Origin of the sequence: Halomonas sp. AOP7-E1-9 (genome assembly GCF_052376035.1) — a bacterium.
GTDB lineage: Bacteria > Pseudomonadota > Gammaproteobacteria > Pseudomonadales > Halomonadaceae > Vreelandella > Vreelandella citrativorans.
This window is the reverse complement of record NZ_JBQSVC010000022.1, coordinates 1-56754: the sequence shown is the minus strand read 5'-3', so window position 1 is coordinate 56754 and position 56754 is coordinate 1. Positions and strand designations below refer to the sequence as shown.

Annotated in this window: 57 protein-coding genes (1 of these 57 only partly in view); 38 read left to right on the top strand and 19 right to left on the bottom strand. The window is 52.9% G+C overall.

Going from position 1 to position 56754, the window contains the following annotated elements; all coding sequences use genetic code 11:
* A protein-coding gene (locus ACT3R4_RS12670) for an MATE family efflux transporter (protein ID WP_172118340.1) crosses the window boundary here: on the bottom strand, window positions 1-866 show its 5' portion. 553 nt of this gene lie to the left of the window's left edge; 866 of the gene's 1419 nt are visible here — the first part of the coding sequence; the start codon lies at window positions 864-866; its stop codon lies beyond the left edge, outside the window.
* Window positions 867-1005: 139 nt separating this feature from the next.
* Between ACT3R4_RS12670 and ACT3R4_RS12665 the strand changes: the two genes are divergently transcribed.
* A complete protein-coding gene (locus ACT3R4_RS12665) occupies window positions 1006-1590 on the top strand; it encodes an elongation factor P hydroxylase (protein WP_441679209.1) in 585 nt (194 codons plus the stop codon).
* Here ACT3R4_RS12665 and ACT3R4_RS12660 read toward each other — a convergent pair.
* Entirely contained in the window at window positions 1587-2066 is a 480-nt protein-coding gene (locus tag ACT3R4_RS12660; protein WP_441679210.1) for a hypothetical protein, read from the bottom strand. The two genes, ACT3R4_RS12665 and ACT3R4_RS12660, sit on opposite strands and share 4 nt — an antisense overlap.
* Before the next feature lie 13 nt (window positions 2067-2079).
* On the bottom strand, window positions 2080-2931 hold the full coding sequence (locus ACT3R4_RS12655) for a TatD family hydrolase (RefSeq protein WP_192527734.1): 852 nt from the start codon (window positions 2929-2931) through the stop codon (window positions 2080-2082).
* 133 nt (window positions 2932-3064) lie between these two features.
* Here ACT3R4_RS12655 and ACT3R4_RS12650 point away from each other — a divergent pair, with 133 nt between their 5' ends.
* The gene (locus ACT3R4_RS12650) at window positions 3065-4984 is read left to right on the top strand and encodes an ATP-binding cassette domain-containing protein (RefSeq protein ID WP_441679211.1); all 1920 of its coding nucleotides are present in this window, start codon (window positions 3065-3067) and stop codon (window positions 4982-4984) included.
* A gap of 115 nt (window positions 4985-5099) precedes the next feature.
* Here the strand turns inward: ACT3R4_RS12650 and ACT3R4_RS12645 are convergent, their stop codons facing one another.
* Window positions 5100-5552, bottom strand: coding sequence for a universal stress protein (locus ACT3R4_RS12645; protein WP_087111656.1), 453 nt, complete (start codon window positions 5550-5552; stop codon window positions 5100-5102).
* A gap of 148 nt (window positions 5553-5700) precedes the next feature.
* Here ACT3R4_RS12645 and ACT3R4_RS12640 point away from each other — a divergent pair, with 148 nt between their 5' ends.
* Entirely contained in the window at window positions 5701-6240 is a 540-nt protein-coding gene (locus ACT3R4_RS12640; protein ID WP_087111654.1) for a preprotein translocase subunit YajC, read from the top strand.
* A 9-nt stretch (window positions 6241-6249) separates the two neighbouring features.
* Here the strand turns inward: ACT3R4_RS12640 and slyA are convergent, their stop codons facing one another.
* Together slyA and ACT3R4_RS12630 are read right to left on the bottom strand one after the other, a co-directional pair.
* Window positions 6250-6702: a transcriptional regulator SlyA gene (gene slyA / locus ACT3R4_RS12635; protein WP_192527731.1), complete on the bottom strand. Its 453-nt coding sequence runs from the start codon at window positions 6700-6702 to the stop codon at window positions 6250-6252.
* 74 nt (window positions 6703-6776) lie between these two features.
* Window positions 6777-7931: a DUF5924 family protein gene (locus ACT3R4_RS12630; protein ID WP_441679238.1), complete on the bottom strand. Its 1155-nt coding sequence runs from the start codon at window positions 7929-7931 to the stop codon at window positions 6777-6779.
* A 273-nt stretch (window positions 7932-8204) separates the two neighbouring features.
* On the opposite strand from ACT3R4_RS12630, the gene fadB reads away from it, so the two are divergent.
* Window positions 8205-10382, top strand: a complete 2178-nt coding sequence (gene fadB, locus ACT3R4_RS12625) for a fatty acid oxidation complex subunit alpha FadB (RefSeq protein ID WP_441679212.1) — start codon at window positions 8205-8207, stop codon at window positions 10380-10382.
* Window positions 10383-10406: 24 nt separating this feature from the next.
* Entirely contained in the window at window positions 10407-11585 is a 1179-nt protein-coding gene (gene fadA / locus ACT3R4_RS12620; RefSeq protein WP_441679213.1) for an acetyl-CoA C-acyltransferase FadA, read from the top strand.
* Window positions 11586-11637: 52 nt separating this feature from the next.
* Here the strand turns inward: fadA and ACT3R4_RS12615 are convergent, their stop codons facing one another.
* The gene (locus ACT3R4_RS12615; protein WP_441679214.1) at window positions 11638-12108 is read right to left on the bottom strand and encodes a flavodoxin family protein; all 471 of its coding nucleotides are present in this window, start codon (window positions 12106-12108) and stop codon (window positions 11638-11640) included.
* Window positions 12109-12341: 233 nt separating this feature from the next.
* Between ACT3R4_RS12615 and ACT3R4_RS12610 the strand changes: the two genes are divergently transcribed.
* From ACT3R4_RS12610 to ACT3R4_RS12555, 12 genes are all read left to right on the top strand, one after another.
* Window positions 12342-12557 (top strand): hypervirulence associated TUDOR domain-containing protein, encoded by a 216-nt coding sequence (locus ACT3R4_RS12610; RefSeq protein ID WP_192527727.1) that lies wholly within the window; start codon window positions 12342-12344, stop codon window positions 12555-12557.
* A gap of 60 nt (window positions 12558-12617) precedes the next feature.
* The gene (locus ACT3R4_RS12605; protein ID WP_192527726.1) at window positions 12618-12989 is read left to right on the top strand and encodes a thiol-disulfide oxidoreductase DCC family protein; all 372 of its coding nucleotides are present in this window, start codon (window positions 12618-12620) and stop codon (window positions 12987-12989) included.
* A gap of 40 nt (window positions 12990-13029) precedes the next feature.
* Window positions 13030-13566 carry a hypothetical protein gene (locus ACT3R4_RS12600; RefSeq protein WP_441679215.1) on the top strand — a complete coding sequence of 179 codons (537 nt, stop codon included), beginning with the start codon at window positions 13030-13032 and terminating at the stop codon, window positions 13564-13566.
* A gap of 66 nt (window positions 13567-13632) precedes the next feature.
* The gene (locus ACT3R4_RS12595) at window positions 13633-14109 is read left to right on the top strand and encodes a YbhB/YbcL family Raf kinase inhibitor-like protein (protein WP_441679216.1); all 477 of its coding nucleotides are present in this window, start codon (window positions 13633-13635) and stop codon (window positions 14107-14109) included.
* Window positions 14110-14186: 77 nt separating this feature from the next.
* The gene (locus ACT3R4_RS12590) at window positions 14187-14528 is read left to right on the top strand and encodes a zinc ribbon domain-containing protein YjdM (RefSeq protein ID WP_172118326.1); all 342 of its coding nucleotides are present in this window, start codon (window positions 14187-14189) and stop codon (window positions 14526-14528) included.
* A gap of 253 nt (window positions 14529-14781) precedes the next feature.
* Complete coding sequence (locus tag ACT3R4_RS12585) at window positions 14782-15246, top strand: SUF system Fe-S cluster assembly regulator (protein WP_441679217.1); 465 nt, start codon at window positions 14782-14784, stop codon at window positions 15244-15246.
* A 112-nt stretch (window positions 15247-15358) separates the two neighbouring features.
* Window positions 15359-16801 (top strand): Fe-S cluster assembly protein SufB, encoded by a 1443-nt coding sequence (sufB, locus tag ACT3R4_RS12580; protein ID WP_172118324.1) that lies wholly within the window; start codon window positions 15359-15361, stop codon window positions 16799-16801.
* Window positions 16802-16880: 79 nt separating this feature from the next.
* The gene (gene sufC, locus ACT3R4_RS12575; RefSeq protein ID WP_441679218.1) at window positions 16881-17630 is read left to right on the top strand and encodes a Fe-S cluster assembly ATPase SufC; all 750 of its coding nucleotides are present in this window, start codon (window positions 16881-16883) and stop codon (window positions 17628-17630) included.
* A complete protein-coding gene (gene sufD / locus ACT3R4_RS12570; protein WP_172118322.1) occupies window positions 17627-18970 on the top strand; it encodes a Fe-S cluster assembly protein SufD in 1344 nt (447 codons plus the stop codon). Before sufC ends, sufD begins: the two co-directional genes overlap by 4 nt.
* A gap of 27 nt (window positions 18971-18997) precedes the next feature.
* Window positions 18998-20263, top strand: a complete 1266-nt coding sequence (locus tag ACT3R4_RS12565; protein ID WP_441679219.1) for a SufS family cysteine desulfurase — start codon at window positions 18998-19000, stop codon at window positions 20261-20263.
* 26 nt (window positions 20264-20289) lie between these two features.
* The gene (gene sufT, locus ACT3R4_RS12560) at window positions 20290-20859 is read left to right on the top strand and encodes a putative Fe-S cluster assembly protein SufT (protein ID WP_172118354.1); all 570 of its coding nucleotides are present in this window, start codon (window positions 20290-20292) and stop codon (window positions 20857-20859) included.
* 18 nt (window positions 20860-20877) lie between these two features.
* Window positions 20878-21600 carry a SanA/YdcF family protein gene (locus ACT3R4_RS12555; protein WP_193055125.1) on the top strand — a complete coding sequence of 241 codons (723 nt, stop codon included), beginning with the start codon at window positions 20878-20880 and terminating at the stop codon, window positions 21598-21600.
* A 3-nt stretch (window positions 21601-21603) separates the two neighbouring features.
* Here the strand turns inward: ACT3R4_RS12555 and ACT3R4_RS12550 are convergent, their stop codons facing one another.
* The 4 genes from ACT3R4_RS12550 to ACT3R4_RS12535 form a co-directional block, all read right to left on the bottom strand.
* Complete coding sequence (locus tag ACT3R4_RS12550; protein WP_172118319.1) at window positions 21604-22050, bottom strand: hypothetical protein; 447 nt, start codon at window positions 22048-22050, stop codon at window positions 21604-21606.
* A gap of 88 nt (window positions 22051-22138) precedes the next feature.
* Window positions 22139-23047 carry a 30S ribosomal protein S6--L-glutamate ligase gene (gene rimK / locus ACT3R4_RS12545; RefSeq protein ID WP_087111618.1) on the bottom strand — a complete coding sequence of 303 codons (909 nt, stop codon included), beginning with the start codon at window positions 23045-23047 and terminating at the stop codon, window positions 22139-22141.
* Between the two features lie 40 nt (window positions 23048-23087).
* A complete protein-coding gene (locus ACT3R4_RS12540; protein ID WP_172118318.1) occupies window positions 23088-23528 on the bottom strand; it encodes an ATP-dependent zinc protease family protein in 441 nt (146 codons plus the stop codon).
* A gap of 37 nt (window positions 23529-23565) precedes the next feature.
* Window positions 23566-24603, bottom strand: coding sequence for a DUF3549 family protein (locus tag ACT3R4_RS12535; RefSeq protein ID WP_441679220.1), 1038 nt, complete (start codon window positions 24601-24603; stop codon window positions 23566-23568).
* 287 nt (window positions 24604-24890) lie between these two features.
* On the opposite strand from ACT3R4_RS12535, the gene ACT3R4_RS12530 reads away from it, so the two are divergent.
* Window positions 24891-25223 carry a YqcC family protein gene (locus tag ACT3R4_RS12530; RefSeq protein WP_172118353.1) on the top strand — a complete coding sequence of 111 codons (333 nt, stop codon included), beginning with the start codon at window positions 24891-24893 and terminating at the stop codon, window positions 25221-25223.
* Window positions 25224-25388: 165 nt separating this feature from the next.
* Here ACT3R4_RS12530 and putP read toward each other — a convergent pair whose 3' ends face one another.
* The 5 genes from putP to ACT3R4_RS12505 form a co-directional block, all read right to left on the bottom strand.
* Window positions 25389-26879: a sodium/proline symporter PutP gene (putP, locus tag ACT3R4_RS12525; RefSeq protein WP_193055123.1), complete on the bottom strand. Its 1491-nt coding sequence runs from the start codon at window positions 26877-26879 to the stop codon at window positions 25389-25391.
* 309 nt (window positions 26880-27188) lie between these two features.
* A complete protein-coding gene (gene putA / locus ACT3R4_RS12520; protein WP_441679221.1) occupies window positions 27189-30380 on the bottom strand; it encodes a bifunctional proline dehydrogenase/L-glutamate gamma-semialdehyde dehydrogenase PutA in 3192 nt (1063 codons plus the stop codon).
* 150 nt (window positions 30381-30530) lie between these two features.
* Complete coding sequence (locus ACT3R4_RS12515; protein WP_087111605.1) at window positions 30531-31364, bottom strand: AraC family transcriptional regulator; 834 nt, start codon at window positions 31362-31364, stop codon at window positions 30531-30533.
* Between the two features lie 31 nt (window positions 31365-31395).
* Entirely contained in the window at window positions 31396-31755 is a 360-nt protein-coding gene (locus tag ACT3R4_RS12510) for a hypothetical protein (RefSeq protein WP_192527717.1), read from the bottom strand.
* Between the two features lie 240 nt (window positions 31756-31995).
* Window positions 31996-32403 (bottom strand): CBS domain-containing protein, encoded by a 408-nt coding sequence (locus ACT3R4_RS12505; RefSeq protein WP_441679222.1) that lies wholly within the window; start codon window positions 32401-32403, stop codon window positions 31996-31998.
* Between the two features lie 218 nt (window positions 32404-32621).
* On the opposite strand from ACT3R4_RS12505, the gene ACT3R4_RS12500 reads away from it, so the two are divergent.
* The 8 genes from ACT3R4_RS12500 (at window position 32622) to ACT3R4_RS12465 (ending at window position 38890) form a co-directional block, all read left to right on the top strand.
* On the top strand, window positions 32622-33206 hold the full coding sequence (locus ACT3R4_RS12500; protein ID WP_441679223.1) for a YqaE/Pmp3 family membrane protein: 585 nt from the start codon (window positions 32622-32624) through the stop codon (window positions 33204-33206).
* An 89-nt stretch (window positions 33207-33295) separates the two neighbouring features.
* On the top strand, window positions 33296-34165 hold the full coding sequence (locus ACT3R4_RS12495) for a carboxylate/amino acid/amine transporter (protein ID WP_441679224.1): 870 nt from the start codon (window positions 33296-33298) through the stop codon (window positions 34163-34165).
* 85 nt (window positions 34166-34250) lie between these two features.
* Window positions 34251-35183: an NAD(+) kinase gene (locus ACT3R4_RS12490; protein ID WP_441679225.1), complete on the top strand. Its 933-nt coding sequence runs from the start codon at window positions 34251-34253 to the stop codon at window positions 35181-35183.
* Window positions 35184-35185: 2 nt separating this feature from the next.
* A complete protein-coding gene (locus ACT3R4_RS12485; RefSeq protein WP_441679226.1) occupies window positions 35186-36172 on the top strand; it encodes a metallophosphoesterase in 987 nt (328 codons plus the stop codon).
* 233 nt (window positions 36173-36405) lie between these two features.
* Window positions 36406-37257: a rhomboid family intramembrane serine protease gene (locus tag ACT3R4_RS12480; RefSeq protein ID WP_172118307.1), complete on the top strand. Its 852-nt coding sequence runs from the start codon at window positions 36406-36408 to the stop codon at window positions 37255-37257.
* Window positions 37258-37267: 10 nt separating this feature from the next.
* Window positions 37268-37552 carry a YeaC family protein gene (locus tag ACT3R4_RS12475; RefSeq protein ID WP_087111591.1) on the top strand — a complete coding sequence of 95 codons (285 nt, stop codon included), beginning with the start codon at window positions 37268-37270 and terminating at the stop codon, window positions 37550-37552.
* Window positions 37536-38381 carry a DUF2797 domain-containing protein gene (locus ACT3R4_RS12470; protein ID WP_253927050.1) on the top strand — a complete coding sequence of 282 codons (846 nt, stop codon included), beginning with the start codon at window positions 37536-37538 and terminating at the stop codon, window positions 38379-38381. The genes ACT3R4_RS12475 and ACT3R4_RS12470 overlap by 17 nt, the downstream gene beginning before the upstream one ends.
* 83 nt (window positions 38382-38464) lie before the next feature.
* Window positions 38465-38890 carry a CopD family protein gene (locus ACT3R4_RS12465; protein ID WP_441679227.1) on the top strand — a complete coding sequence of 142 codons (426 nt, stop codon included), beginning with the start codon at window positions 38465-38467 and terminating at the stop codon, window positions 38888-38890.
* Between the two features lie 21 nt (window positions 38891-38911).
* Here the strand turns inward: ACT3R4_RS12465 and ACT3R4_RS12460 are convergent, their stop codons facing one another.
* Window positions 38912-39373 carry a DUF2231 domain-containing protein gene (locus ACT3R4_RS12460; protein ID WP_087111585.1) on the bottom strand — a complete coding sequence of 154 codons (462 nt, stop codon included), beginning with the start codon at window positions 39371-39373 and terminating at the stop codon, window positions 38912-38914.
* 35 nt (window positions 39374-39408) lie between these two features.
* Between ACT3R4_RS12460 and coxB the strand changes: the two genes are divergently transcribed.
* The 4 genes from coxB to ACT3R4_RS12440 are packed head-to-tail and all read left to right on the top strand — an operon-like array spanning window position 39409 to window position 45553.
* The gene (gene coxB / locus ACT3R4_RS12455; RefSeq protein ID WP_441679228.1) at window positions 39409-40479 is read left to right on the top strand and encodes a cytochrome c oxidase subunit II; all 1071 of its coding nucleotides are present in this window, start codon (window positions 39409-39411) and stop codon (window positions 40477-40479) included.
* A complete protein-coding gene (ctaD, locus tag ACT3R4_RS12450; protein ID WP_441679229.1) occupies window positions 40476-43004 on the top strand; it encodes a cytochrome c oxidase subunit I in 2529 nt (842 codons plus the stop codon). The genes coxB and ctaD overlap by 4 nt, the downstream gene beginning before the upstream one ends.
* Window positions 43005-43007: 3 nt before the next feature.
* Window positions 43008-43364 carry a hypothetical protein gene (locus ACT3R4_RS12445; RefSeq protein ID WP_087111579.1) on the top strand — a complete coding sequence of 119 codons (357 nt, stop codon included), beginning with the start codon at window positions 43008-43010 and terminating at the stop codon, window positions 43362-43364.
* A gap of 17 nt (window positions 43365-43381) precedes the next feature.
* A complete protein-coding gene (locus ACT3R4_RS12440; RefSeq protein WP_441679230.1) occupies window positions 43382-45553 on the top strand; it encodes a heavy metal translocating P-type ATPase in 2172 nt (723 codons plus the stop codon).
* A 20-nt stretch (window positions 45554-45573) separates the two neighbouring features.
* On the opposite strand, the gene ACT3R4_RS12435 is transcribed toward ACT3R4_RS12440, so the two are convergent.
* Window positions 45574-45885, bottom strand: a complete 312-nt coding sequence (locus ACT3R4_RS12435; RefSeq protein WP_441679231.1) for a winged helix-turn-helix domain-containing protein — start codon at window positions 45883-45885, stop codon at window positions 45574-45576.
* An 84-nt stretch (window positions 45886-45969) separates the two neighbouring features.
* Between ACT3R4_RS12435 and ACT3R4_RS12430 the strand changes: the two genes are divergently transcribed.
* From ACT3R4_RS12430 to gadC, 6 genes are all read left to right on the top strand, one after another.
* Entirely contained in the window at window positions 45970-46782 is an 813-nt protein-coding gene (locus ACT3R4_RS12430) for a helix-turn-helix domain-containing protein (RefSeq protein WP_441679232.1), read from the top strand.
* A gap of 86 nt (window positions 46783-46868) precedes the next feature.
* On the top strand, window positions 46869-48131 hold the full coding sequence (tyrS, locus tag ACT3R4_RS12425) for a tyrosine--tRNA ligase (RefSeq protein WP_441679233.1): 1263 nt from the start codon (window positions 46869-46871) through the stop codon (window positions 48129-48131).
* 199 nt (window positions 48132-48330) lie between these two features.
* Window positions 48331-49515 carry a Na/Pi symporter gene (locus tag ACT3R4_RS12420; protein ID WP_226912137.1) on the top strand — a complete coding sequence of 395 codons (1185 nt, stop codon included), beginning with the start codon at window positions 48331-48333 and terminating at the stop codon, window positions 49513-49515.
* 10 nt (window positions 49516-49525) lie between these two features.
* Complete coding sequence (locus ACT3R4_RS12415) at window positions 49526-49756, top strand: hypothetical protein (protein ID WP_193055111.1); 231 nt, start codon at window positions 49526-49528, stop codon at window positions 49754-49756.
* Between the two features lie 714 nt (window positions 49757-50470).
* A complete protein-coding gene (locus tag ACT3R4_RS12410) occupies window positions 50471-51868 on the top strand; it encodes a glutamate decarboxylase (protein WP_441679234.1) in 1398 nt (465 codons plus the stop codon).
* A 98-nt stretch (window positions 51869-51966) separates the two neighbouring features.
* On the top strand, window positions 51967-53505 hold the full coding sequence (gene gadC, locus ACT3R4_RS12405; protein ID WP_441679235.1) for a glutamate/gamma-aminobutyrate antiporter: 1539 nt from the start codon (window positions 51967-51969) through the stop codon (window positions 53503-53505).
* 152 nt (window positions 53506-53657) lie between these two features.
* Here the strand turns inward: gadC and ACT3R4_RS12400 are convergent, their stop codons facing one another.
* Window positions 53658-54743: a PA0069 family radical SAM protein gene (locus ACT3R4_RS12400; RefSeq protein ID WP_441679236.1), complete on the bottom strand. Its 1086-nt coding sequence runs from the start codon at window positions 54741-54743 to the stop codon at window positions 53658-53660.
* A gap of 235 nt (window positions 54744-54978) precedes the next feature.
* On the opposite strand from ACT3R4_RS12400, the gene ACT3R4_RS12395 reads away from it, so the two are divergent.
* Window positions 54979-56418, top strand: coding sequence for an alkaline phosphatase (locus ACT3R4_RS12395; protein WP_193055108.1), 1440 nt, complete (start codon window positions 54979-54981; stop codon window positions 56416-56418).
* 119 nt (window positions 56419-56537) lie between these two features.
* Window positions 56538-56754 (top strand): hypothetical protein (locus tag ACT3R4_RS12390; protein ID WP_496201866.1); only part of this gene is annotated, 217 nt, incomplete at its 3' end.

The following is a 56754-nucleotide window of genomic DNA, read 5'->3' as shown; positions in this document are numbered from 1 at the left end:
AGGCTGGCAACAAACAGGGCGATCAAGGTGAACAGGGTCACCTCAACAAAAATGGCCACGCCAATCGGCATGCCTACAAAAATCAGCTCTTTAATGCCTGCCAGCTGTGGAGGCGTAAAACGGTGCCATAGCGACACGTTTTGGTAAGCACGCCCTCGGCGAGTATACAGCAGCATGATTAACATCATGGTCCACATGGAGATAGCCGTCGCGATCCCACAGCCAAAGGCACCCATGGCCGGAATTTGTTGCAGAATATCGGGAACGCCGCTACCCAACAAACTGACCAGCCCGTCGCCGCCGTAGATCAGCAGGTAGTTGGCCGGAATATTCACGAGCAAACCGATGACACTGATCCACAATGATGGCCGCGTATGGTTCATGCCATCCGAAAACGCGCGTAATGCTTGAAAGAGGGCAATACCGGGCATACCGAACGCCACCGCTGAAAGATAAGCAGCTGATTCTTGAGCGACTTGAGCCGGTACATCCATTAATTCGAAAATGGGCATGACGCTGGTTCTAAGCAGAATCGCGGCGATAATGCCTAGAACCAAGGCCACCCATAATCCTTGATGAACCGCAGGGCGAATGGCATTGCTTCGCTGTCCGCCGAGGTGATAAGCGACAATAGGGGTAAGCCCCATGAGCGTGCCCGTCATAAAGAGCATCAAGGGCGCCCATAAACTGGTACCTACTGAGACCGCTGCCAGCGACGTAGCGTTAAAGCGTCCCGTCATCATGACATCGACTACCCCCATGCCTGCCTGGGCAAGCTGCGCGCCACAAATAGGCAGCGCCAATAAAATTAAGGCACGGGTTTCTGGCCAATAGGTGGTTTTGATATCGTCAGCAAAGCGGGCCAAGGAAAGGCTCTCCGTTAGTAAAGTAATCTATAAAACGCCGCTAGATTAGCAGGAGTCGCTGGTTTTTGCCGTTTAGACTTCAGCCTACCTAACGAGGGCCGTTATACTAGGCAAAAAGGCCTTAAATAACGAGGATATTGTGGTTCACACAGATAACAAATGGTTACTTGAGGATATTACGGCACTCTTTGACGGCATTTTTATGCCGCGCTATCAAACCCGATTAGTGCGGGGTGAAGATGAGCCGCTTTATCGACCGGCAAGCAAGGAAGCGCCTTATCATCAGATTATCTTTGCCCGTGGGTTTTATGCCAGCGCCCTGCATGAAATGAGCCACTGGTGTATTGCCGGTGCCAAGCGCCGTCAGTTGGAAGACTATGGCTACTGGTATTTGCCCGATGGGCGCAATGCCCAAGAGCAGAGCGCTTTTGAGCAAGCCGAAATTTCCCCTCAGGCGTTGGAATCACTGTTTGCCGACGCGTGTGGACGCATCTTTCATATCAGCGTGGACAATCTGGGGGGCGATGTTGACGTCGATCGTGACGCATTTGCGGAGAAGGTAAACGCCCGAAAGCAGCGCTATTTACAAGAAGGCCTGCCCACGCGCGCCAACGCCCTTTACGTAGCGTTGACGTCGTTTTATCAGCGCAAAGAGCCACTAGCCGTTGCGATTACCCAAGGCCAGGCAGTCTTGGATCAAGCGCTTGTGGCTGCTAATGCTTAATCCGTATCGGTTAAGCGCTGGTGCAAGGACAGCATGACCTCAAGCTCATGTTCGGGGCGCATGGGCTCCAGACCCAGCTCGCTGAATGTCTCACGTCGCTGGCGGTGCCATTCACCCGGCGTGATAGAAGGGTAGAGCACCGATGCCGGCGCCAGCTCTACGAAGGGGTCCAACCCATACGTATCAAATAGGCGCGCCAGCGCCGCCTCGTCCTCACCATTGTCGCTGGTGTATAGGGTGGCGGAGAAGTGATCGTTTTCCAGCTCGCGAATCACCTCAAGTGGGCTAACGCCCAAGCTCTCAAGCTCCTCAATGCTGTAAGCGCCCATGGCATTGGTATCTTCCTTGATCCAGCTATCGTCAGGCTGGATCAAGGTTTCCTTAACGCGCCCATCGGGCAAGGACCAGGCAATGGCAAGGGGGAGGCCATCTTCTTCGCCCGTTTCAATGGCAATAAATCCTGGGTAATCGGCCACGCTCGTACTCCTTTCAAGATTCTGTAGGCAGGCGGAAAAAGCGCTGTGCAGTTTGCGTCGTGGCGCTACCTAGTTCAGCTTCGCTGATGCCGCGCCACTGGGCAATTTCTTTTACGATCCACGGCAGAAGCGCTGGCTCATGGCGGCGCCCTTTGAGTTTAGCGGGTAGATTGCGGGGCAGCAGGTAAGGGCAGTCGGTCTCCACCATCAAGCGCTCCAGCGGAATATCGTTAACCAGCGGACGCAAGTGATGGCCGCGACGCTCATCGCAAATCCAGCCGGTCAGGCCAATATGTATATCCAGGTCCAGATAGCCGTGCAGCGTATCGCGGTCAGCGGTAAAGCAGTGCACAACCGCGTCGCTGATATCACCGCGCCAAGCGGCCAGTATTTCGCGCATTCGTACGCCTGCATCGCGCTCATGTAGAAAAAGCGGTAGGCCGCTTTCAACAGCTAGTGCCAACTGCGCTTCAAACGCATGCTCTTGCTCGGCAGGCGTCGAAAAATTGCGATTGAAATCCAGCCCGCATTCGCCAACGGCGACTACCTTCGGATGTGCGTGCAAGGCTTTCATCTTGTTTGCCAGTTCTGCATTCCAGCAACTGGCATCATGTGGGTGAATGCCCGCCGTTGCGAAAAGGCCGGGATATTGTCCGGAAAGGGCTATCGCCTGCTCGGCGTGCGCCAGGTCCGTGCCCGTGACAATCATTGTATTAACATGAGCAGCATGGGCCCGCGCGATGACGTCATCAAGATCACGATCAAAGCTTTCGTGCGTCAAATTAGCGCCAATATCGACCAACGGAGACGTAGGACGAAATTGAAGCGCTTCAGGTAAAACGTTATCGACTGCCGATGAAGCCAAGCGTTACTCCTTCGTCGAAAATAGCAAACCAGTATTGTAACGCTAAGCGCACGTATCGACTAATGCGCGAAGCTTCCCCTCTACTGCTGTCCATGCGTTACACTGTGCGCCTCACGACGATGGAGGATACTGCGTGACCTTGTTACGACTCGAACAGCTGCAACTTGCCTACGGCACCCAAGTACTGTTGAACCGCGCTGACCTTACGGTCGAAAAAGGCGAGCGGCTGGCGCTGGTCGGGCGCAACGGCACCGGTAAATCTACGCTTTTAAAATTAGTGGCGGGTGATATTCAGGCAGATGACGGCTCGGTTTGGCGAGCGCCTGGCTTGAAAATTGGGGTGTTGGCTCAGGAGTTACCTGAGTCATCGGGCATGACTATTTTCGACATGGTCGCACAGGGTCTGCCTGAAGCGGGCGAGCTGCTGTCTGAATATCAGCACTTGATCAACGATCCCGACCCGGACATGAATCGCATGGCGACGTTGCAAACCCGCATCGAAGCGATTGATGGCTGGTCGTTCCATCAGCGTATTGATGTTGTGCTAACGCGGCTGGGGCTTCCTCCTGAAACTGAGATGAGTTCTCTTTCAGGCGGCTGGCGTCGCCGGGTCGCGTTAGCGCGAGCGCTGGTGTCTGAGCCTGATTTACTTCTGCTTGATGAACCGACCAACCATTTGGACCTGGACACCATTGCATGGCTTGAAGAGCAGCTTCTGGCTTTTAATGGTGCGGTGCTGTTGATTACCCACGACCGGGCGTTTCTTTCCAGGCTGGCGACTAATATTCTTGAGCTTGATCGTGGCAAACTGGGCCGCTACCCGGGCAAATACGAAGAGTTTCAGGCGCGCAAGCAGCACGAGCTTGAAGTTGAAGCGCGGGAAAATGCCGAGTTCGACAAAAAGCTGGCGCAGGAAGAGACTTGGATACGCCAAGGGGTTAAAGCGCGCCGTACCCGTAATGAGGGGCGGGTACGTGCTCTTGAAGCTATGCGCGACGAGCGCAGTCAGCGCCGTGAGCGCCAAGGCACTGCTAACCTGACCGTTGATAGTGGTGAGCGTACCGGTAAGCGGGTAGTTGAGCTTAAAGGGGTGACTCAGCGCTTTGGTGACGACGTTGTTCTGCGTAATGTGAATCTGGAAGTCGTGCGTGGCGACCGTATCGGTTTTCTCGGGCGCAATGGCGCTGGCAAAACAACACTACTCAAAATTCTGTTGGGTGAGCTAGCACCGACCGAAGGCAGTGTACAGCTAGGCACGAACCTTAAAGTGGCCTACTTTGACCAACTGCGAGCAGGACTTGAACTGGAAAAAACGGTTTATGACAACGTGGCTCAAGGCAGTGACCGAGTCAGCGTCGGTGGCAAGGATCGCCATGTCATGAGCTACCTGCAGGATTTCCTGTTTACGCCTGACCGCGTGCGTCAGCCTGTAAAAGCACTGTCGGGCGGGGAGTCTAATCGTCTGCTCTTGGCCAAGCTGTTTACCCAGCCTGCCAATGTGTTGGTGCTTGATGAGCCGACCAACGACCTGGATATGGAAACCCTGGAGCTGCTTGAAGAGCTGTTGCTGGACTTTGACGGTACGCTGTTACTGGTTTCCCACGACCGAACCTTTATGGACAACGTAGTAACCAGCATGCTGGCCTTTGAAGGCGAAGGGGTTGTTCGTGAATACGTAGGCGGCTACACCGACTGGATACGCCAGGGCGGCAAACTACCACCTGCCCCTTGGGAGGGCGCGGCGCGTCAACAAACCGAGCCCACCAGCGCGGCGGTAGAAAAAGCGCTCGAGAAGGCACCTGAAGAGCCCACTAAAAAAACCGTCAAGCTCTCCTATAAGTTTCAGCGCGAGCTGGATGCATTGCCTGCCGACATCGAGCGGCTTGAAGCCAGTGTCGAAGCGTTGGAGCAAGTGGTAGGCGATCCCGCGTTTTATCAGCAGGAAGCCAGTGCGGTGACGGCGAAGCTGCAAGCGCTAGAGCATGCTCAGCAGGCGCTTGAAGCCGCCATGGAACGCTGGATGGAGCTTGAAGCCATGGCCAACGGCGAATAGCGAAAACTCAAGTGCATGATCCCAAAGGCGCCTGGTCGGTGCCTTTGGGGATAGTAACTTTTTGAACAGAAGCGTTCGATATGCAAGTAAGGCGCAGGAGAGTGAGCGCGTATACTTATTCGTCGCTGCTCTCGCCCTTTTTGCCAACCCGTACGGCGAGCACATCGCACTGCGCGCCGTGCAGCACGCCTGTTGACGTTGAACCCAGTAGCAGGGCAAAGCCGTGTCTTCCGTGGGAGCCAACCACAATCAAATCAACGTTATGTTCATCCGCGAAGCGATGAATTTCCGTGTCGGGCATACCCACCACCACGTGCTGGTCGGCCTTGTCGATATGGGGGGTCGCAATTTCAGCCAAGCGCTGCTTTGCATGCTCATCCAGTTGGTCTTGAATGCTGGTGAGGTCCATCGGAATATCACCTCCATAGGCGAAACCCAAAGGCTCAAGGGTATGCATAATGGAGATTTTGGCACCATTGTTGCGCTCAGCGATGACGATCGCGCGCTCTAGTACCTTGTGAGAATCTTTTGTTAGGTCAACGGCAACCAGAATATGGTGATAGCTCATGGCTTATCTCCTTGGCGATAATTAACAAAGAAGCAAACTTTGTTAGATAACCTTTACTTTAAGCTGCATGGACAATCTTAACAACGATCTGCGTCATGGTTTTTTTAACGTGTTAACAGCGTAAGACTGAAATAGGGTGGAAGCAGTGATGGTATGGTTAATTATCGTTTTTGTATTGTTATTTGTGATGGCGCCGGTCATGTGGCTCAAGCCAAGTCCGCGCCAGGTAAGGCAAATGGCGCTGCGTAACGGTGCTAAGCAACAAGGGGTCACCGTTAAAATGGAGAACCCCCCGCTGCATCATTTTAGGGGCACCATGCCCGCTTATCGTTGGCACTATCCTCAGGATGCGCCGGGCCCGGATTTTGTGCTGCTACGGGACAGCAATGCCAGTGCCGCACTTGAACCCTATTATGCTGGCTGGCGTTGGCGTATTGCACCACTGCGCGATTTGCCTGAAAGTGCCAGTGCGCCGTTAAAAGCACTCCTGGAGCGGCTGCCTCAGGATGCACTAGTGATTGAATCGACGCCTTATGCGCTAACGCTTTGGTGGTGGGAGTCGCAAACCGCCGAGCGCTTTTCCACTTATCTTGCAGACGTTAAGCAATTAAAGGCCGCGCTAAGCGGTTTGTCGGACCAGCCGGTAGGCAAGCCGTTGGATAGTCAAAACGGTGTGCATCACCGCTAAGTTGAGCATTTAAGCAGTAGGGGGCTCTTGCTCGCGCGCTTGAATGGCTAACCCGTTTGCTTCAATTGTTGACAGCCATTCATTGAGCTGTTCAAGCTCACGCTCACCAAGCCCGACAAAGAACTCTTCACGGACTTGGGTGGCCACCGCATCAATTTTTTCTAAAAGCGGCATTGCTGCTGGCGTAAGGTAAATACGCTTGCTGCGCCGGTCACTATCACAAGCGCGTCGCTCAACCAGACCCTGCTCCTCAAGTTGACCCAGTGTACGAACAAGTGAAGGGGCCTCAACACCAATCACTCGCGCCAGGTCGCACTGGGGATGTCCCTCACCCAAGCGCCAGATATGATAAAGCGTGACCCAGCGCGTTTGGGTAAGCCCCAAAGGAGCGAGCCTACGATCCAAAATTGAGCGCCACAAATGCGGCAAGCGTGCAAGACGAAAACCAATCGATGAAGCCATGGGCAACTCGCTACCAAAAAGTGGGAGGATAGATTGTCATTAGCTATGGCTTGGATTGCAAGCCATAGGCGGACTTAGTCGCTTGTCGGCGTGTCAGAACGTTCACGACTTCCTGGCACAAAACGACGTAAATTAAGTCTGCTTAAACCGCTGGCGCGAATAGCGCTATCGGCTTTAGAGGCCTTTTGTAAGTCTTCCGATACCGTAAAACGAATCAGCCCCAAGCGTTGACCACTATCGGTCATGATATCTACTCGCCAGTCACCTGATGGGTCAGCAGGAAAGTTAAGCTTATGACTCCATGCCCGATAACCCTGTTCACGCCCACCACTAATGTCCAGCCGGACGGTGTCTAACGGTTCACCGTTGTGACGCCAAGCGTGATAAATAGTTTCGCTTAATCCTCGTGGGGCGCGAATCGCGGTATACACGTAAAGGCCGTTTTCACGGATGGCGTCCGGCGTCAGCGCAATGGAACCCTGCGGTTCTCGCTGCTGAATATCAAGCGAAGGGGAAAGCGCACTACTGGTCAACCAAAGGCTTGCGGGCGGCACCCAAATACGGCCTATCCAGGCAGCATATGCAAGCGCAAGTGCTAGCCCTAGAAACAGGCACCAGCGTTTTAACGAGCGCTGCTTGAGTAAATGCCAAAAGCTGGGAAGCGCTACCAGTACCATCAAGGACATCGCTAAAAAAAGGCTTTGTCCGGTCGTGAGATGGAGCATGATCGGTAGCGTTACCAGCATCACCAAAAAAACGCACAGCGCATGGAAAATAAAATAGAGACTGCGCCAGCGGCCAGCTACCTTGTAATAAAGCGGGTCGATAATTGATAACAGCGACATGCCAATGACCAGTAGAGCAAACAGCGTTTGTCCGCTATTCCATACCGTAGTAATTAAAATGAACGGAAGGGTAAAAAACAGCGTCTCCTGGTGAATCATTTGGGCAATAAACGTAGTGGCGCCACGGTGCAGGGTAGGGTGGCCGCGCTTGGCCAGCCAGCGGCCAATTAAACTTTCAGAAAGCAGAAGCGCCCAGGTAAATAGCAGCCCCAGCGCTAGCGCCGCGCCTAGCCACTGCTGACGGTCGACCAGAAAAAAACTGCCTACTCCCGCCGAAAATGCCATGGGCGGCCATAGCCAGCTCCAGGGTTTAATGCGCTCAACCAGGCGCTCGGTAAAGTGCTGAATGGCTTTTATGCGCGTCGGTGTTAACAGGGCGCCCATGAATATATGACCCATAGTGAAAAAAATCATGATCCATGGGTTTCTGAAAAAAGTCGATGCCCAGTAGGTAATCGTCTTAATGTGTCCTTAATAACGGAATATTTTGTCGATGAGAAAGTGTACTTCCTGGCAGGGATTAGCCAAAAGTCAGGGCTTGACGTTGTTCGATTACTCAACCAAGCTAACGCTATCAAACGACCGTATGAAATATCGGCGAGCCTGCTGAGAAACTGCTGACAGGGGCGCCAGTTCAAACTTGTGGAGAGAGCACGGATGATCTATCAAGGCAATGCCATCACGGTGGAGCGTCGTGACACCCTGGGTGGCCATCATATCGCACGGCTCATTTTTGATTTAAAAGATGAGTCCGTAAACAAGCTTTCCAGCGCTGTTGTTACCGAACTGGGAGAAGCCGTTCGCGCTCTTCAGGCGGAAAGCGACTTGCAGGGCCTGATGATTGGCAGCGGCAAAGATGCATTCATCGTCGGGGCGGATATCACCGAGTTTCACAGCCTGTTTACCAAGGGTGAAGCGTACCTTGAAGAGATGAACCTCAAGGTGCACGAGATATTCAATGCGATTGAAGATCTCCCTTTTCCAACCGTTGCCGCTATTAATGGACTTGCCTTGGGTGGCGGGTGCGAAGTGCTGCTCACCACTGATTTTCGCGTGATGAGCGAAAAAGCTAAAATTGGCCTGCCGGAAACCAAACTGGGCATTTTGCCGGGCTGGGGTGGTTGTGTACGCTTGCCACGCTTGATTGGCGCTGACAACGCGATTGAATGGATTGCCGGTGGCACTGAAAACCGTGCCGATGCGTCACTGAAAGTAGGTGCTGTCGATGCAGTGGTCACGCCCGAGCAGCTTGAGGAGGCAGCGTTAGACATCCTCGACCGCGCTAACGCCGGCGAGCTTGATTACCAGGCGCGCCGCGCAGAGAAAAAAGGCCCCTTAACGCTCAATGCTATCGAACAAATGATGGCGTTTGAAACGGCCAAAGGGTATGTCGCCGGTAAAGCGGGGCCGCACTATCCAGCCCCTATTGAAGCTATTAAGGTTATTCAAAAAGGTGCGGGTGAAGAGCGCAGTCGCGCCCAGGCCATTGAGGCGAAAGCCTTTGCCAAGCTTGCGCTAAGCAGCGTGGCGTTTAACCTGGTCGGTCTGTTTATGAACGATCAGGTCGTCAAAAAGAAAGCCAGCAAGTATGAAAAGCAGGCGCAGCCTGTTAAGCAAACGGCCGTGTTGGGCGCCGGTATAATGGGCGGTGGTATCGCTTACCAAAGCGCCTCTAAAGGCACGCCTATCTTGATGAAAGACATCAAAGATGAAGCCATTGAACTGGGCCTGAAAGAGTCCCGTAAACTATTCGCCAAGCAGGTTGAGCGTAAAAAACTCACCAGTGAGCAAATGGCGGAAAAGCTGACCAATATTCGCCCCACGCTCTCCTACGGCGACTTCGGCAATGTTGATTTGGTGGTTGAAGCGGTTGTTGAAAATCCCAAAGTAAAAGGTGCGGTGCTCAGCGAAGTCGAAGAGATGGTAGGAGAGAATACGATCCTGACCTCCAACACATCGACCATTTCGATTAACCGCTTGGCTCAGAATCTGAAGCGCCCTGAAAATTTCTGTGGCATGCACTTTTTTAACCCTGTGCATCGCATGCCGCTGGTTGAAGTTATTCGCGGTGAAAAAACCTCTGATGCAGCCGTTGCGGCGACGGTGGCTTACGCTCGCGCCATGGGGAAAACGCCCATTGTGGTGAATGACTGCCCCGGCTTTTTAGTAAACCGTGTGCTGTTCCCCTATTTCGGCGGCTTCAGCCTCCTGGTCGAGCAGGGTGCCGACTTCCAGCGTGTTGATAAGGTCATGGAGAAATTTGGCTGGCCGATGGGGCCTGCTTACCTGCTGGATGTAGTAGGTATGGATACGGCGGTTCACGCCAATGAAGTAATGGCGGAAGGCTTCCCGGACCGCATGGCGCGTGAAGGCAAAACGGCAATCCAGGTGATGTACGAAAACGAGCGCCTGGGCCAGAAAAACGCCAAGGGCTTTTATGCCTATGAAGAGGATAAAAAAGGCAAGCCCAAAAAAGTAACGGATGAGCAGGCCTACGCGTTAATCAAGGAAGTGGTTAGCGACCAAAAAGAGTTCTCCGACGAGGATATTATTGCTCGCATGATGGTGCCGCTCTGCATGGAGACGGTTCGTTGTCTGGAAGACAATATCGTTGATACGCCTGCCGAAGCGGATATGGCGTTGATTTACGGTATTGGTTTCCCGCCTTTCCGCGGTGGCGCGCTGCGCTATATCGACGCCATGGGCGTGGCGGAGTTCGTCAAACTGGCGGAAGAGCTGGCTGAAGAGCTCGGCCCGCTATATGCGCCGACTGAGAAGTTGCGCCAGATGGCGACGAACAATGAGCAGTTTTATCCCGCCCCCGGTCAGGCTTAAGTCACCGCGAACAGGAGAAATAAGATGAGTTTGAATCCCAGAGATATCGTGGTGGTCGACGGTGTACGTACCGCCATGGCAAAAGCCAAGCATGGCGCATTTCGTAACGTTCGTGCGGAAAACCTGTCCGCTGCTGTCATGCAGGCGTTGTTTTCCCGTAATCCCAATCTAGACCCTTCAGAAGTAGATGATGTGATTTGGGGCTGCGTTAACCAGACCCTTGAACAAGCCATGAACATTGCTCGCAACGCGGCGATCATGACCGGCATTCCACGCTCGGTACCGGCTCAAACCGTTAACCGTCTATGTGGCTCCTCCATGACGGCGCTGCATATTGCGGCGGCGAATATCAAAGCGGGCATGGGCGATTTCTACATCATTGGTGGTGTAGAGCACATGGAACATGTGCCCATGGCGCATGGGGTTGATGTAAATCCTGCGATTAGCAAATACGCCGCTAAAGCCTCCATGATGATGGGGCTGACCGCCGAGCTACTAGGTAAGATGTACGGTATTACGCGGGAAGATCAGGACCGGTTTGGCGTGCGTTCGCACCAGCGTGCTCAGGCAGCAATGGAAAAAGGCTACTTCGAGAATGAGATTGTCGGTGTTGAAGGCCATGACCAGCGCGGCTTTAAAGTGCTGTTCAAGAGCGATGAAGTGATCCGCTCTGATGCAAGCCTTGAGTCCATGGCCCAACTTAAGCCGGTGTTTGATCCGCGTAGCGGCACCGTGTCGGCAGGCACGTCGTCAGCGCTTTCCGTGGGCGCTTCCGCCATGGCGATCATGAGCTACGAGCGTGCCCAAGCATTGGGGCTTGAGCCTATCGCTAAAGTGCTTTCCACCGGTGTGGCAGGTTGTGATGCATCGATTATGGGCTATGGCCCGGTGCCGGCTTCTAAAAAGGCGCTGAAAGCCGCAGGCCTTTCGTCGGATGATATCCAGACTGTCGAGCTTAACGAAGCCTTTGCAGCGCAAAGTCTGCCGGTATTAAAAGACCTGGGCTTTTTGGATGCCATGGACGAAAAGGTTAACTTAAACGGTGGCGCGATTGCCTTGGGCCACCCACTAGGTTGTTCCGGCTCACGCATCAGCACCACGCTGCTTAACGTTATGCAGCAGCGCGACACCACGTTAGGCCTGGCGACCATGTGCATTGGTATGGGACAAGGGGTTGCGACGGTATTTGAGCGCTTGAAGTAACCAGCTCTATGCACTGATAAACGGCACCTATCAGGGTGCCGTTTTTTACGCCTTAAATAATCCCAGCCTCCAGGCTGGCAGCCACGGATAGCCCCAGCTCTTCGCATTGCTCGATAAAACCTGCCTGAAAGTCGCCTCGGCAAATAAGTGGCTCTTGTATGAGTCTCCAGCGCAGCCCAGTAGTAATGCTCTCAATGCCACGCTGAGTGCCGGTGCCATCGTGGCCTGCCCGAATATAAAACGCGAACGGTAAACCTTCGGTTTTATCAAGGCAGGCGTAGTAGCATCGATCAAATACGTCCTTCACTAGCCCTGCCATATAGCCCAGATTTTCAGTGGTGCCGAGAATAATCGCATCGGCTGAAAGAATATCGTCCGGTTGTGTTTCAAGCGGGGTGAGCGATGTTACCACCACCTTTTCCACGTCAGGATGGGACGCGCCGTGTACCACAGCCTTCAGCATCTTTTGTGTGTTCTCGGAAGGTGCGTGCGCAATGATCAGCAGTTTTTTGCATTCCGCCATGGCTGCCTCTTATCTGATGAAGTAAGGACACGCAAAGGCAAGCAGCCATTCTTTAGAGCGGCGCGTCTACCTGATGGTAGGGTAGCAACCTGTCTCCCGTGTGTCGTCTCAGGTGAATACTTAGCGCTATGAGTGAGTACATCTACACTTAAGGTTCAGTGAACCAAATTCTGATAGGGATGGGGAATGATAGGGGGGAGAACGATAGAGGTGGAGAACAATAGGAGTGAAGAATGGCTAAGCGCTTCAAGGTTGGCGATCACATAAAATGGAACTCAGAGGCTGGCTATGTAAGCGGGCATATCTCTCGCGTACATACGCAGGATACGACCTACAAAGGTCATCACCGTTATGCCAGTGAGGAGGAGCCGCAGTATGAAATCAAAAGCGACAAAACCGATCATGTTGCGATGCATAAAGACGCCGCGCTTACTCTGATGGATCACTAGCATTGCGTCGTGCCACCGACGTGCCACACTTACCCCCTCAATGTCCGCTCTGAGTATTATATGCCCACTGACAACACAATTAAGGTCTATTACGATGCGGTTTGTCCCCGCTGCCGCAAAGACAGGCAGCGTTATGAGCATTGGGCAGGCGAGGGGGCAAGCGATATTCGTTGGTGTGATGTCAGTGAGCACCGGCATACACTGCAAGAGAAGGGTATAGAACCTGACACTGCGTTAAAGTCGCTGCATGTTGAGCAGGCTGATGGGGATATAGTAGAAGGCATTGATGCCTATCGCCTGTTAATGGCTCGGGTTGTCTTTTTACGCCCGGTTGCGTGGTTGATCGGCCTGCCGGTGATTAAACCAGGGTTAAGGAAGCTCTATGATGGCTGGGTAAAACGACGCTTAAAGCAGCAGGGTCGCTGGTCTTAAAAATGATGGTGGTAATTTGCATGGGGAGCCCATAGGAAACATGAAAATAAAGCAAAACATGTTATGTGTCCTGCTACTTGGGAGTGTGCTATTGGCAGGGTGTGCAGGCAAGCAACACAGGGCGACATCGACCGCACCTCAAGCGAATGATGAGCCTGTTCAGGCAGCACCCGTTGCAAGTACCAGCAGTGTATCGGCGACTGACTGGGTGCCGCCGCTGTACATAAGCCCTGAAGAAGAGGCTTCTTACTATGTGAGCCGATTGTCCGATCGCCGCTTCGTTTCCTATTACGGAGACCAGGATAACCGCCGCACCTTTTATATTGCCGCCGAGCGGTTAGGTGATATTGGCTTACCCGCAGTGCCACTTTTGTATGCGCGCTTGAATACCCAGGATGAGTACGAACAAATGCTGGTGCTTTACGCGCTTCAACTGGCAACACAAGATCCGCTGCTAACGTCTAAAACCGGTGGGAATTATGTGCAGCTACCCTCCGTGCTAAGCCCCGAGAGCAACGCAGAAAATGTGGTAATTGCGCAGCAGTGGTGGCAACGCAACGCGGGTTATCTGAATTAACGTTGATGCCTTGGATATTTACTACCACTCTGTAGACATAGTGATTGGCTAACCAGGGAGAAACTTATGGCATTTGCTCTGTCATCAATGGAAGTCACCAGCACCGCTTTTGAGCAGCATCAGGCGATTCCTGCCCGCTATACCGGGGAGGGCGATGATCTATCGCCTCCTCTTGAGTGGCATAACGTACCTGAAGGTACAAAAGGGTTTGCGGTTATTTGCCACGACCCCGATGCGCCGCTGGTAAAAGATGGCCGCTACGGGTTTGTTCACTGGACCCTTTATAACCTGCCCGGCGATATTGCCGGGCTGGATGAAAACACTCAGCTGGGCACTTGTGGCAATAACGACTTCGACAAGCAGGGCTACGGCGGTCCTATGCCCCCAGAAGGGCATGGTAAGCACCTTTACTACTTTTTAGTGCTTGCTTTGGATCAGTCAATGGATCTGCCAAAAGGTCTAAGTGTCGCGGCGCTATTTGAGAAGGTAGAGCCGCACGTATTGGGAATTGACCGGCTTGTAGGCACCTACCAGCGGGGCTAATGCCCCCTTGGACTGGAGCATTTTGCCTAACCGGTGTAGGCTCCATCGCTTTGCTGGTTTTTGTGATGGAGCCATTGATGAACGAATTACCTAATTGTCCTGCCTGCGCCTCAACGTTCACTTACGATGACGGCTTGCAGTACGTCTGCCCGGAATGTGGTAATGAGTGGTCGAAAACGGCGGATGCCGATGCCCCTGACGATATTCCCAGCGTACGCGATGCGAACGGCAACCCCCTTTTTGACGGCGATAGTGTGACCGTCATTAAAGATTTAAAGGTCAAAGGCAGCTCGTTGGTTGTTAAGGTCGGCACGAAGGTTAAGAGTATTCGTATTGTTGAAGGTGATCATGATATCGACTGTAAAGTTGATGGCATTGGCCCCATGAAGCTTAAATCTGAATTCGTTAAAAAAGCCTGATGCTCAGTTAATCAGGTGCTGAGCCATAACAAGCCTATCCCTGGTGGATAGGCTTTTTTGTGGGATAGCCAATAAAATTCTTAAATGATAATGATTGTTGTTTTTGATGGTAACGGCGGCGAACGTGCCAGAACTTGACGCAATTTGCCAAGAATTGGGCAATAGGGCTTCACATCGATTTTATACAGGACTAAAATGGTACCCAATTAACACGCAAGCCAGCCTGATGATTTGCTGGCTAACGGGAGTCGCTATGCTCAAGCTTTCTCGGCTGACAGATTACGCCGCTGTTGTGATGGCACAAATTGCGCGTCACCCAGAGGCATCGCATACGGCTGCAGACTTGGCGGAAGACGTACAGCTACCGCACCCAACGGTAAGCAAAACGCTTAAGATGTTGGTCCGAGCGGGGCTTTTAGCGTCACAGCGAGGGGCGCAAGGCGGTTACCGGCTTGCCAGGCCCGCGTCACAAATTACCGCAGCGGATATTATTGCGGCGATTGAAGGCCCTGTCGCGATGACCGAGTGTAGCCATGCCCAAGGAGAGTGCGAGTTGGTCGCAACGTGTGGTGTGGCCGACAATTGGCAGCGTGTATCGCTCGCGATTAGTACCCTGCTTGAAAGCGTAACGTTAGCCCATTTGGCGGCATCATCGCCTCTCAAGCTACCCGTACAATTACCAATTCAAAGTATCAATCTATCGGCGGTATCTGCATAGCTCTGGATATACAGGGTTCTGAACATACGCAAATCCCGATCAGCGTTGATACGCATTTATTTATAATTGACGGCGAGCGGTGCTCGCCACCAACTGCCCGGAGGGTAACACCATGGCAACCGAAGAAATGGAACAGTTGGTTCGTCGCGAATACAAAGATGGCTTTGTAACCGATATTGAAAGCGACACGCTTCCACCTGGTCTAGACGAAAATACCATCGCGTTTATCTCCAAGAAGAAGGGTGAGCCGGAGTGGATGCTTGAGTGGCGTCTTGACGCTTACCGCCAGTGGTTGGCCATGAAAGAGCCTTCCTGGGCGCATCTTGATTATCCGCCTATCGACTACCAAGCGATTTCCTACTTCAGTGCGCCCAAGCGCCCCGAAGATGGCCCGCAAAGCCTCGACGAAGTAGATCCCAAGCTGCTGGAAACCTACGAAAAACTGGGTATTCCACTACACGAGCGGGCGGCGCTTGCCGGCGTTGCAGTTGATGCGGTATTCGATTCAGTATCCGTAACGACGACCTTTAAAAAGGAACTGGCTGAAGCCGGTGTTATCTTCTGCTCCATTTCTGAGGCAATCCGCGATTATCCCGAGCTGATCAAGCAGTATTTGGGTACCGTCGTGCCGGTGGCCGATAACTACTTTGCCGCGCTTAACTCAGCCGTGTTTACCGACGGCTCGTTCGTATTTGTTCCTGAAGGCGTTACCTGCCCGATGGAGCTATCGACGTACTTCCGTATCAATGCGGCCAATACCGGCCAGTTTGAGCGTACGCTGATCATTTGCGAAAACCGTGCTCAGGTTTCTTATCTGGAAGGTTGCACCGCGCCGATGCGCGATGAGAACCAGCTGCACGCGGCCGTTGTTGAGCTTGTCGCATTAGATGATGCCTACATCAAATACTCTACCGTCCAGAACTGGTACCCCGGTGATGAGAACGGCAAGGGCGGCATCTATAACTTCGTGACCAAACGTGGCGACTGCCGTGGCGCGCGTTCACGCATTAGCTGGACCCAAGTTGAAACCGGCTCGGCCATTACCTGGAAATATCCTTCCTGCGTGCTGCGCGGTAAAGACAGCATTGGTGAGTTCTACTCCGTTGCCGTTACTAACGGGCGCCAGCAGGCCGATACCGGTACCAAGATGATTCACATTGGTGAAGGCACGCGTTCCTATATCGTGGCCAAAGGTATTTCGGCAGGTAAGAGCGACCAGTCCTATCGCGGCCTGGTGAAAATTGGCCCGCGTGCCAAAGGCGCGCGTAACTTCACGCAGTGTGATTCGCTGCTGATTGGCGACAAGTGTGGCGCTCACACCTTCCCGTATCAGGAAATCGGTAACAGCACGGCAACGATTGAGCATGAAGCCACCACCTCAAAAATTGGTGAAGATCAGCTGTTCTACTGCCGGAGCCGGGGTATTTCCGAGGAAGATGCGGTCAGTATGATTGTTAACGGTTTCTGTAAAGATGTTTTCCAGGAGCTACCGATGGAGTTCGCGGTAGAGGCTGAAGCGCTCTTGAACGTGACATTGGAAGGCGCGGTAGGCTAATCGTTTAGCCGGATTGCCGTACACATTACTTTGATACGCGTCGCGCCAGCGACTCGCCAGAATTAGAAGGTTTATGACTATGTTGCAAGTAACTGATTTACACGTCACCGTTGAAGACAAGCAGATCCTTAAAGGGCTTACCTTGACCATCAACGCCGGTGAAGTACACGCCATCATGGGGCCTAACGGCGCGGGTAAATCAACCCTGTCAGCGGTGATTGCTGGTAAAGATGGCTATGAAGTCACCCAGGGCAGCATCACCTTTGAAGGTAAAGACGTACTTGAGATGGAATTTGAAGAGCGCGCCCAGGCAGGCCTGCTGTTGGGTTTCCAGTACCCGGTTGAGATTCCGGGGGTAAAGAATATTTACCTGTTGAAGTCAGCGCTGAACGCCCAGCGCAAGGCGCGCGGTGAAGAAGATATGCCAGCGCCTGAGTTTATGAAGCTGGTAAAAGAGAAGCTTGGCTCTATGAAAATGGATGCCAGCTTTCTGCAGCGCGCGGTTAACGAAGGCTTCTCTGGCGGCGAGAAAAAGCGCAACGAAATTCTCCAAATGCTGGTGCTTCAGCCTAAACTCGCCATGCTGGATGAGATCGACTCCGGCCTTGATATCGACGCCATGAAAGTGGTCGCCGACGGTGTTAACAGCCTGCGTGCCGAAGAGCGCGCGATTCTGTTGGTAACCCACTATCAGCGCCTGCTTGACTATATCGTTCCTGATAAAGTCCACGTCCTGGTTGACGGCCGTATTGTTAAAACCGGTGATGCCGAGCTTGCCAAAGAGCTAGAGGCTAACGGATACGAAGGTATTGAGGAGTCTGTGGCATGAGCGATACGCAAACCTTTCTGGACACGCTAAAAGCGCGTAGCCAGCAGCGCGAAACGGAGCCGTCGTGGATTGCCGCGCGTCGCCAAGCGGGCGCTGCTCGCTTTGAAGCGCTGGGCTTTCCCACGCGCCGTGACGAAGAGTGGAAATATACCGATGTTCGCACCATCGCTCAGGGTAACTTTACACTGGCCGATAATGGCGACTACTCACCCGCTCAGGCAGCAGCGTTAACGCTACCTGTCGCGGCTTATCGGTTAACGTTTGTTGATGGTGTTTACGCCCCGGCGCTGTCGGATATCGACGCACTGCCCCAGAGCGTTCATGTTATGCCACTGTCAAAAGCGCTTGCTGAAAATCACGAAGCGGTGGGTGGCCCACTTGGCCGCTTAACAGGCGTGGATTTCTCTCCCTTCGCAGCCTTGAATACCGCGTTTATGGAAGAAGGCGCTGTGGTGCGTATCGCGCCGGGTACGGTGGTCGATAAGCCTATCGTGCTGCAGTTTCTCTCCAAGGCGAGCAGTGCGCCGGTGATGAGCCATCCACGTATTCTGGTTGAGGCGGGTGGTCGCAGTGAAGCCACGTTGATTGAGCACTATTGTGGCGATCAGGACGCAGCCAACTTCACCAACATTGTGGGCGAATTTATGTTGGACCGCGGCGCTATCCTGAACCACTACAAGCTTCAGGAAGCACCGCTTAACGACATGCATATTGCCAGCATGCATGTTGAGCAGGGGCGCGATAGCCGTTACACCTCGTATAACCTGAATCTGGGTGGTGCGCTGGTGCGTAACGACCTGATCAGTGACCTTAATGGTCAGGGGGCCGAAACCAACTTCTTTGGCCTGTTCTTCGGTCAGGGTCGTCAACATGTGGACAACCACACCAAGGTCAATCATAACGCGCCCTTGACGTTCTCCAATGAGAACTACAAAGGCATCCTGGATGACCGTGCGCATGGCGTGTTTAATGGCAAGGTGTACGTTAAGCGCGATAGCCAGAAGATTGAAGGCTTTCAGAGCAACCAGAACCTGCTGCTGTCTGACCGCGCCCAGATTGATGCCAAGCCTGAGCTGGAAATTTATGCCGACGATGTGAAGTGCTCTCACGGCACCACGACCGGTCAGCTGGATGAAGAGGCTATTTACGCGCTGCGTACGCGTGGTATCGATGAGGCGACGGCGCGGGGGCTGTTGACCCTGGCCTTTGCCGGTGAAGTGCTGGATAAAGTGACGCTGGATGAAGTCGCTGAGCGCGTAGAGCTTGCGGTTGCCGGTAAATTGCCGGAACGCTTTAACCTGGCTGGCCTGGTAGAAACGGCCGTCGCGCTCAACGACTAAGTTCTACGGCCTACTAAGGAGTGATGAATGTCGTCTACGGTACTTGAGAAAGCGACAGCGAATGGCCAGGCACCTTTTGACGTTCTGGCACTACGCAATGACTTCCCGATCCTTCGTCGGGAAGTGCATGGTAAGCCGCTGGTCTATTTGGATAACGCTGCCACCAGCCAGACGCCTCAGCAGGTAATAGACGTGTTTAGCGATTACTACTCGCGCTATAACGCGAATATTCACCGTGGCCTGCATACGCTGGCCGATGAGGCGACGGTGGCGTATGAAAACACACGCCAGCGTGTTAAAGCGTTTCTCAATGCTGAAGAGGCGCGCCAGATTATCTTCACGCGTGGCACGTCGGAAGCCATTAATCTGGTGGCTCAATCATGGGGTCGTACCCACCTGGCAGCAGGTGATGAAGTATTGATCTCACTGCTTGAGCATCACTCCAATATTGTACCGTGGCAGCTATTGGCGGCTGAGCGTGGTTTTACCATTAAAGTGATTCCGGTGGATGAAACGGGGGCGCTGGATATGGCGGCTTACCGTGCGCTGTTAAGCGAGCGCACTAAATTGGTCGCCGTGAACCATGTGTCTAACGCACTGGGAACCATTAATCCGGTAAAAGAGATGGCGGCACTTGCCCACCAGCATGGTGCGGTCATTCTAATTGACGGCGCGCAGGCGGCACCTCATCAGGAAGTGGATGTACAAGCGATTGATGCCGATTTTTACGCCTTCTCTGGCCACAAGGTTTACGGGCCAACAGGCGTCGGCGTACTTTACGGTAAGCAGGCACTGCTTGAATCCATGCCGCCCTGGCAAGGCGGTGGTGAGATGATCAAGACGGTCTCCTTTGACGTTGGCACTACCTTTGCGGATATTCCGCATAAGTTTGAGGCAGGCACCCCCGCCATTGCTGAAGTCATTGCCTTGGGCCGCGCACTTGAGTGGATCGAAGGTGTTGGCGTCGCGGCGATTGGAGAGTGGGAAGGGGTGTTGCTTGAACATGCTACTCAAGGCGTAAAGCGCATTGATGGATTGCGGATTGTGGGAACCGCGCCGCACAAAGCCGGGGTGCTATCGTTTGTTGTTGACGGTGCACACTCCCAGGATATTGGTCTGTTGATCGATCAGTTAGGCGTCGCCATTCGTACCGGTAATCACTGTGCGCAGCCGCTGCTTCAACACTTTGGCGTGGATGCTACGTGCCGAGCATCGTTTGCGGCGTATAATACCCTCGAAGAAGTGGAGGTGTTTATTGCCGCTCTCAATCGCGTTATTGGCATGGTGCGTTAAGGCAATCTATGAGTAACGAGAAAGCTATGGACATCGAGCAAATCGCGAGCCTTGAGCGGGGCCAGAAATTGCCACTTCAGCGTGACGTGGAAGCTATTGCGATTCCCTTTGGGAAAACGGATATCCTGGCGGAAGATAGCGTTGTTAGCGTGATGCAAGCCAAGGGCAGCTCGGTCAGTGTTGGCTTTGAAGGGCGCCTCTATCTCATAGAGGGGCGCAATTTAGATGCCTTGGGGCTTGAGGCGTTACCGCGCCCGACCCTGCACGAAAATGCCAGCGAGGAAGAAATAGAGCAGTTTGTATGGGACCAACTACGGACCTGCTTTGATCCGGAAATCCCGGTTAATATCGTGGATCTCGGGCTGGTGTATGGGTGCCGTATTGAGCGGCTGATTACGGGCGAGCAGGTCGTGACGATCCGTATGACGCTGACCGCTCCTGGCTGTGGGATGGGGGATGTCATTGCGGCAGATGCACGTAATAAAATTCTCGGAGCGCCCCAGATTAGCAAGGTCCATACCGAGATTGTGTTCAGCCCCTCCTGGAACCGTGACATGATGAGCGACGAGGCGAAACTTGAGCTTGGCATGTTCTAAGCGCCTCAGGATAGCCGGATGCACAGCGTCTTGCTAAGGTGGATCAAACGCCTGCTAATGTCGCTAGGAGCGTTATTGCTGCTGGCGGCATTGCTATTTGTAGGCGGTAATTTATGGGTAGTAGGTAGCACGGCACGCTACATCGAAAGCCAAGTGCTTGAGTGTCGCCCTGCGGATGTAGGGATTGTATTTGGCACCTCCCACTGGACTCGCAGTGGTCTACGTAACCCGCATTTTCATGCCCGCATGCGTACGTCAGCCCTGCTTGCCAATGAGCAGCGCGTGTCTCATTTGTTGCTGTCGGGGGATAATCGTACCCAAGCGTATAACGAGCCGCGTGCCATGTGGCGTGATTTGCATCGACGAGGCGTACCTGCCGAGCAGCTCACCATGGATTTTGCGGGGTTTAGTACCTACGATACGCTGGCGCGAGCCCGCGACGTTTTTCAGCTTGAGCAGGCGCTTTTGGTGACCCAAAGCTGGCATTTGCCGCGCGCGATATTTATTGGTCGCGCACTTGGGTTGGATGTAACGGGATGCGTTGCAGAAGAGAACCCTGCAGCCGATGAGTGGCGTTTGAGAGCGCGCGAATGGTTGGCGCGAGTTGCGACGCTGGGCGATATCTATATATGGAATCGGCAGCCTTACTTTCTGGGCCCACCCGAACCCATTGAGCTTCAAAACGTCGTGCCATTCACTGCGCCGACGCTTGATAGGCTGGAACCAGAACAAGTTTTATAGAGCTTAGCGCTTTGCTTTACGTTTTTGCAGCGTATAAAGCTCGCGAATAAGCTTACGGCACCCCTGCATGCACTCATCCACCACCGGCTCAATAGGGTCGGGTAGCGGGTGGGTAAACAGGGTAGATAGTGCCTGCATCAAAACTCGCTCTTGCTCTAACAGCTCGTTGATTAATACCTGGCTATCGTTGCCCACAAAGCTTTTTAGACGGCTCCATAGCCATAAAAAATCATCGCGTTCAACGTCAGCATCTCGCGGCAGCATCTTTAAATGTGCTCGTGCAAGTTCCTGGAGAGAGCGCATCTGCTTTAAGCGCGCTGTATAGTGCGGCTTCAGCGCATCACGCAGCGAGGGGCGCAGGCGTTCGATATTGTCCTGGAAATAATCAATGCTGTCGGCCAGCGCTTCTAACACACTGTCCATCGCCACTTGGCGATTGTCGAGAAACATGAGCGTCTACCTCCTTCGGTGACGCAGATTGTGGGGGGGGCAGCAAATATTTGCCACCCCTCATACGGATTATTTTTGGTTTTTTCCCTTAACCTTTAGGCTTGGGCGGCGCTTTACGATTTGGAGAGGCATTTTTTTCAATATGTTCAATGATCAAGCCTGCAATATCCTTACCGGTTGAGTTCTCGATACCCTGAAGGCCTGGTGAGGAATTGACTTCCATAATGACTGGCCCGTGGTTAGAGCGTAAAAGATCGACCCCCGCAACGCGTAGGCCCATGGCTTTGGCTGCCCGAATGGCCGTTGAGCGCTCTTCCGGCGTAATCCGAATAACACTGGCCGTGCCGCCCCGGTGTAAATTAGAACGGAACTCGCCTTCTGCTGCCTGGCGCTTCATGGAAGCGACGACTTTATCACCAATAACAAAGCAGCGTATATCCGCGCCGCGAGCTTCCTTGATGTACTCCTGAACCATGATGTTGGCCTTCATGCCCATGAACGCTTGAATCACCGATTCAGCGGCCTGGTTGGTTTCCGCCAATACAACGCCGATGCCTTGCGTGCCTTCCAGCAGTTTGATGACCAGTGGGGCGCCTTTAACCATGGTAATCAGGTCCGGAATATCATCCGGCGAATGGGCAAAGCCGGTAATCGGCAGCCCAAGTCCCTTGCGCGAAAGCAACTGGAGCGAGCGCAGCTTGTCACGGGAACGAGTAATGGCAACGGAGTCATTAATAACGTAGGTGCCCATCATTTCAAACTGACGCAGTACCGCACAGCCATAGAACGTTACTGAGGCGCCAATGCGCGGAATGACAGCATCGAACGGCTCAATTTCCTGCCCCTTGTAGTGAATAGAAGGGTGGTGAGATGCAATACTCATGTAGCAGCGCAACGTATCAACAACACGGGCCGAGTGCCCACGCTGCTCAGCAGCCTCGATGAGGCGACGTGTCGAGTACAAATTGCGATTACGTGACAGTAGTGCGATATGCATTCAGGACTCCGGGCCAAATAAAGGGCTAATCGTCATTAATTTAAGGCTCGCCATGTAAAAATGCAGCGCCCGGGGCCACTAGCAGGCGGCGCATGGCGCGGCGCCCTAATAGCATGGCGTGACGCATATTGCTGCGATCTGTCAATGTCAATTCAACAGGAAAGCTCATCTGGCCCATTTCCATCATCGTACGAACAACATATCGCCATTCGCTATGCCCATTTGAGCTGATCACCCGGCGTCTATCATGCAGATGCATTTTTAGGCGATGAGCGGGCGTTTCTGGCCCACCGCTATGGGTGATAAAGCTAATCCATAGCTGCCCATGCTCATCTTCATGTGTTTCAATTTCCTCGGCATGTAGTGCTGATGTACGTGCCCCGGTATCTGCCTTACAGCATAGGTGAAGCCCCAGCTCAGGCAACGTCACCATCTCGCGACGGCCAATAACCGCTTTAGCCTGGTAGGGTAGTTCCTTCACGGCTGACTCCTTGAAATTCGTTAATAGCGCTGCCCATTTAACGGCTAGCCGCTGATGTCATGGCCGCCATACGTCGCTGTATGGCCGAACCGTTAGGGGCATCTCGTAACGCTACCATTATTGGTAGCCGTAAACGCGGTATTAAAGCAAGGTCGCGCACGACCGCAGAAAAGTTGGTCCGTTCATCCTCCGCCAAGCGGCTCAGGAAAAGCGGTAAACGATGCGCGTCTTCCAGTAAGAGCCAACCGCGACCAGCCATCGCAGCCAGTACATCGGGTCCACACGCATGAGCGTCTTCCAGCAAGCTTGTATACCAGTCGCCTACGCTTGGTTGGCACGTGCTACCCACCGCACGAATACAGGCGCAGAGCGTTTCAACATCGCCTTCACTCGCCGCTTTTTCACCTATCTCACGCAGCGCCAACACTATCGACGCCACTGCTAGAGGCTGATGCTCTAAACAGTAGCAGAGTGAGTGCACAACGCTAGTGGGTAGGGTGGCGAGCCGGGGGGCCAGGGTGTTGGCCTGGGAATCATCCATGCGTGCCGTGAAATCGGCGATTCCTTGAAGCCCTAGTGCTTGCCAGTCAATGGTTTGCTGGCCGGTCAGATAGGCTTCAACAGGCTCGAGATGTTGGCTGGCGGGCAGTTCACGCTCTTGCGTTGCGAAGGCGTTGAGCACTGCCTGGAAGGTTACGTTAGGCGTAAAGGCGAGCGGATTATCCGTCATTAAATGCTCCACGTCTTTAGCGTTCTGGCCTACGTATGCAACATTTTTCCCCAGGGTTTCCATCAGGCGATTTAAAAATCCATCGCGCTGAGCGGGGGAGAGCAGCCCCTGCTCGTCAAGAGGAAGCGCTAAAAACCATATCGCCGGTTCGGGCATGTCGCCTAGCCGAAATATGGCCGCGAAGCGTGCCTGACCTTGCCAAGGCTCGGGCCAGGCACATTGGCCACGCTCAAAGCGACTCAGTGTCTCACGCGAGCAGGCACTCACGCGTCGGCCCATATAATAGAGCGAAACCTCGGCGCCACTACGTGTAAAAAAATCATCAATGGTCTGAATCGGTTGCATGATGTCCTTCCGCTTTGCAAGTCTGCACTCTACCTTGACCGCTGCACAGTGTCAGCCGTAACGGTCGATAAATTGGTACTTTTTTATACGGATGATCAAAAAATGAACAACTTCCTGCAAGCCTCTTGAGAGTAGCGTTAGCGAGACCTTTCCATAGTTTATCCACAGCCTCTTGCAGGTTTTCTGTGAATCGGTGAATAACCTGAGTTGGCGGGGGATAAAGTGGTAACTCGTGGACAGAGTTGGGATAATGGGCATTAACCAAACTGATTTGATACAAGGTGTATATGAGCGTCCATCAACAGCTTCAAACCGCGCTTCTTGAGCTTGAAGCCGCCATGAAGGCCGCCAATTTATGGCGCGTCCCCACGCCGGATGTAACGGCGTTCGCAAGCCAGGAACCCTTCTGTATTGATACGATGTCGCTGCCCCAATGGGTGCGTTTTGTATTCGTGGCACGGCTGAATGCGCTCGCCGAAGCGAAAGCGCCAATGCCTGCGAAATGCGAGGTAGCCCCGGCAATGGCCGCCTATCTTATTCAGGAAAAAGTACGCCCCAGCGACCAATGGCTGGTCGTGCGTGCTTTTGAGAAAGTCGACCAGCTGGTTACCGAGAATTAATCGGTAGTACGTCGCCTTGTATGCGTTGCGTCAGAATTCGTTGGTGACGCATCCAAAAGCGATGACCGACGGGTGACCGATCAGTTGCGCGTTTGTTAGTACCGTTGTGCAATACGAAAAGGCCACCTCGCGGTGGCCCTGGTAACGCTCTATTTATCTACTGCGTTAGGACTCAATACGCTGATATTCACCGGCATCAGCGGTCATGCTACTTACCACCATAATGGCGATGAAAGAAGCGATGAAGCCGGGGATGATTTCATAGATGCCGGGGCCACCCATAAACTCGCCGTTCCAACCCAGTGCGATCCAGATAATAACGGTGAGAGCACCTACTACCATGCCTGCAATGGCGCCCGCTCCGTTGGTGCGTGGCCACATTAGTGACAGAATGATTAAGGGACCGAAAGCGGCACCAAAACCTGCCCAAGCGTTACTCACCAGGCCGAGTACCTGTGACTCTGGATCAGAGGCGATAATGGCGGCTATCAGGCCTACCAGCACGACACAAATCCGGCCAACGGTAACGGTCTGCTTTTCCGATGCTTGTTTGTTCAGGAACAGGCGGTAGATATCCTCTGTCAGTGATGAAGACGCCACCAGAAGCTGGCTGGAAATAGTACTCATCACTGCCGCCAGAAGGGCCGCAAAAAGGAAGCCGGTCACCAGCGGATGGAATAAAAGCTCTGCCAGGATAATAAAGATAGTTTCGGGATCCTGAATTTCCAGGCCATTACGAATAGCGTAAGCCCGGCCAAAAATACCGAGCGAGATGGCGCCAATCAGGGAAATAGCCATCCAACCCATACCAATATTACGGGCGGTAGGCACATCTTTCAGATGCCGGATAGCCATAAAGCGCACGATAATATGCGGCTGACCGAAATAACCCAGCCCCCAGGTCACCGCCGAGAGCCAGCCAATAAAGGTCAAGCCCTCTGTCCACGACAGTAGCGTTGGATCGACTTCATTAAGGGTCTGGGTTGCTTGGCTGAAGCCTCCACCGCCTTCGCCGAACAGCACCACTGCGGGCATGATAATTAGCGCCAGCATCATAATGCAGCCTTGTACAAAGTCCGTCAGGCTTACGGCCAAAAAGCCGCCCACTACGGTGTAGACAAGTACCACGCCCAGCGTGATGATGATGCCGGTTGCATAATCGCTTAGGCCACCAACATTCACCAAGCCAGAAAACGCACTTTCGAATAGCTTACCGCCAGCCACCAAGCCTGACGCGGTGTAGACCGCGAAGAAGATGACGATGACAATCGCCGAGACCGTTTTCAGTGACATTGCCCGGGTCGGGAATCGGTTAGCCAAAAAGGCGGGGATGGTGATTGCATTGCCATAGTGAACGGTCTGTTCACGCAGGCGGGGTGCAACCAGAAGCCAGTTGAAGAAGGCCCCGACGAACAGACCGATGCCGATCCAGGCAGAGCCCAGGCCCGATACAAACATCGCGCCAGGTAAACCCAGCAGCAGCCAGCCACTCATGTCTGAGGCACCCGCTGAAAGAGCGGCTACTTTAGGACTTAAGGTACGGCCGCCTAGCACGTAATCTTCAGAGGTGGATGTCGATGTGCGCATCGCATAAAGCCCGATGCCGATCATCAGCGCAAAGTAAGCAAAAAGGCTGATCCAAACGCCAATAGCCATGAAATTCTCCCGTTTATCAAGTCGGATAGCACCGACCGGTGAGTGCGCTTACCGAGCCATGCTTGGTAATAGCACAGACTTATTGTTGTTAACCCTATTTCTTGTTAACCCAGCCTTTTGTTCACGCTGTAACCTGCAAACATTTGGCGAAGGTACCGTCAAAAAGAGGTTTCAAGCGTTTATTTGCCATATTCCCTGTGCCTAATGCCCCCCTTCTGTGGAGGGGGCATGTAAAGGCCGTTACGCTTTTATTTTCAACCATGAGAGATCCTTTTTGAGGAGTTCAGGTTTTCCATTTAGATGAGCTATTTACTCATCGCCTAGCGCCAGCAAGGACGCATTCCCGCCTAAAGCGGCCGTATTGTTAGTAATCGTCTTTTCAGTGATAAAACGCTGCAGGTAATTCGGCCCGCCTGCTTTAGGGCCTGTACCTGAAAGCCCTTGTCCACCAAAGGGTTGAACGCCTACTACGGCCCCAATGATATTACGATTAATGTACACATTGCCCGCACGAATTTTCTGTGCAATGCCCGCAGCAAAGGATTCATTACGGCTATGGACACCAAACGTTAGCCCGTAACCCCGGCTATTGATATCGCTGATCACCTGGTCAAGCTCGCTGGCCTTATAGCGCACAATGTGCAGTACAGGACCGAATTGTTCGCGGGTTAACGCATTGATACTGTCGATAGTAAAGGCCACAGGGGCCACGAAGGTACCGTTTTCGGTGTGCTCGGCTGACATGGGCGTTTCGGCGACCAGGCGATCTTCCCCTTTAAGCTTTTCGATATGCTCAAGCAGGCCCTTGCGCGCCTCCTCGTCGATCACCGGGCCAACGTCAGTACCCAAATCGCGCGGATCACCGATACGCAGCTCGTTCATTGCGCCTTTTAAAATCGTGATGACGCGGTCGGCAACGTCGTCTTGCAGGTAAAGAACTCGCAATGCCGAGCAGCGTTGACCAGCGCTTTGGAACGCAGACTGGATAACATCCACCACGACCTGCTCGGGAAGCGCGGTAGAGTCGACAATCATGGCGTTCATGCCGCCGGTTTCAGCAATCAGCGTGGGCAGCGGCGCATTTTCACGCGCAGCCAAGGCACGGTTGATGATCTGCGCCGTGTCGGTGCCGCCGGTAAATACCACGCCAGTAATGCGCGGGTCAGAGGTCAGCACGCTACCCACGGTTGGGCCATCGCCTGGCAGCAACTGAACCACATCGCGTGGCAAGCCCGCTTCATAAAGCAGCTCGATCACCCGGTGGGCGACAATTGACGTTTGCTCGGCAGGCTTGGCCAGCACGGTATTGCCCGCAACCGCCGCCGCAACAATCTGCCCGCAGAAAATCGCCACCGGGAAGTTCCACGGACTGATCGCGGCAAACACGCCTTTACCGCCCATGATTAGCTGGTTGGATTCACCGGTCGGGCCTGGCAGCTCAATCGGCTCGCCGAAGGAGTCTTCCGCGCGCATGGCGTAATAGCGGCAGAAATCGACGGCTTCTTTGATCTCGTCCACACCGTCCGTTAAGAGCTTGCCGCCTTCGCGTGAGCAAAGGGTCATAAGCTCCGGCATGTGCTCTTCCATTAGGTCAGCCAAACGGCGCAGCACGGCAGCACGTTCGGTAACCGGCGTGGTTTCCCAGCGCGGGAAGGCATTCCAGGCAGCGTCAAGCGCCTTGGTGGCCTGTTCTTTGGTTGTCCACTGAACGCTGCCTACGCTTTGACGGCGATCAAAGGGGCAGGTCACGTTGTGGGTATTGGCAGCATCGTCCGCCACATCGAACGCCAGCAGCGGTTTGACCGGGTACTGCTTATCCATAAAGACGGCCATCTTATCCATTAACGGATAGAAGTGGCTGCGGATATTCAGGTTGACGCCTCGCGAGTTGCGCCGCTTGGACCCGTAAATATCCTTGGGTAGCGGAATCTGCGTATTGGCTAAGGATGTCTGCTTACGCAGAGCCTCTATGGGGTGCTGGCAAAGCCATTCCACCGGTACTTCGGGGTCGACCAATTGGTGAACAAACGACGAATTCGCGCCGTTTTCCAGCAAGCGGCGAACCAGATAGGGTAGCAGGTCTTTGTGCGCGCCGACTGGCGCGTAAATGCGGCAGTACGTACCTTGGGGAGCGCGCTTCAAGGCAGCTTCATAAAGGGCTTCGCCCATGCCGTGCAAACGCTGGAACTCAAACGGACGACTATCGTGATTGGCTAATTCAAGAATAGTCGTAACCGTATGCGCGTTATGGGTCGCAAACTGGGGGAAAATGCGCCCGAGGGTATCGTTTGACAGCAGGAACTGAGCACAGGCCAGATAGGCAACATCCGTGCACGCCTTGCGGGTATAGACGGGATAGCCGTCGACACCCAGCTGTTGAGACTCCTTGATTTCGCTATCCCAGTAAGCGCCTTTCACTAAACGCAGCGGAATTTCATCACCTTGCTCATCCGCTAAGCGGTTAATGTAGTGCAGTACCGGCAGGGCGCGCTTGGAGTACGCCTGCACGACCAGTCCAAAGTGTCCCCAGCCTTTAACCGCATTGCTTGAGTAAACGTCGCGGAAAACTTCCAACGAAAGCTCCAGACGGTCAACTTCTTCGGCATCAATGGTGACCGCCACATCCAGCTCGCGAGCTTTGGATACCAGCTTGATAACTGTATCAACCAGCTCTGCCAGCACCTGTTCGCGGCGACCAAACTCATAGCGGGGATGCAGCGCTGAGAGTTTGATCGATACCGAAGGCTTGGGCGTTTTATCACTTAAGTGCTGGGACGTTTTACCCACCTGCTCTATGGCGCGGGCGTAGTCGTCAAAGTAGCGTTTGGCATCATCGTGGGTGCGTGCGGCTTCACCCAGCATGTCGTAGGAGTAGGTGTAACCTTTATTGAATAGCGGCTTGGAACGTTTTAACGCTTCGTTAATATCACGGCCCAATACGAACTGTTTGCCCATGATTTTCATCGCTTCAACCATCGCGCGACGAATCACAGGCTCACCCATACGATTAACCATGCGGTTAATAAACGTCGCAGGCTGGCCATCTTTAGGGTGGTCAAGCTTCAGGACACGGCCGGTCATTAACAGACCCCATGTGGAAGCGTTCACCATCCATGACTCACTTTTGCCCGTATAAGACTGCCAGTCAGCGGGGCCAAGCTTATCTTCAATCAGCGCATCGGCAGTGGCTTTGTCGGGAATACGCAGCATCGCTTCAGCCAGGCACATCAGCATCAGCCCTTCGTGGGTATCCAGACTGTACTGCTGTAGGAGCTCATCAATGGTATCTACCGCCGTGTCCATTTCACGGACATCGTGGATGAGCGCTGCCGTATTGGCCTCAATGCGGGAGAAGCCTTCGTGATCCGTATCCAGCAACTTGATTAATTCGCCGACGTAGGTTTCTTCGTCCACAAGATAGTGGTCGCTCACCTGAGCCATCAGCACATCAAGGTCCGTTTGCCAGGTGGCAGAGTCACGCATGTTTTTAGCGTTGAGCATTGAGGCCCCCGTAAATTTACATAAAAACGAGTAGGTGGTAGGGCATTTCGCCCAAGCTGCGCTCGAATGTAGAGTGGTCTGTGATTTGGTGTATGTCGTTTTCTCGGTAAAACGTGTCAATTTCGCGGCAAGCAAGGCTGCTTTGAGACCTTAGTAGTATGTGCTTGATGCTGCTAGTGGTTTTTTGAGCATAGTGGAGGATGCTGTCGCTAGCGAAACTGGCGCCTCTTGGCGTAGAGCACGGGGCGATATGCCGTAGCTGCGCCGAAACGCATGAGAGAGTGCGCTTTGGTTGGCAAATCCTGTTTGAATGGCAATGTCGGTTAACGGCAACCGACTTTGCAAAATCAGCTGACGAGCCGCGTGAAGTCGTCGGCGCTTAACGTATTGCCAAGGCGAAAGTCCTGTCTGATTACGGAAGCACTCTGAAAAGTGGGCTTCACTTAGGCAGGCAAGCCTGGCCAAGTCAGCAACCCGCAGCTCATCGGCCAAGTGGCGGTTAATAAAGCGGTCGATAAGTGAGACATCAATTCTGCGCAGAGAAGCCGATGGGGTGTGCCCAAGGCGCGCTTTGAGCGAGCCCAGTAGTGTGGCGGCCAAGCGGTCTTGCTGAAACGAGACGGGAGAGGTATCAAACCCTTGGGCAAGCTCGCTTTCCATAAACGCCAGGTAGTGGCGTAAAGGGTTATCTAACGCAAAAAAGCGCGGCACATCAAACAGTGCGACCAACTCGCGGTGTTCACCTGTCAGGGCGGGCGCATTTTCTGGCAGATCAATAATCAACTGCCGGTTATGCCCATGGCCTGAGTAGTAGTGCTCGTGATTGGCAGGCACGATACAGCCTGAGAACGCATTTACACGCCCGCCGAGCCCCTCGATTTCAAACTCCGAGGAGCCACACAACGTAATCACAATTTGGTGAAAGTCATGTGCGTGATGATGGGTTGCGCTCGCCAGCGGTATTTTGCGAATAGTACTGGGCATCAGGTTGTCTCCTCGGCGCTTTCAACCGCATCTACGTTTGACGCAAGGCGGTATGGGCCGCCAGATGATCTCGTAATACTTGTAGCTCCGCTTGCCCTTCCTGATTTAGTAGCGGTTTGCCTTGGGCGATTTGCCAGCGTCGCCCATGCAACTCCATTAAGCGCGACGCTCTGCGTCGAATGCCGTCCAGATAGTCATTATGGCGTATTGGATAGCCGATAATCGTATCCCACTCGGCTTCGCTCACTTGGCTATTCAGGGCCTTGTCAAACAGCGCCAGCAAATCCTTTGGTTCGGTACGGTAGCGCGGCGTACCTACCGTCATCAGGGCTAATAAAACAGCACCTATCACCAGCAGGCAGACGCCGAGTACCAGTAGGTACAGTGCCATGCATCCACTCCTGTGCTCTTTCATGAATTGAATGCTTAAGTATACGCGCGACCTCATAAAGACAAAAATTTTAAACGATGGCGAACTTTTCCGGCGCAAGGTGTCTGAAGTAGTACGACAACGTAGCGATAGCAGTCGCTAATAGTGTTGTCCTAGCTATTGTTTCTCGATCCCTTGCTTCCGCTGCCTTTTTGGGCAGCGGTTTTTTTATGCGTCATGGTTTTCATACGTACATCGCTATCAATGGCGGCGAATGGTTAGCAAGGCCATAAGAATATCGCGCCGGGTCACGATGCCGACGAGTCGCTGTTGTTCAACCACCGGGTAAACCTTGGGTTTGTCTCCGAGCATTTCCTGGGCAAGGTCTGTGATGCTTTTGTTAGGTGTGGTGGTAAGCACCTCTTCGCGCATTAGCTCACCCACCAGTGGCGACTCATGGTCATGGTATAAGCAGTCAAGCACACGGCCTAGTACATCTTTCTCAGAAATATAGCCGATTAATCGATCTGCCATATCGACTACCGGCACACCAGGCAGGCGATGAAGTGCCAGCCCCTGTGACAGCGTGGTAATTGAGGTAGATGGCGTGACGCGGTAACAATCCTTGGACATGATATCGCGGACAATATGCGGGCTTGGATGTTTCATCTTGGCACTCCTTACGCACACTTTCATTTACCTTACTTGTGTGTGCAGCATTTGGCGAAGGCATCGTGGCTAAGTGCAACGTTTATGATGTTATTCGATAATAGGGTGAGTAACGTCTTAAACGTATTTACTCACTGTAGATGATTTAGGCGTAGTTGAAGTAGGTGGACGCCACGCCTATTCAACGCTTTGCTGAACGTGACTCAAAGGAGCTTTACATGGATGCACGCGAATACCTGAACCGCAAAGGCGTCGGTGTCGAGCGGGAATCTGACCGCCCCAATACCCTTGAGGAAAAATCCTGGGAGCGAGCCCGCGGGGCAGGGGAGCAACGGCCCAAGTCGGGTACCCCTCATGATTGGGAGGATTGGGAGCGCTATCACGACGAGCTAGCGAAAGATGCCAGCGAACTAGAGCAAAAAATTGATAAGCAGGCACATCGAAAAGAGACACTTGAGGCAACGCCTGCCGAGCAGGCGCACGTGGCGGTAGAGCACTTTACGCCTCCTAAACCATCGTCAGCGCCCCATCCGCATGTCGCCAACCCCGATGCGCAAGTTGTAAGGCCTGACATCACGCTTGACGAGCCTCACTCAAGTGCTGATCAGCCTTCGGCCAGGCGTGCGGATAGCGAGCCAGGCGCACTCAAGGCAGCCTATCTCGCCTTGGCTGTTTTGCTCCCTCCGCTAGCGCTGGGGCTCACCGGCGCGGGAGGCACGCGCCTGCTTATTGGCATTGTGTTAACGCTGCTGGGTTGGCTGCCTGGGGTTATCTATACACTTGTGTGGCTCCAGCGTCGTTAACTTATTGCTTGGTTGTTGGTTTACCTGTTGGCAGGCCCTAAGAAATCCGTATAATTTGCGTAAACTCTTTCTAAGAAACGAGGTTTACGGTGGGCTATCTAATTAGCGTGACAGCGCTTTGGGCGTTTTCCTTTTCTTTAATCGGGGTTTATCTAGCGGGGCAGGTCGATAGTTATTTCGCGGTGCTTGTGCGGGTAACCCTGGCGATGCTGGTTTTTTTACCCTTTTTGCGCCCCAGCCTGCTACGCGGCAAACAGCGTATTACGCTGATGGCGCTTGGCGCCATTCAACTTGGGGTGATGTACACCTTTCTTTATCAGTCGTTTTTGCTGCTTTCAGTGCCAGAAGTGCTGCTCTTCACCATCTTTACGCCGGTGTATATCGCTTTACTGGATGACCTGTTGTTTGGCCGTTTCACGCCTATCTACTTACTTACCGCGCTATTGGCCGTTGTGGGGGCTGCTGTCATTCGCTATGACGGGATCGACAGCGGCTTCTGGCTCGGTTTTTTTGTGGTCCAGGGGGCCAATCTCTGCTTTGCGCTAGGCCAAGTCGGGTATCGCCGCTTGGCCGCAGACTTGCCGGCTGACCTTGCGTGGCATAACGTTTTTGGATGGTTTTTCATTGGCGCCATGGTCGTTGCACTACCGGCTTATTTATTGCTCGGCGATAGTGCGGCGTTACCCAGCACACCGCTGCAGTGGGGAGTGCTTGCCTGGCTTGGTCTGGCCGCCTCTGGTGTGGGGTACTTTGCCTGGAACCAAGGCGCTACCCGCGTCGATGCCGGTACTTTGGCGATCATGAATAATGCACTCATCCCGGCCGGGTTATTGGTTAATCTTGTCATCTGGAGCCGTGAGGCCGATATCGTTCGACTACTGCTGGGCGCACTGATCATGGCGGCCTCGCTCTGGTTGAATCACTGGTTACTCCAGCGACGTAAGGTAGCGGCAGCCTAAGAGTTTCTCTTGATTTGGTTAGGCGTATTTGCCCGATACTCCCGGTATCCCCATAATGTCAGGCTGATGCTAGCGAGAGCCGCCCATGCCTAACACGTCACCACCCACTTCAGCGCCGCTAACCGGCCAAGGAAACTCACGGCCCTTTAAAACGATTGGCTTAATTGGGCGCTTGGGCAGCGAGAAAGTCATCGACTCGTTGCAGCGGCTCATTAGCTATCTGGTCGAGCATGATTACAGCGTTTTGATTGAAGACCGTACGGCAACGGCGCTTCCCCAACACGGGCAGCCGGAAGCCAGTCGCCGGATGCTGGGCGAGCTTTGCGACCTTGTTATTGTGATCGGCGGGGACGGTAGCCTGTTAGGCGCCGCCCGCACATTGTGCCGCAGCGGGACACTGATGTTAGGCGTTAACCGTGGCCGCTTAGGATTTCTTACCGATATCTCGCCTGACGAGCTGGAAAGCCGAGTGGGCGAAGTATTGGCGGGCGAATTTGAAATTGAGCAGCGTTTTTTGCTGGAAGCGGTGCTTTATCGTAATGGCGTTGCGGTCGGCAATGGTGGTGCATTAAATGAGGTCGTCGTGCATCCGGGTAAAGCCGTCCGCATGATTGAATTTGAACTGTTTATTGATGGTCAGTTTGTTTACAGCCAGCGCAGCGATGGCTTGATTATCGCAACGCCTACCGGCTCTACCGCGTATGCACTTTCCGGCGGAGGCCCCATCATGCATCCCAAGCTTGATGTCGTGACGCTGGTGCCGATGTTCCCGCATACGCTTTCCAGCCGACCGATTGTGATTGATGCCGCCAGTGAGATTCGAATTCATATTGGTGAAACCAACCAGACCTACCCGCACATTAGCTGCGATGGGCAAACCCGGGCGGTTGCTAAGCCGGATGATGTACTGGTGATAAAGCGCAAAGCCGAACGTGTGCAGCTTGTGCACCCTATCGGACATAACTTCTATGATGTGCTGCGCAGTAAATTGGGTTGGAGCCACCGGTTAGGGGATTAAGCATGACAGGCTACGACCTGATTGGTGATGTTCACGGCTGCGGTGCCACGCTAGTCACCTTGTTAGAAATGCTGGGTTACCGCGAACAGCGTGGCGTTTATCGCCATCCGCAGCGTAAAGTTATCTTTTTGGGTGACCTGATTGACCGTGGCCCACGTATTCGCCTCGCCGTCACCGTTGCGCGCCGCATGGTCGAGGAGGGCGAAGCCTATATTGTGATGGGCAATCACGAGCATAATGCACTCGCCTATATGCACCCGGCGCCACCCGGTAGCCATAAGCGTTGGCTGCGTGAGCATACGCCGCGCCATAATCGCATCATGGAAGATACGTTGGCGCAGTATCAGGACTACACCAATGAGTGGGATGACACGCTCGCCTGGTTTAAAACGCTGCCGCTTTTTTTAGAAATCGACGGTATTCGCGTGGTACATGCCTGTTGGGACGATAGGTTGATCGAGCAGTTAAAACAGCGCCTGTCTGATGGCCGTATGGATACGCGATTTTTGATCGAATCTACTGATCCTGGCACGCAAGCCTATCGCATCATTGACCGATTAACCCGTGGGGCCAACATTCCCTTGCCTGGCGGTATCGCGATTCATTCAGGCGATGGCTATACACGGCAAAGCTTTCGGGCGCATTTTTGGGCCGCTAATCCAACCCGTTGGGGTGATGTGGTTTTTCAACCCGATCACTTGCCTGGCGACCTGGAAACACGTCTATTAACCGAAAACGAGCGCCAGCGTTTGAGTTACTATGGGCCGGAGCAGCCGCCCCTGTTTATCGGCCATTACTGGTGTGAAGGTATTCCTGCGTTACCTGCTCCCAATATTGCGTGTTTGGATTATAGTGCTGTCAAGTATGGCCGTTTGGTCGCCTATCGATGGGACGGCGAAACACCGCTGAATGCAGATAATTTCGTTTGGGTAGAAGTGATTAAAGAAGAACGTTCCCATGCCAATTTATATGGAAACGATTTTTATTAACCTATATTGTCTTAATATACAAGGCTTTACATTTTTTTTATAAAACTGCTGAACTAACTGTGCGGTCGGCCATCAGAGTAGGTGTTCCCTTGAATGATCCCTTGCTTTATCCGGCGGCCCCCTCCGCCGGTTTTTTTTGGCCATGATTTTTTTCTCATGGTATTTGTCTTCATGCAGCAATAGTCGATGAAGGGGTTGGTTTTCAAAGGCGAGGGCCTCAATAGGGAGAGTTTATGCACCCCGTAATGCACTTACCAAGTGATGCTGATACGCAGGAACTGCGTAAAGCACTTTGGCACTATCGAATTGGGCATCGCATTACAGAAGAAGCCGAGGGCCCTCTGCTTTGGATAGCCGACCCACGTCAGCACGCAGAGCTTAAAAGCCTGGTAGCGCGCTGGGAGCGTGGCGAAGCACTTATTGTTGATCAGCCCGCCAATCGCCGCTACGCATCCGGCAATATACTAACCACCTTGCGCCATGTTCCTGTTACCGCTATCGCGATGGCTATTAGTCTTGTGATATTTGCGTTAACGGGGGTGTTGGGTGATAGCGTCGTGATGGCGTTAACCATCGTACCGATAGAAATTTCGGGCAATCAGTTTGTATATCGCAGCTTAACCGATGGGCTAATAAACGGGCAGGTATGGCGGCTGCTTTCACCGGCATTCCTGCACTTTGGCTGGATGCACTTGATCTTCAACCTTATGTGGTTATGGTACTTTGGGCGCCAAGTGGAGGTGCTACAAGGCAGCCGTACCATGCTGCTTCTGCTTTTAGTTGCGGGTATCGGCGCTAATCTTGCGCAATATTTTACCGGAACCGTGCTGTTTGGCGGTATGTCGGGCGTGGTTTATGCCCTGCTAGGGCATGTTTGGGTGATGTCGCGACGTGCGCCACAACGTGGTTTTTTCGTTCCTCAAATGCTGGTTGTGTTTATGTTGGGGTGGATGGTGTTCACCATGACCGATATGGCCAGTTGGGTAGGTTTTGGCAATGTCGCTAACGAAGCACATTTAGGTGGGCTCCTCGTCGGGCTTATTACTGGCGTGTATTATTCGTCTCGCCGTTTGAAAACAGATTAAGAGATCCGTAATGAGCGATATGACGTTCGATAAAATGATCAACCAAATGACACCTGCGATTTATGAAAGCCTTAAGCAAGCGGTGTCGCTGCGTAAGTGGCCCGACGGTCGCTTTCTTACCGCTGAGCAAACAGAGCTGTGTCTGGAAGCGGTGATGCGCTTTGAGGCTGAAAATAACGTGCCTGAAGAGAAACGCGTGGGTTATCTGGAGCAGCGTACGTGTGGAGCGGCGTCTTCTGGCGCAGGTGTTACGCCAGAAATGGCAGGTTTGGGACGGGATGCAACGCGTGGTTGAACAGGCAGTGCAAGGGTGTTTACGCAAGATGTCGGTCGTATTGCCTGACCGGCCGGGCGACCAGGTGAGTTACCATTTGCGTGCTGGGGATCAGCACATCCCCCTCAATTCGCGCGTAGGCAAGCCGATATCGCTTCATTGGAGCGGCGCTATTGCTTGCACTCACTGCGGTCGAGCGACTAAAAAAAGCTTTGCTCAAGGGCATTGTTATCCGTGCTTCAAGCGCTTGGCGCAGTGTGATACCTGCATCATGAAGCCTGAGACGTGCCATTTTTTTCAAGGCACATGCCGCGAGCCTGAGTGGGGCGAAACGCATTGTTTCCAACCGCATATCGTGTATTTGGCGAACTCATCGGGCTTAAAAGTTGGCATCACCCGTAAAACACAGATGCCGACTCGTTGGATGGACCAGGGCGCTATCCAGGCGCTTCCCATACTTGAGGTCGACACGCGTCAGCAGTCAGGTTTCGTCGAGATGCTTTTCAAAGAGCAGGTAAGCGACCGAACCAATTGGCGGGCTATGCTGAAAGGGGAGGTGGAGACGCTTGATTTAATTGCCGAACGTGATCGCCTGTTGGAAACGCTTGATGGCGGTTTGAATCAGCTGCGCGACCAGCATGGCAATGACGCAATTCGTGAGCTGGATGAAACGCCCTACACGTTTGATTACCCGGTGGAGACGTTTCCACGCAAAGTGACTTCCCATAATTTTGACAAACAACCCTTGGTCGAAGGCGTGTTACAAGGCATTAAAGGACAGTATCTCATCCTTGATAGTGGAGTGATTAATCTTCGTAAATTCACGGGTTACGAAATCACCCTAAGGTAAATCGGCTAGCCAGAGTGGCGAGCGTTGACTAAGGTTAGTGGAGTGTTCTTTCACTAAGCCTAACGCAATGCAAGGAAGCCTCAATGCCTTGGCTAAAACTTCTTCATATAGCCTCGCTTGTTGTCTGGTGCGGCTCGCTGCTGTATCTGCCTGCGTTACTCAGCTATACGCTGCAACTCCGTAAAGACGCAGGCTTTGCGCAGGGCTCTCCTCCCATGCCCCGGTTTTTTTATATTTCTGTGGCAACACCGGCAGCGCTAATTGCCATATTTTCCGGCACGCTTCTCTTTATCTTGCATGGTTTGGTGGGCGGCTGGCTGGTGCTCAAGTTGGGTGCTGTTGTTGCCATGGTGGCTGCCCACGGCGCCTATGGTTGGCTAATTTTACGTCTGGAAATGGGGGTTTATAAAGGCGTAAAAACGGCTTTAATACTCGCGTTTTTGGTGGCCCTGGCGGGCATTCTTTGCGTGCTTGGGCTGGTATTAGCCAAGCCGCTGGATTGGAGCTAGCCCGCCATGACTACTATCGCATCACTCTTCAACTTCGACACCGACGGCGTGTTCATACACGAGTTGGCCGCCCAGCCAGCCAGCCAGCGCTACCAGTCCGGCGGTTACCACAGAAACTGCAATGCCCCAGGGCAGCACCAACTCTGGTTCGCTAAACCGGATCAGCCAGTTAAGCGAAGCAAGCGAGAGCATGACAACAGCGACAATAGCGTGGCTCCAGCCGGTAATGAGACGGCGAATTTGGCCTACGCTCACCAGGTCAATGGTGCCTGCGATACTCGCCAGCCAGCCCCCAAGTGCCCCTATACCCGCCAGCCACAAACCTACGCGCAGCCAGAAAGGATCGTCGGTATACCAGTATCCCAAATCGCAGGCTACCAGGGCCATCAGTGCAGCCACGGGAAAGTGAACCATCAGCGGATGCAGCGGGTGGCCAGAAATAGAAGCGCGACTTTTGATATTACGCCTATTGGAGTTTGCCATTATCACTTCCTGTGGGCAGAAAAAAGGAATAAACAATGAGGGAACGCTACTTGTATCACGTCGCCTTGCTGTGTATTCAACGTGCTGTGCCGCAGCGGGTCAACCGGTGCATGCTCACCCTGCTGGGCTCTCTGACGTTAGGTCTTACAGGCTGCGCGGGTGATATGTCTATTCTAGACCCCGCTGGGCAAGCTGCACGCGATGTGGTCCTAATCTGGTGGATAATGCTGACATTTGCCACAGTGGTGCTGATTGGCGTGGTGGCGTTATGGCTTTATACCTTCAAACGTAAATACCAGGAACGTACGCCTCAAGAGGAGCGCAAAATTGCTCGCCGCTGGATTATTGGCGGGGGCATCTTACTGCCTGTTTTGAGCGTTACAGCGTTACTTATTTTTGGGGTGCCGACTGGCAAGCGAATGTTGCCGCTACCGTTGGGCCAGCCCCCTGAAGTGATTGAGGTGATCGGCCATCAATGGTGGTGGGAAGTTCGCTACCCGGGAGCAGAAGGCGGAGAAGTCGTCACCGCGAACCAGCTCATCATGCCTGCGGGGGAACCTGTAGATTTTCACGTTACCTCCGCTGATGTTATTCACTCCTTTTGGGTGCCCAGGCTAGGTGGCAAGATCGATATGTTACCCGGGCGCACCAATGTTGTTCGTCTTGAGGCCGATGCGCCGGGCGTCTTTGGTGGTCAGTGCGCGGAGTTTTGCGGTGCTCAGCATGCGAATATGGAGTTTTACGTTGAAGCCGTAGAACGTGAAGCGTATGACGCGTGGCTCGCTGAACGGCAGGAAGAGCGCTTGGCCGAACTGGCACTTGCAAATGATGACTTTGCCCAAGCGCGGGATGAGTTTGCATCTACCTGTGCCAGCTGCCATAGCGTTGCTGGACTCTCTGCCTCCACTATTGGGCCTGATCTTTCTGATATTGGTGCGCGCTATACCCTGGGCGCGGGCACGCTCCCCATGGAGGAGGGCGCTATTCACTACTGGTTGGAAAATCACCAAACGCTTAAGCCGAGTAACAAAATGCCATCTCATAACTATATGGATACTGCCACCTTGGAGTCCCTGGGTGCTTGGCTGGAGACCTTGACCCCATGACAACGATTGATCGCGACGCAACTGGCCCTGAAGACCTTCAAAAGTTACACAATGACCTTGCAGAGGTATGGGCAAATCCTCCTGGCTTAAAAGCGTTAACCATAGTTAACCACACCACGCTTGGCCTTCGATTTATGGTCACCGGGATGGCCTTCTTTCTGTTTGGCGGCATTTTGGCGATGCTGATTCGCACGCAGATTGCGACACCCGATCAAGGCTTTTTAACGCCCGAAATCTATAGTCAAGTCACCACCATGCACGGCACGGTGATGATGTTTTTGTTCGCCATCCCCATTTTGGAAGGCTTGGCGATCTATATGATCCCCAAGATGATTGGCGCGCGTGACCTCGTGTGCCCGCGGTTAACCGCGCTGGGCTACTGGTGTTATCTGTTTGGCGGCATCATTCTTTCTTTCAGCATGGTGCTGGAAATGGCGCCGGACAGCGGCTGGTTTATGTACACGCCGCTTAGCAGTAGCGAGTATTCGCCAGGCCTCGGCTCCGATTTCTGGCTGTTGGGGATCACCTTCGTTGAGATTTCGGCGCTTTCAGCCGGGGTAGAGTTGGTGGTTTCCATTCTACGAACCCGTACCCAAGGGATGGCGCTGCACAAGATGCCGCTGTTTGCGTGGTACATTTTGGCCATGGCGCTGATGATTGTGGTGGGTTTTCCCCCCCTTATTCTGGGCAGTATCTTATTGGAGCTTGAGCGTGCAGTAGGCATGCCATTTTTCGACATCGCAGGCGGCGGCGACCCGGTACTCTGGCAGCACCTGTTCTGGCTATTTGGCCATCCAGAGGTTTACATCATCTTTCTGCCGGCTGCTGGTATTGTCTCGACGCTGATCCCCGTCTTCGCCGGTCGACCTATCGTAGGCTACGGCTGGGTTGTATTCGCCATTACCGTGATGGGATTTATTAGCTTTGGGCTATGGGTCCACCACATGTTTACGGTGGGGATCCCCCAACTGGCTCAGGCATTTTTCTCAGCTGCCAGTATGCTGGTGGCGATACCTACCGGTATTCAAATCTTTGCCTGGTTGGCCACACTGTGGCTTGGTAAACCCAAAATGAAACTCCCGATGCTATGGATCGTCGGATTTTTGGTCATTTTTGTGTGCGGTGGTTTAACCGGCGTTATGTTGGCGCTAGTGCCCTTTAACTGGCAGGTACATGACACGCACTTTGTCGTGGCGCATATGCACTATGTACTGGTAGGCGGCATGCTTTTCCCGTTAATGGCCGGGCTTTACTACTGGTTGCCGCTCTTTTCAGGGCGGATGCCCTCTGAAACGATTGGCAAATGGGGCTTCTGGCTGGTGTTTATTGGCTTCAATGCCACCTTTTTGATTATGCACTGGACAGGTCTTTTGGGAATGCCCCGGCGGGTTTATACCTATGACACGGGATTGGGCTGGGATATTTTTAACTTGTTGTCTTCCATCGGCGGGTTTGTGATGTCGGCAGGGTTCGCCATGGTGCTGATTGATATCGCGCTGCACTTTCGCTACGGCAAACCCGCCAAAACCAATCCATGGAATGCGGATACACTGGAGTGGGCCAATAAACTGCCACCGACTCCCTATAACTTTGTCAGCTTGCCTCCTGTTGAAACACGCCACCCGCTTTGGGAGCATCCTGAGTTGCCGCAGGAGATGGAAGAAGGCAAACACGGCCTGGCCTCAGCAGACCACGGCCGCCGCGAGATGTGGGGCACCGACCCGCTAACCGGCAAAGTGCGTGAAGTTGTTCATGTGCCCAGTAACTCCTGGTGGCCGCTTTTTGCTGCTATGGCGCTTGCGATAGTGTGTATCAGCCTGTTATTGCGCTGGTACCCGTTGGCCGGTTTGGGGGCAGCGGTGGCGGTCGTTTTCCTGCTGCGCTGGTCGTGGGAGAACGGGGCCCATCCTAAAGCGGCGCCTAACGCTAATGTTACGCCTGGCGACCCACCGCTGCACTCCCGAACCATGGATGGCCCCGGCGTTTGGGCCATGACAACCGCAATGATCGCCAATGGATCTTTTTTCCTATCTTATCTATTTGGCTGGTTCTATCTATGGACGATATCGCCTGAATGGCGGATGCCCGAGACATCGCCGCTTTCCTTAATAGCGCTTGTCATCGCGGGTGGCGCATTACTGGGCGGTGCGGCGTTAATGGAGAAGAGCGTACAGGGACTGCGTAAACAACAAGAGCGTGGCTTGGCGTTTAACTTTTACGGCGCCGCGCTATTGGGCGGTATTCAGTTTGCGCTGATTTTATGGGTAATGGTGCGCGCTAATCTGGCGGTTACTGAAACGTCGCATGATGCAATTCTGATGGTAGGCCTCTACTACGCGCTGTTGCATAGCGCCTTGGGGGCAGTACTTTCTCTGCTCCAGGGCTTACGTGTTGGTTACCGCTATGTGGGATTGCATGCGCCGTTTGAACCGGTAGTCGTCGCTTATTTCTGGCGCTATAACGTGGTGGTGTTCTGGATATTGGTTGTTGCGCTGGCCGTGCTACCGCGCGTGATTGGAGGCTAAGCGATGAAAGCAATCGTGCAGCGATTAAATCTTACTCATCCGGGCCATTTTGTAGGTGGGTTGACGCTTTGGAGCATCTGGTTTGTCGCCATTTACGGCGGGCTATCGGTTGCCTGCGCTGTGGTGCCTCCTGAGCCTGACCAAGGTGCATTTAACCATATCAATATCACTCTGCTGTTGCTGAGCTTGGTAACCGCCGTGCTATTGGCCGGGCTTGCCTGGGGGTGTTTTCAGGAAGCTAAACAGCATAAAGGGCGGCAGCACTTTAATGCCTTTGTGTCCGCATGGCTATACGTGTTTTCTGCCTTGGGCGTGGTGTTTGTCGCCGGGCCGATGGTTGGCTTACCGCCTTGTCTGTAAGCGGTAAAGAGCCACCGATGCAGGCGCAGGGGGAGCCAATCGCCAAAGAAGCGCTGTACACGCTAAACGGCATGTGGTGCACCAGTTGTGCGCTCGCCGTGGAGGGCGTGCTTAGCCACCGAAAGGGGATTGAGAGCATCAGCGTTCACTACCCAACCGCCACGCTATGGGTAAAAGGAGCTGCTGAGGCTATCTCGCTCGACACGTTGGCCCCTGGAGTAAAACGACTGGGCTACCGATTAACCGAGCTGGAAGTTGGTGCGGACGCGCATGCGCGCCTTGAGCAGGAAAGCCGCTATTTGAGTTTACGCCTGCTGGTGGGGTCCGTGTTTGGCATGTGGACCATGCTGGCATCCCTGTTGATTTACGCAGGGGCGTTGCCCAACCCAACGATTGAGTGGGTCGTCGCTTGGGTCTCGGGGGCGTTTTCGATCCCCGTTGTGACCTTTGCCGGGTGGCCGTTTTATCGGGCGGGCCTGCGCACGCTACGTGCCAAACGTCCGGGCATGGACGTACTGGTGACCCTCGGCGTTTGGTCTGCGGTCGTGGTGTCGTTCGGACTTTTGTGGCGCGGCTCTGCCGAGGTGTATTTCGATACAGCCGTCATGCTCATTGTGCTTTTGCTAGGCGGGCGGCTAGTGGAAACGCTGTGCCGTCATCGCGGGTTAAAAGCCCTTGATGTTCTGCCCCAACCAAAGGGTGAGGCGCTGGTGTGGGAGGGCGCCAAGTGGCAGGTAAAACCCTTGGCTGAGGTGCTACCGAGTGCCAGAGTAATGCTCACGCCAGGTGAGCTTATTGCGCTGGACGGCATTTTAGAAGAGGCCGCGTGGGTGGATACCGCATCGCTGACGGGGGAGAGCATGCCTCGCCACTTTCCTAAAGGTGAGCCGGTTTATGCTGGCTGTCGGTTACTAGGCAGCACTAATGTCAGTATGACGGTCACTCATGCCTTGGGCGATCGGCGTCTGGACCGTCTTCGCGACCAAATGCGCCATTACCAGACGCAAAAGGGCGAACTGCAAAAACTCGCCGACCGCTTTGCTGCCTGGTTAAGCCCCGTGGCGTTAATACTGGGAATAGCTACTCTGCCGGTGGGGCTATTGTTGGGGCTTGGCCTTGAAGATGCCGCCGTTCGAGCGCTTTCAGTACTGGTAGTTGCATGTCCCTGTGCCGTAGGTTTGGCCGTGCCATTGGCAAGCCTGGCGGGGAGCGGCCGACTGTTAAACCAGGGGATCGCCTTGCGCGACCCGGCAGCGCTTGAAACGCTGGCGAGAGTAAAAACCATTGCGCTGGATAAAACCGGCACGTTAACGCAGGGCGAGCCGGTGCTAGTAAATTGGGTAGGCCGTGAAGGGGTGACCGAGCCAGCGCTTAAAGCCACGTTGTATCAAGTGGCAGCCAACAGCCAGCATCCCTTGGCCCAAGCGCTCAAGCGTTGGGCGGGTTCTGACCCGACATACGTGTCGCGGCAAGCCCAGGTGATAGAAGAGGTGCCTGGGCAAGGGGTGCACCTTCACTTGCCTGAACATGGCGATATTTGGCTGGGCAGCCAACGTTTTTTAACTCGCCAAGGTATTGAGCTACCAGAAGTAGATACCTTACTTGCCGCCTCTGAAGTGATACTGGCGGATGCTCAAGGCTGGTTAGGGAGTTTCTATCTTGAAGATACGCCGTATGAGGATGCCGCGCCGAGTATTCAATCACTGCAAGCCGATTACTGGGTGGTCATGCTGAGTGGAGATAGGCCTGGCGCCGTTGAGGCGGTGGCTGAGCGCCTTGGGCTGGCGCCGAATGCATGTTTTGCAGAGCGTTCGCCGGAGGCGAAAGCCCGCTTGGTTCAGGGGCTGCCAGGGCCTACGCTGTTTGTGGGCGATGGGGTTAATGACACCTTAAGCCTGGCGGCTGCCGATATTGGGGCAGCCCCTTTCAACGCCAGTGATGCCGCCCGTGAAGGTGCAGCTGCGCATTTACTGAAACCGGGTATTTCTAGCCTGGTTGAGGGGCTTGCCACTGCTCAGGCAACTCGGCGTGTCATGTTGCAGAATTTAACCCTGTCGGCCGTCTATAATTCGCTAGCACTGGGCTTGGTGATCGTGATGGCCATCCCCCCGCTGGTGGCGGTACTGGCCATGGTCGCCAGTTCATTAAGCGTTACGCTGAATGCAGCCCGGCTTGCCTGGCGTGATTGAGCATCTGAACCAGCAGGCAATCAAAACGAGAGCGAGGGATAATCCAGTGCCTCGGCCAGCCGTTTTGCCTGATTTCTGACCCAGGAAGGGTCAATTGGCCCCCAACTGATAATCCGGTATTCACCACTGTTATGGCGCTCGCCTTGGGTTGGTTGAAACTGGCATTCAATGTCCAGTTCGGCAAGTGACGCAATCGTATCCTGAGCCGTACGACGCGGCATGCCACAGGCGCTCACGAGCGCAGGTACGCTAGCGACGCCCTGGTCGATCAGGTAAGCCACGTAAAGACGTCGATAAAAGCTGGATTTTGTCTTGCTGAGAGAGTCGGTCATAAAATCTACTGTGTGAATGTCTTATAAATGAGCGCGGACTAAAGCATACTGAACGTCCTCTGCCACAGCCACCGTTTAATACGTATGCCTACTCTCTTTAAAGACGCCATGTCGCATGCGTTAACGCAGACGATTGATGCGCTGCACACGGTGAGCTTCACCTCACAGCTGACGGCGCTTCTCAAAACCATTATCCACTTTGACTGTGCGGTGATCATTGGGTACCGGCCTGATAAACACCCTATCTACCTGTTCGATTCCATTCCCGAGCGCCGTGAGCTGCTTTTTCAGCGCTACTTGCTACAGGATTACCAGCAGGACCCTTTTCTGGTAGCGCTCGACCAAGCACCACGCCAAGGTGTGCTGCGTATGGCCGCTGTGGTACCGCCTGCCGGGTATAACGAGTATGCCAGCAACTTCTATCAGCGAACCGGCTGGCAGGATGAACTTTGCCTCGCCATTCGTCTGGATGATGCCCGCTGGATAGTTATCTACCTAGGATTGTTGGCGGAGAGTGGCGGGTTTTCTTCCTCCGATGCCCACTACCTTGAGCTGTATATTGAGCTGCTGGCCGCGCTGTGCCGCAAACAGTGGGGCAATAATCCGTTGTATCTTTCTGAGCCTTTGCAGCCCGATCAGCCGATTAGCCAGCACATTCACCAGGCCATTGGCAGCTTTGGGCAGGCGCATTTAACCCACCGTGAACAGCAGGTGGCTGCCTTGATGGTGCAGGGCCTGGATTCCGAAGAGATTGCCGAGCGCCTGCAGATCACCCAAGGTACGGTCAAGAATCACCGCAAACGTATTTACGCCCAGCTGGGTGTGGCGTCGTTAAGCGAGCTCTTTGGCCTGTTTATCAATCATGCCATTACCGCACCGCCCGTCACCCAATCCTGATTTCTATCCCTTTAGGGATATCGCGGATTGCGCCGCCAACTTTTAGCCTATGACCATCTTCTCTAATGGCTAAAAAGGCGAGCATGATGACTGTACAGGCATTGCTTCACGACCTTGAACGGCGTGGTTTGATTGCGCAGACAACTCACCTGGATGAGCTTCAGGCTCTGCTCGAATCACCGCAGACCGTTTACTGCGGTTTTGACCCCACGGCGGGCAGCCTGCATATCGGGCACTTGGTGCCCTTATTGATGCTCAAACGCTTTCAGGATGCCGGCCACCAAGGTGTGGCGTTGGTCGGGGGTGCCACCGGCTTGATTGGTGACCCCAGCTTCAAGGCGGCGGAGCGTTCGCTTAACTCTCCCGAAACGGTTGAGGGCTGGGTTAACGCCTTAAGCGAACAGATTTATTGGTTGATGGCCCCACACCTCGAAGCGCCCCTGAAAACGGTTAATAACGCAGAGTGGATTGGCCAGATTAACGTGATCGACTTCTTTCGCGATGTGGGCAAACACTTCTCGATGAATGCGATGATTAACCGTGAATCCGTTCGTCAGCGTCTTGAGCGGCCTGACCAGGGCATGTCGTTTACTGAATTCAGCTATGCGCTGCTGCAATCCTATGACTTTGCCCACCTCAATAAGACGTTGGGCTGCCGGTTACAAGTGGGTGGCAACGACCAGTGGGGCAATATCGTCAGTGGTATCGACCTAACACGTCGCCTGAACGGCGAGCAGGTGTTCGGTATGACGCTGCCGTTGATCACCAAATCCGACGGTACCAAATTCGGTAAAACGGAAAGCGGCACGGTATGGCTCGACCCGGAACAGACCTCGCCTTACCAGTTTTACCAGTTCTGGTTGAATACGGATGATGCTGACGTTTACCGTTTTTTACGCTATTACACGTTCATGGATTGCGATCACATCGACGCAATCGAAGCAGAAGACAAGCAGGCCGCTGGCAAGCCCCAAGCGCAGCGTGTACTTGCTGAAACCATTACCCGCTTTGTGCATGGCGAGGAGGGGCTGGCTGCTGCTCAGCGTATTTCCCAAGCACTGTTCAGTGGTGAAGTAGCTGCGCTCTCATGTAGTGAGCTACAGCAACTTGAGCTTGATGGGCTACGCTGCCAAGACGTAGCGTTTGGACAGACGCTGGAAGAAGCTATGGTGGCAAGCGAACTCGCCTCATCCAGGCGGCAAGCCCGTGAATTGATTGACCAGAACGCTGTACGTATCAACGGCGAGCGCGCCGAGCAAGGGCAGCTAAGTCAAGCATTCGCGCTTTTTGACCAATACTGGATCGTACAAAAAGGGAAAAAGCACTTTCGATTGTTCAAGCGTGGGTAACTTACATGGGATGCCGCTTCCAGGAAGTAGCAGCATTCGCTGGATGTTGCCCATTGTGAACAACCTCTCTTCGATCCAACACCGTTCGCTCTAACACGATAGTGCCACGCCGTTGTCACGCCTATGTCACTTATAGACGCCACTCTTTGCAGGAGTGGGTGGGTTATACGTGCGTTCTTCCTTCCAAGAGGATGTGGCAATGGCCGAAAATATCAATAGTGCTGTGCAAGAGGTCTTACCAAGCCAGGGTCGCAGAATAAAAGTCCGGCGCAAGGGCACGCTAAGGCAGTGGCTCACGCTTGCATTGCTGGTGTATTTCCTGATCTGTGCCGTATCCATCATAGGTAATGGCTTTAAGATTGCCGCGGGCGGCCATGCCGCTCAGTTGTTTGAATTTGCCACCAACCCCTTTGTTGGTTTGATGATTGGGATTGTCGCGACGGCCCTGATACAGTCATCTTCAACCGTTACTTCCGTTATCGTGGCGTTTGTGGCGGGCGGCCTGCCTGTCGCTATGGCGGTACCCATGATCATGGGGGCCAATATTGGTACTACTGTCACCAATACATTGGTAAGCCTTGGCCACGTACGTGATAAAGCCGAGTTTAGGCGGGCGTTCTCTGCCGCAACGGTGCATGACTTTTTTAACTTGCTGGCCGTGGCGATTTTTCTGCCCATTGAGCTTATTTTTCATCCGCTTGAAAAGCTGTCGAACGCTACGGCGTTTCTGTTTTACGGTGATGCTGACCTTTCCATGGGCAGTATTAATATTGTCGGGATGGCAACAAAGCCGATTACCTCTTCGGTTGAAAGTGTCGCCATGAACCTGCCCACGATTGCCGGTGGCGTTGCCATGATTATTTTTGGTATTGCCGTGATTTTTTTAGCGATTCGTTATATCGGCGCACTGCTGAGAGTATTGATGGTAGGGCAGGCAAAAAACATTATGCATAACGCCATTGGACGTGGCCCCGTCGCCGGTATTGCTTCTGGTGCTGTGGTGACGTTTTTAGTCCAGTCTTCCTCTACCACCACAAGCTTAATGGTGCCGTTAGCTGGGTCAGGCGCATTCTCTTTACGGCAGATTTACCCTTTTACATTGGGCACCAATATTGGCACGACGTTTACCGCGCTACTTGCGGCCACCGCAATCACTGGGGCAACTGCCATACTGGCGCTGGAAATCGCACTGGTTCACCTCTTCTTTAATTTATTTGCCGTCGTGGTGATTTTTGGCCTACCGTTTTTAAGACCACTGCCTGTTAAAGGTGCCGAGTGGCTAGGCCGTGCCGCCTCAGAAAGAAAAGCACTCGCCGCTGCTTGGGTATTAGGCGTATTTATTGCCGTGCCAGCTATCCTGATTGCGCTCACCACGCTGTTTTGAGGAAACACCCATGACCCATCAACACGAGCTAGTGTCAACATCGACCGCTGAACTCAAGGCCATGCTGGATGACTCTTCCGAGCTCATTGAAGAAATAAGAGAAGAAATTGCACAAAGAGAAGCGCAAGAGCGCGAACTAGAACCTTTCGATACGCTGATTAAAGAAGCACGACCCAAAATGAACGAAATTCGTAGTTTCTTTACGTTAGTGCTTAATGAGCTACGCCACCGGCCTAAATAAGCGTTACGAATAGCGAAAGCAACAAGGCTACTCCTTTAGGTATTTGTTTGACACTTTCAGTAAGCTGAGAGTATGTCAGGAAAATGCCTTTTTATGGGACCTGTTAGGTCATGCCATACTGTATGTTCATGTCTTGACTTATTCCATTATAGCACTGTTGTTTATTCGTCAGCACAAATGGTTGCTTGTTGAATATTTATCTTTCTAATTCTTGGTCGAGTTGCCCAGTATTCATTAAATGATGGCTGGATAAAATACCTTTTTCACTCATGATGCCTTATTGTAAAACAGTGGCTTAAGTTGTTTTTATTGAGTGGTCATATCGTGCTATGGCCTTGAAGATAATCCTATACCGTTGTGTAGATTAATATGGGAGCCATTGTTTGGATGTTTGTAGCGTCAAGGTTTTTAATCTATTGATGAGTTGGTATATTTTCTTATACTCGTTATTAAACCACTTTTCTACCCGTTGGGTGCTATGAGAAAGAGATGTCACGCCTTGGTTGGTAATATTTTTAGCATTTTCAGATGGATAGACGTTTGCTGGCGAAATAATTTTTTAAATCATACTTACGATTTTTCATTTTTAAGATTTTGTCATAGACTAAAAGCACCATCTATGTAGGTATAGTAAATGTTGATGGTTTGGTAGGGTGGTTTTAGCTGATCTTTGAGCAGTAAACGTGATCCATATAAAAAACTGGGGGTAGTACGATGGATGTCAAAGGGTTAAATGCACGTAATGATAATGACGATGTATATGCATCAATTGACTTGGCGACATCGTTGCCGAAATCCGGGTTTCCCGATGAGGAACGGAATCCTCACAATGTATTTAGCGCCATTCGTGACGAATTAATGCTTGATGGAAATTCCCGCCAGAACCTGGCAACATTTTGCCAAACGTGGGTTGATGATGAAATTCGTAATTTGATGGATCTTTCAATCGATAAAAACATGATCGATAAAGATGAATATCCACAAACTGCGGAGATCGAAGCACGCTGTGTTAGGATGTTAGCAGATCTCTGGAACTCACCCTCGCCAGAAACAACCATGGGATGCTCGACGATTGGCTCTTCAGAAGCCGCAATGCTTGGCGGGCTAGCGCTTAAGTGGCAATGGCGGAAAAAACGTGCGGCAGAAGGGTTGCCCACTGATAAACCAAATATGATTTGTGGGCCAGTACAAATTTGCTGGCACAAATTTGCCCGTTATTTTGATGTTGAACTGCGTGAAATTCCGCTGGAAGGCGATCGCTTGATTATGAGCCCAGAGGAAGTTATCAAACGCGTTGATGAAAATACGATTGGCGTCATACCAACGCTGGGCGTTACCTTTACTTGCCAATACGAGCCAGTAAAAGCTGTCAGCGAAGCGCTGGATCAATTGCAACAAGAAACCGGCCTGGATATTCCTATGCACGTTGACGGTGCCAGTGGGGGCTTCTTGGCTCCGTTCTGCGCGCCAGATCTAGTGTGGGACTTCCAACTCCCGAGAGTAAAGTCCATTAACACGTCTGGCCACAAATTTGGGCTTGCACCTTTGGGAGCTGGCTGGGTGGTCTGGCGTGAAGCAATAGACTTGCCCGAAGAGCTCATTTTTAACGTTAACTATCTCGGCGGTGATATGCCGACATTCGCGCTCAATTTTTCGCGCCCCGGCGGGCAAATCATTGCGCAGTACTACAACTTCCTGCGACTTGGCCGTGAAGGTTACGCCAAAATCCATAATGCCTGTTACGCTACCGCGCAGCATATTGCAGATGAGATTAGTAAACTAGGCCCCTTCGAAATCCTCTTTGATGGGAACAGCAATGAAGGTATTCCTGCGTTGGCATGGAAGCTGAAAGAGGGAGCAAATATTGGCGGTTATACGCTCTATGACCTGGCCGACAAATTACGCTCGCGCGGCTGGCAAGTCCCTGCTTATTCTATGCCAGCTCACCGTGAAGACTTGGTTATCCAGCGTATCCTTGTTCGTCATGGGGTGAGCTACGATCTAGGCTGCTTGTTAATTGAAGATATGAAGCGAGCACTTCAGCATTTTGAAGATCATCCCGTGGTTAATCCACTATCAGAAGATGAAGCCAGCGGCTTTAATCATTCCTGATTTGAGACTCTTTGGTTGTTAGGGCGGCTAGACATCGCCGCTCTAATTAGCGAATAAAAGAATGACGGATTAATAATTCGTTTCTTCGGGGAATAAATATGGATAATACACAATCGATAGCCGCGCCAAAGCAGCTTTCGTTATTGGGTTTCTTCGCGATAACGGCTTCAATGGTAATGGCGGTATATGAATATCCTACCTTTGCAACATCGGGTTTCTCGTTGGTCTTCTTTCTTATTCTTGGTGGGGTTCTGTGGTTTATTCCGGTAGGGCTTTGCGCGGCAGAAATGGCGACGGTTAAAGGCTGGGAAGAGGGTGGGGTTTTTACATGGGTATCCAAAACGCTAGGTGAACGATGGGGATTTGCGGCAATCTCCTTTGGCTATTTGCAAATTGCTGTCGGCTTTATTCCTATGCTTTACTTCGTGCTAGGCGCACTCTCTTATATTCTTAATTGGCCTGCACTGAATAGCGACCCGATAGTCAAAACGATTGCGGCGTTGATTATATTGTGGGGATTAGCGTTAACTCAGTTTGGCGGTACCAAGAATACGGCGCGGATTGCAAAGCTAGGCTTTTTTGCAGGTATTCTACTGCCCGCTTTTATCTTAATTGGGCTTGCAGTTTTGTATCTTCGCTCAGGTGCGCCGGTCGCTATTGAAATGAGTGCACAGACGTTTTTCCCCACCTTTGGTAGTATGAGTACCTTGGTAGTGTTTGTCGCTTTTATACTGAGTTATATGGGGGTTGAAGCGTCGGCGACTCATGTCAATGAGATGAAAAACCCTGGTCGTGACTATCCTCTCGCCATGTTATTTCTTATGGTTTCTGCCATTCTCTTAAGTTCTCTCGGTGGGTTGACGATTGCATCTGTTATTCCTCACGAGCAAATCAACTTATCTGCGGGCGTGATGCAAACGTTCAGTGTGTTGATTAACCACTTTGGCAGCCATTTTGAATGGGCTATTCGGATTATTGCTGCGCTGCTATTGCTGGGCGTGCTGGCTGAAATAGCCGCATGGATTGTTGGACCATCACGCGGCATGTTGGTAACCGCGCAGCAGGGTATCCTGCCGGCGCGTTTTGCTAAAGTAAACAAGAACGGCGTGCCGGTGGCGTTGGTTATTTCTCAGCTAATCATTACAACGATCGCATTGATTATTCTGACGAATACGGGGGGAGGAAATAATATGTCCTTCCTGATTGCACTAGCGCTAACCGTCGTTATCTATCTGTGCAGCTACTTTATGCTATTCCTGGCTTACATTACCCTTGTTCGAAAACAGCCTGAAAATCAACGTACCTTCAATATCCCTGGCGGTAACAAAATAAAAATTACCGTTGCAGTAGTGGGGTTACTTACTTCTTTAGTTGCTTTTGTCGTCTCCTTCTTCCCTCCCACGGGGTTGCCAGGAAAAGAGTCTAACGAAGTGTATACCGGTTTGCTGATCGGCTGTTTCCTTGTAGTGCTATCGATTCCGTTTATTATTTATGGAGTGCATAATAAAAGCGCTGCGCCAAAAAACCTTAAACTACACCATATCAAGCCCCATACCGCGCCCGAAGGTCACTACTTTATTCATCCCAAAGCCCGCAGTACGCATCACATCACTGTTGATGGAGAAAAGCTGCATTGATGAACCATGGGAGGATGTTTAGAAAGGTCGTCATTAGATTTTAAGCAGAGCTATGACGAATAGCGAAAAACAGTAGTATTAATCACTTAGGCATTTGCTTGGCACTTTCAGTAAGCTGAGAGTATGTCAGGCAAATGCCTTTTTCATGGGCTTTAATAAAAAAGCTCGCCCTGAGCGTTGGGCGGGCGAAAGTCTCGGGTATTCAGCCCTTGCTCGGTACGAGATTGAAAGTTCCACTGGCGGCTGGCGCGATTAAAGCGTTGTGCAATCATATCGGCAAAAATACCTTCGCCGCGAAAGCGCTTACCGAACTGAGCGTCGTAGGCCTTGCCGCCCCGGCATTGGCGAATCAGGCTCATTACCTTGGCCGCACGCTCGGGGTAATGGGCATCCAGCCAGGCTTCAAAAAGAGGAGCGACTTCATGGGGTAAGCGCAGCAGCATCCAGGACGCCGTTCGTGCGCCAGCACGGCTGGCGGCCTCAAGAATCCGCTCTATTTCATGATCCGTTAATCCGGGGATGACCGGAGAAACAAGCGTTCCGACGGGAATGCCAGCAGTATTCAGCTCACGGATAACTTTTAAACGCGCTTGAGGAGAGGCCGCACGAGGTTCCAGCGTGCGTTTCATATTGGCGTCTAGGCTGGTCAGGCTAATAAATACGCGCACCAGGCGGTGTTCGGCCATCTCAGCCAGCAGATCCATATCCCGTAACACTAACGTGCTTTTGGTCACAATAGTGACTGGATGGCGGCAAGCCAATAATAGCTCAAGCAACTGGCGCGTTAAGTGGCGCTTGGCTTCTAGTGGCTGGTAACAATCGGTATTACCAGAGAGATTGATTGGTCGGCAGACGTATCCAGGCTTGCAAAACTCCTCACTTAATTGCTCCACCAGGCCATTTTTGGCAATCAGCCTGGTTTCAAAATCAAGCCCCGGGGACAGATCCCAATAGGCATGAGAAGGGCGGGCATAGCAGTAAACACAGCCATGTTCGCAACCTCGGTAAGGGTTCAATGAGCGATCAAAAGGCAAGTCTGGCGACCGGTTCCAGGAAAGCGCACTCTTACTGGTTTCTTCGCGTACTTCAGTTGCCCGTGTGGGGGAAGTCTCTTCGCGCCACCATCCGTCGTCTTCTGCCACGCTATGGGTTGGGGCAAAGCGGTTGTGCGGGTCATAGGTTGCCCCGCGGCCTTTGTGCACGGGAGGCCGTATTGGTGATTTGCCGAGAGACGCCATACACCTGCCTCTTTCTATATTTGTGTATATATATACAGTATATGCGTTGTGACCAAGCGTGCAAGCGTTACTCAGGAGAAACCCGCAATGAACAGTTTTACGGATCGGCTACTGATTGCGATTCATGTTTATTAGAAATAATTGACTTACCTTCATTAGCAGTCATGAAAATGACATTTTTAGGCGCTACGATTTGTTGGATATCAAATTAGCTAAATTTATTTTAGGGATGAAAATGAAGAACTTTACGCGCAACGCACTCACGTTGGCACTGGCATCGGTCATGGCTACGCCGGTATTAGCGCAGGAAAATACAGCTAAGAACGTTATTTTGATGATCACCGACGGTACCGGTATCGAGACGTTCCGTGCGGCAAGTTACTTCCGTCACGGCGCGCTGGGCCATGAAGTTTATGATGAGTTTGACACACAGCTTTTCATGGCAACGCATCCGTTAAACACCTCTACCACGCCCACCAAGAGTGATGACGGTACGGTTACGTTTGAACCAGCCGAGCTCTGGAACGACGAGGCGGTAGATACCGTTTACGAAGGTAGCCTGGGTAACTACAAGGGCTACTTTGCCGGTTACGACTACGCTCGGGCTGATTACACCGACAGCGCGGCAGCGGCAACGGCGCTGGCTTCAGGCCATAAGTCCTATAACAGCGCCATCAACTGGTCCAACGATGATGAGCCGCTTAAGCATATTGGCGAATACACTGTTGATAGCGGCCGCGCTCTGGGTGTTGTCTCATCGGTGCAGGTCTCCCACGCGACGCCTGCCGGTTTCATGGCCCATAACGTAAGCCGCAACGACTATAGAGCCATTGGCCGCGAAATTGTCGATTCTGGCCTTGCCACTGTCGCCATCGGTACCGGGCACCCCTATTACGATGCAGCCGGCGAGCATGTCGATAACCCCGGTGAGAGCGATTTCCGCTTTATCGGTGGCGAAGAGACCTACCAGCGCTTGGTAGGCGGCGAAACGGATTACGCCTTTATCGAAAGCAAGGACGATTTTGAAGCTCTGGCTGCTGGTGAGTTGGATCTTCCCAAGGACAAAGTACTGGGCCTGGTGCAGAACATTCAGACGCTGCAATACAGCCGCCCCGGCGTAACCGGCGGTAATCTACTGGATACGTCACCAAGCCTTGCCACACTGACGGGCGGCGCTTTGAACGTGCTCAATGCCAGTGAAAACGGCAACGAAAATGGCTTTTTCCTGATGGTTGAGGGTGGCGCTGTGGATTGGGCTGCTCACGCTAACAACCTGCCGCGTATTATCGAAGAGCAAATCGACTTCAACGAAGCTGTGGAAGCGGCCGTTGAGTGGGTAGAAAACAACAGTTCCTGGGACGATACCTTGATCATTGTAACGACTGATCACGGTAACGGTTTGCTTCAAGGTCCTGACTCTGATGTGAATGCCTATAGCCCGATCGTTAATCAGGGTGCTGGCGCGCTACCCTTGGTACGTTGGCATTCCGATACCCACACGCGTGAGCTGGTACCGTTGTATGCCCACGGCGCGGGCGCTGAGTTCTTCTTTGACATTGCTCAGGCAGAAGACGGTCTTTCCCGCTATGAAGTAGACGAAGACAGCCACTACTGGATCGACAACACCGACGTATTCCGCGCGGGCCTAAACGCTTTCGGTATCGAAGCTGAATAAATAGGCAAGTATAGCAAGTACAACAGAGCCGCCTTCGGGTGGCTCTGTTCCGTTGGTAACCACTGACTGATATCACTTCGCCAACGACCATCCACTCACTACCCCGAAAAGAGTCAGATATGAAGCTTCATAACACGCTTTCACTGCTGTTAATGACAACACTAGCCAGCACGTCAGCATTTGCACTTAATGCTGAGCGCGCGCCCACCGCCAGTGGTCACGCCTATGCTGAGCCTTATAAAGCCGTTCGCAAAGAGGGCGTTTTACATATTGAAGTACGTTTCGTGACGGACTACCCAGGTTACTCTGGTGAGATCATTTATGACGATATCCCGC

Bases quoted from the DNA above. Each gene is read 5' to 3' on its own strand.
- sufD (WP_172118322.1), top strand. From the start codon at position 17,627: ATGAGCGATACGCAAACCTTTCTGGACACGCTAAAAGCGCGTAGCCAG.
- gadC (WP_441679235.1), top strand. From the start codon at position 51,967: ATGGATAATACACAATCGATAGCCGCGCCAAAGCAGCTTTCGTTATTG.
- putP (WP_193055123.1), bottom strand. From the start codon at position 26,879: ATGGCTATTGGCGTTTGGATCAGCCTTTTTGCTTACTTTGCGCTGATG.
- ACT3R4_RS12515 (WP_087111605.1), bottom strand. From the start codon at position 31,364: ATGCCCAGTACTATTCGCAAAATACCGCTGGCGAGCGCAACCCATCAT.
- ACT3R4_RS12395 (WP_193055108.1), top strand. From the start codon at position 54,979: ATGAAGAACTTTACGCGCAACGCACTCACGTTGGCACTGGCATCGGTC.
- sufT (WP_172118354.1), top strand. From the start codon at position 20,290: ATGGACATCGAGCAAATCGCGAGCCTTGAGCGGGGCCAGAAATTGCCA.
- ACT3R4_RS12475 (WP_087111591.1), top strand. From the start codon at position 37,268: ATGAGCGATATGACGTTCGATAAAATGATCAACCAAATGACACCTGCG.
- ACT3R4_RS12565 (WP_441679219.1), top strand. From the start codon at position 18,998: ATGTCGTCTACGGTACTTGAGAAAGCGACAGCGAATGGCCAGGCACCT.
- ACT3R4_RS12595 (WP_441679216.1), top strand. From the start codon at position 13,633: ATGGCATTTGCTCTGTCATCAATGGAAGTCACCAGCACCGCTTTTGAG.
- ACT3R4_RS12555 (WP_193055125.1), top strand. From the start codon at position 20,878: ATGCACAGCGTCTTGCTAAGGTGGATCAAACGCCTGCTAATGTCGCTA.
- ACT3R4_RS12510 (WP_192527717.1), bottom strand. From the start codon at position 31,755: ATGGCACTGTACCTACTGGTACTCGGCGTCTGCCTGCTGGTGATAGGT.
- putA (WP_441679221.1), bottom strand. From the start codon at position 30,380: ATGCTCAACGCTAAAAACATGCGTGACTCTGCCACCTGGCAAACGGAC.
- ACT3R4_RS12410 (WP_441679234.1), top strand. From the start codon at position 50,471: ATGGATGTCAAAGGGTTAAATGCACGTAATGATAATGACGATGTATAT.
- ACT3R4_RS12550 (WP_172118319.1), bottom strand. From the start codon at position 22,050: ATGTTTCTCGACAATCGCCAAGTGGCGATGGACAGTGTGTTAGAAGCG.
- ACT3R4_RS12440 (WP_441679230.1), top strand. From the start codon at position 43,382: ATGCAGGCGCAGGGGGAGCCAATCGCCAAAGAAGCGCTGTACACGCTA.
- ACT3R4_RS12480 (WP_172118307.1), top strand. From the start codon at position 36,406: ATGCACCCCGTAATGCACTTACCAAGTGATGCTGATACGCAGGAACTG.
- ACT3R4_RS12530 (WP_172118353.1), top strand. From the start codon at position 24,891: ATGAGCGTCCATCAACAGCTTCAAACCGCGCTTCTTGAGCTTGAAGCC.
- ACT3R4_RS12645 (WP_087111656.1), bottom strand. From the start codon at position 5,552: ATGAGCTATCACCATATTCTGGTTGCCGTTGACCTAACAAAAGATTCT.
- ACT3R4_RS12460 (WP_087111585.1), bottom strand. From the start codon at position 39,373: ATGGCAAACTCCAATAGGCGTAATATCAAAAGTCGCGCTTCTATTTCT.
- fadB (WP_441679212.1), top strand. From the start codon at position 8,205: ATGATCTATCAAGGCAATGCCATCACGGTGGAGCGTCGTGACACCCTG.
- ACT3R4_RS12640 (WP_087111654.1), top strand. From the start codon at position 5,701: ATGGTATGGTTAATTATCGTTTTTGTATTGTTATTTGTGATGGCGCCG.
- coxB (WP_441679228.1), top strand. From the start codon at position 39,409: ATGAGGGAACGCTACTTGTATCACGTCGCCTTGCTGTGTATTCAACGT.
- rimK (WP_087111618.1), bottom strand. From the start codon at position 23,047: ATGCATATCGCACTACTGTCACGTAATCGCAATTTGTACTCGACACGT.
- ACT3R4_RS12445 (WP_087111579.1), top strand. From the start codon at position 43,008: ATGAAAGCAATCGTGCAGCGATTAAATCTTACTCATCCGGGCCATTTT.
- ACT3R4_RS12490 (WP_441679225.1), top strand. From the start codon at position 34,251: ATGCCTAACACGTCACCACCCACTTCAGCGCCGCTAACCGGCCAAGGA.
- ACT3R4_RS12500 (WP_441679223.1), top strand. From the start codon at position 32,622: ATGGATGCACGCGAATACCTGAACCGCAAAGGCGTCGGTGTCGAGCGG.
- ACT3R4_RS12610 (WP_192527727.1), top strand. From the start codon at position 12,342: ATGGCTAAGCGCTTCAAGGTTGGCGATCACATAAAATGGAACTCAGAG.
- sufB (WP_172118324.1), top strand. From the start codon at position 15,359: ATGGCAACCGAAGAAATGGAACAGTTGGTTCGTCGCGAATACAAAGAT.
- ACT3R4_RS12630 (WP_441679238.1), bottom strand. From the start codon at position 7,931: ATGGGCGCCCTGTTAACACCGACGCGCATAAAAGCCATTCAGCACTTT.
- sufC (WP_441679218.1), top strand. From the start codon at position 16,881: ATGTTGCAAGTAACTGATTTACACGTCACCGTTGAAGACAAGCAGATC.
- tyrS (WP_441679233.1), top strand. From the start codon at position 46,869: ATGACTGTACAGGCATTGCTTCACGACCTTGAACGGCGTGGTTTGATT.
- ACT3R4_RS12485 (WP_441679226.1), top strand. From the start codon at position 35,186: ATGACAGGCTACGACCTGATTGGTGATGTTCACGGCTGCGGTGCCACG.
- ACT3R4_RS12600 (WP_441679215.1), top strand. From the start codon at position 13,030: ATGAAAATAAAGCAAAACATGTTATGTGTCCTGCTACTTGGGAGTGTG.
- ACT3R4_RS12585 (WP_441679217.1), top strand. From the start codon at position 14,782: ATGCTCAAGCTTTCTCGGCTGACAGATTACGCCGCTGTTGTGATGGCA.
- ACT3R4_RS12465 (WP_441679227.1), top strand. From the start codon at position 38,465: ATGCCTTGGCTAAAACTTCTTCATATAGCCTCGCTTGTTGTCTGGTGC.
- ACT3R4_RS12430 (WP_441679232.1), top strand. From the start codon at position 45,970: ATGCCTACTCTCTTTAAAGACGCCATGTCGCATGCGTTAACGCAGACG.
- ACT3R4_RS12420 (WP_226912137.1), top strand. From the start codon at position 48,331: ATGGCCGAAAATATCAATAGTGCTGTGCAAGAGGTCTTACCAAGCCAG.
- ACT3R4_RS12415 (WP_193055111.1), top strand. From the start codon at position 49,526: ATGACCCATCAACACGAGCTAGTGTCAACATCGACCGCTGAACTCAAG.
- ACT3R4_RS12435 (WP_441679231.1), bottom strand. From the start codon at position 45,885: ATGACCGACTCTCTCAGCAAGACAAAATCCAGCTTTTATCGACGTCTT.
- ACT3R4_RS12615 (WP_441679214.1), bottom strand. From the start codon at position 12,108: ATGGCGGAATGCAAAAAACTGCTGATCATTGCGCACGCACCTTCCGAG.
- ctaD (WP_441679229.1), top strand. From the start codon at position 40,476: ATGACAACGATTGATCGCGACGCAACTGGCCCTGAAGACCTTCAAAAG.
- ACT3R4_RS12605 (WP_192527726.1), top strand. From the start codon at position 12,618: ATGCCCACTGACAACACAATTAAGGTCTATTACGATGCGGTTTGTCCC.
- ACT3R4_RS12400 (WP_441679236.1), bottom strand. From the start codon at position 54,743: ATGGCGTCTCTCGGCAAATCACCAATACGGCCTCCCGTGCACAAAGGC.
- ACT3R4_RS12590 (WP_172118326.1), top strand. From the start codon at position 14,187: ATGAACGAATTACCTAATTGTCCTGCCTGCGCCTCAACGTTCACTTAC.
- ACT3R4_RS12505 (WP_441679222.1), bottom strand. From the start codon at position 32,403: ATGAAACATCCAAGCCCGCATATTGTCCGCGATATCATGTCCAAGGAT.
- ACT3R4_RS12535 (WP_441679220.1), bottom strand. From the start codon at position 24,603: ATGCAACCGATTCAGACCATTGATGATTTTTTTACACGTAGTGGCGCC.
- slyA (WP_192527731.1), bottom strand. From the start codon at position 6,702: ATGGCTTCATCGATTGGTTTTCGTCTTGCACGCTTGCCGCATTTGTGG.
- ACT3R4_RS12470 (WP_253927050.1), top strand. From the start codon at position 37,536: ATGCAACGCGTGGTTGAACAGGCAGTGCAAGGGTGTTTACGCAAGATG.
- fadA (WP_441679213.1), top strand. From the start codon at position 10,407: ATGAGTTTGAATCCCAGAGATATCGTGGTGGTCGACGGTGTACGTACC.